Source organism: Streptomyces sp. NRRL S-1022 (genome assembly GCF_000720135.1).
GTDB lineage: Bacteria > Actinomycetota > Actinomycetes > Streptomycetales > Streptomycetaceae > Streptomyces.
The window spans coordinates 1-57,671 of sequence record NZ_JOIU01000043.1 but is presented as its reverse complement, the minus strand read 5'-3'; the positions used below and the strand labels follow the sequence as shown (position 1 = coordinate 57,671).

Genomic DNA, 57,671 nt, shown 5'->3' with positions numbered 1-57,671 from the left:
GCGTGGGGCGAGGGTGCTCATGCCGCCGCCTCCTCTTCCCGGGCGATCCCGAGGAAGGCTTCCTCCAGCGAGGCCGAGCGCACGTCCAGCGCGCGCAGTTCGACGCCGGCCCGCTCGGCCCAGGCGAGCACCGCGGTGGCGGTCCGCTGGAGTTCGCGGGTGTGCAGCCGCACCACCCGGCCGTCGCTCTCGTGCCCGCAGACGCCGAGTCCGGCCAGGGGCGGCAGATCGCCGGGGAAGTAGCCGTCGGGCAGTTCGAAGGACATCCGGGCGGGGCGGCCGGCGGTGACCTCGGCCGGCGTTCCGGAGGCGGCGATCCGGCCCCGGTGCAGGATGGCGAGACGGTCGGCGAGGTCCTCGGCCTCCTCCAGGTAGTGCGTGGTGAGCAGCACGGTGGTGCCCCCGTCACGCAGGGCGCGGACCAGTTCCCAGGTGTCCCGGCGGCCCTCCGCGTCGAGCCCGGTCGTCGGTTCGTCGAGGAACAGCACCTCGGGGTCGCCGAGCAGCGCGAGCGCCAGGTCCAGCCGTCTGCGCTCCCCGCCGGACAGCTGCTTGACCCGCACCCCGGTGCTGCCCGCCAGTCCCACCCGTGCCAGCACCTCGGCCTCCGGCCGGGCGCGGCTGGTGCAGCCGGCCCACAGCCGGGCGGTCTCCGCGACGGTCAGCTCGGCGGGGAAGCCGCCCTCCTGGAGCATCACGCCGGTGCGCGGCCGTACGGCGGCCCGTTCGCGGTGGGGGTCGTGGCCGAGCACCCGCACCCGGCCGCCGGCCGGTGCCGCGAGCCCTTCCAGCAGCTCGACCGTCGAGGTCTTCCCGGCGCCGTTGGTGCCGAGCACGGCGAAGATCTCTCCACGTGCCACGGAGAAGGTGATTCCGCGTACGGCCTCGAACCCGCCCCCGTAGACCCGTCTGAGGTCGGTGACCTCCAGTGGACCGGGGTCTCATCCCGAGCGGACGACGAGGCTCGAACTCGCGACCTCAACCTTGGCAAGGTTGCGCTCTACCAACTGAGCTACGTCCGCACTGCTCCCGATCGGCTCCCACCGATCGGTGCGAACACCAGCCTACCTGATCCACAACAGTGGTCGTGTCGGCGGTGCAGAGCGGGTGACAGGAATTGCACACTGCGCCTTCCCCCTGGAAGGGGGATGTTCTGCTACTGAACTACACCCGCACGGTCCTCGGGATCCGGCCTTCCGGCCTCGCCCCTCGGCGTGTCCCAGACATTAGCTGATCAGCAGGGGGGTAGCGCAAGTCGGCTCCCCATAAGACCCGGTATGCCCCAAGTGCACGGTCCTCAGGGCCCCCTGACGGGCCCTGAGGACTCGCCCCTTCGCGGGCTCACTGCGCGGCGGTGAACGCCTCGTAGACCTTCTTCGGGATGCGTCCACGGGCCGGGACGTCCATCTTGTTGGCCTGGGCCCAGGCGCGGACGGCCGCCGGGTCGGGGGCGACCTCCGTCTGCTTGTACGCCTTGCCGGAACGCGACCGCTTGCGGCCGGCCTCGACGTAGGGCGCGAGCGCCTTGCGCAGTTTCCCGGCGTTGGTTTCGTTCAGGTCGATCTCGTACGACTTGCCGTCGAGTCCGAAGGCGATCGTCTCCGCCGCTTCCGAGCCGTCGATGTCGTCAAAGAGAGTGACCACGACCTTTTGCGCCACGAATATCGGTCCCTTCGTGCGGAACGTCGTTACAGCTCAAGGCCGCCGACGTGCCGAGTATCGGCTATTGCCAATTCATTTGTACAGTGCCCGGCAATGCAAAGTGAAGTCCGACTAAATCCGTCCGCGTGTCCGGGCGGCAATAGGTGCGTCGGACGGACTGTGGAACTTTCCCAGAAGTTTTCACGGGCAGGCGGCTTCGACACCCGATCGTGATGCGCCTCACGTACTTTCCTCCAACTCTACCCGCGTAGAAATTTTGTGCGGGTAGTCTGAAGGAACCTGCTCAGCACCACACACCGGGAGTGCCAGTGGCACGCGTCGTAGTCGACGTCATGCTCAAGCCGGAGATTCTCGACCCCCAGGGCCAGGCGGTCCAGCGTGCGCTGCCGCGCCTGGGATTCGAAGGGATCTCGGACGTACGTCAGGGAAAGCGTTTCGAACTGGAAGTTGACGGGCCGGTCGACGAGGCCGCGCTCGCCCGGATCCGCGATCTTGCGGAATCCTTCCTCGCCAACACCGTGATCGAGGACTTCACCGTCCGGGTCGATGAAGTCGCGGAGGCGGCGAAGTGACCGCTCGTATTGGCGTCGTCACTTTCCCGGGCAGCCTCGACGACCGGGACACCCAGCGCGCGATCCGTCTCGCGGGCGCCGAGCCGGTCGCCCTGTGGCACAAGGACAAGGACCTCAAGCAGGTCGACGCCGTGGTGCTGCCCGGCGGTTTCTCCTACGGCGACTATCTGCGGGCGGGCGCCATCTCCCGCTTCTCGCCGGTGATGGAGACGGTCATCGAGCAGGCGAAGGCCGGCCTGCCGGTCCTCGGTATCTGCAACGGCTTCCAGGTCCTCACCGAGGCCCACCTCCTCCCGGGCGGGATGCTCGGCAACGACCACCTCCACTTCATCTGCCGCGACCAGAAGCTGCGGGTGGAGAACGCGGGCACGTCCTGGACCGGCGACTACCGCCAGGGCCAGGAGATCCACATCCCGCTGAAGAACATGGACGGCCGGTACGTCGCCGACGCGTACACGCTGGACAAGCTGGAGGCGGAGGGCCGCGTCGTCTTCCGCTACCTGGACTACAACCCGAACGGCTCGCTCAACGACATCGCCGGCATCACCAACGAGGCGGGCAACGTCGTCGGCCTCATGCCGCACCCCGAGCACGCCGTCGAGCCGCTGGTCGGTACGGGCCGTACCGACGGGCTCCCGTTCTTCACCTCGATCCTCAAGAAGCTGGTGGGCGCATGAGCCGGACGCCTCTGGACACGGTCGAGCACGCGGCCGCGACCCCCGACGTCGAGCTGCCCTGGGCCGAACTGGGCCTGAAGAAGGACGAGTACGAGCGGGTGGTGGAGATCCTCGGCCGCCGCCCCACCGGCGCCGAACTCGCCATGTACTCGGTCATGTGGTCCGAGCACTGCTCGTACAAGTCCTCCAAGGTGCACCTGCGCCAGTTCGGCGAGAAGGCGCCCGAGAGCGACGCCCTGCTCGTCGGCATCGGCGAGAACGCCGGTGTGGTCGACGTCGGCCAGGGCTACGCGGTCACCTTCAAGGTCGAGTCGCACAACCACCCGTCGTACGTCGAGCCCTACCAGGGCGCGGCCACGGGTGTCGGCGGCATCGTCCGCGACATCATCGCGATGGGCGCCCGCCCGGTCGCCGTGGTCGACCCGCTGCGCTTCGGCGCCGCCGACCACCCCGACACCAAGCGCGTCCTGCCGGGCGTGGTCGCCGGCATCGGCGGCTACGGCAACTGCCTGGGCCTGCCCAACATCGGCGGCGAGGTCGTCTTCGACTCCTGCTACCAGGGCAATCCGCTGGTCAACGCCGGTGCCATCGGTGTGATGCGGCACGAGGACATCCACCTCGCCAAGGCCTCCGGCGCGGGCAACAAGGTCATCCTGTACGGCGCCCGGACCGGCGGCGACGGCATCGGCGGCGCGTCGATCCTCGCCTCCGAGACCTTCGACGACGCCAAGCCGTCGAAGCGCCCGGCCGTCCAGGTCGGCGACCCCTTCCAGGAGAAGCTGCTCATCGAGTGCACCCTGGAGGCGTTCAAGGAGAAGCTCGTCGTCGGCATCCAGGACCTCGGCGCGGCCGGTCTGTCCTGCGCCACGTCCGAGCTGGCCTCCAACGGCTCCGGCGGCATGCGCGTCACCCTGGACGACGTCCCGCTGCGCGACTCCACGCTCTCGCCCGAGGAGATCCTCATGAGCGAGTCGCAGGAGCGCATGTGCGCGGTCGTGGAGCCGGAGAAGGTCGGCCGCTTCCTGGAGATCTGCGAGAAGTGGGACGTCATCGCCACCGTCATCGGTGAGGTGACCGACGGCGACCGTCTGGAGATCTACTGGCACGGCGAGAAGATCGTCGACGTCAACCCGCGCACGGTCGCGCACGAGGGCCCGGTCTACGAGCGCCCGTACGCCCGCCCCGAGTGGCAGGACGCCCTCCAGGCCGACGACGCCGGCAAGCTGCCCCGCCCCGAGAGCGCCGAGGAGCTGAAGGCCCAGGTCCTGAAGCTGGTCGGGTCCCCGAACCAGGCGTCGAAGAAGTGGATCACGTCCCAGTACGACCACTTCGTGCAGGGCAACACCGTCCTCGCCCAGCCGGAGGACTCCGGCATGATCCGCGTGGACGAGGAGACCGGTCTCGGCGTCGCCATCGCCACCGACGGCAACGGCCGCTACGCCAAGCTGGACCCGTACACGGGCGCCCAGCTGGCCCTGGCCGAGGCCTACCGGAACGTGGCGACCACCGGTGCCAAGCCGCTCGCCGTCTCCGACTGCCTGAACTTCGGCTCGCCCGAGGACCCGGCGGTGATGTGGCAGTTCGCCGAGGCCGTGCGCGGTCTGGCGGACGGCTGCCGGCAGCTGGGCACCCCGGTGACCGGCGGCAACGTCTCGCTCTACAACCAGACCGGCGAGGTGGCGATCCACCCGACCCCGGTCGTCGCGGTCCTCGGCGTGATCGACGACGTCGCCCGCCGCACCCCGGTCGCCTTCCAGGAGGAGGGCCAGCTGATCTACCTCCTCGGCGACACCCGCGAGGAGTTCGGCGGCTCGGCCTGGTCCCAGGTGGTCCACGACCACCTCGGCGGTCTGCCCCCGGCGGTGGACCTGGAGCGGGAGCGGCTGCTGGCCGAGATCCTGATCTCCGCCTCCCGCGACGGCATGATCGACTCCGCGCACGACCTGTCCGACGGCGGTCTCGTGCAGGCGGTCGTGGAGTCGGCGCTGCTCGGCGGCAAGGGCGCCCGTCTGGTCGTACCCGACGGCCTGGACGCCTTCACCTTCCTGTTCTCCGAGTCGGCCGGCCGCGCCATCGTCGCCGTGCCGCGCTCGGAGGAGGTCCGCTTCAACGACATGTGCGGTGCGCGGGGCCTGCCGGTCACCCGCATCGGTGTCGTCGACGGCGACGCGGTCGAGGTCCAGGGCGAGTTCACCCTCTCCCTCGCCGAGCTGCGCACGGCCCACGAGGAGACGATCCCGGCGCTGCTGGCGTAAGCGGCGCACCGGCACCCGGCCCCGCCCGCTCCGGCAGGCGGGGCCGGGTCGTGCGCACCGGGCCCGGCACCTCAAGTGGGGGACAGCGGCGTACTGTTGGCGGCCATGGAGGTGATCCGACTCTCATGCCACCGGCCAAGAAACGTGCCCGCAGCTACGACCCGGCCAAGACCCGGACCGCGGTCCTGACCCAGCTCGCGAACGTCCGGGAGGCCGTCCGCGGCCTCGGCCCCGAGCAGCTCGACCTGCCCACACGGCTGGGCGAGTGGACCGTGCGGGACCTGATCACGCACATCGGTATGGCGGTCACCGCCGTCCACCGGGCCGTGGAGAAGCCACTTCCGCCGAAGCAGACCGTGACGGTGGCCGAGTGGCCGTTCTCCACCGCGTCGAACGCCGCCGCCATCGACGACTTCACGCGGGGCCTGACCGCCCGCCACCCGGACCCCGGCGCCTACCTCGACGACGTCGACCGCAGCCTGCGCGCCCTGCTGGACGAGCACCCCGGCAGCCGGCTGCTTCAGACCAGCGCCGGCGCGCTGCCGCTGGCCGACTACCTGGTGACCCGCACCGTCGAACTGGTGGTCCACACCGACGACCTGAACGCCGCCGTCCCGGGCCTGGACGTGCCGTACGACCGGCAGACGCTGGCCGCCGCCACCCGGGTGCTCGCCGACGCCCTCGCGCTGAAGGCGCCCGGCGGCTCCACCGAGGTGCGCGTGCCGCCGTACGCCGTCGTGCAGTGCGTCGAGGGGCCCCGGCACACCCGCGGCACCCCGCCCAACGTCGTGGAGACCGACCCGCTGACCTGGATCCGGCTCGCCACCGGCCGCGTGAGCTGGCAGGACGCGCTGGCCGGGGCGAAGGTCAGCGCGAGCGGGGAACGGGCCGACCTCGGGGGGCTGCTGCCCGTCATGGCCTAGCCCCCGCGACACCGGCGGGAACCGGTCGTACCGGGCGCCCGTCGAATCCGTATGAACCGGTACAAGCAGCGCGTGACCCTGGTGGTGGCCGCCGTGCTTCTCCCGTGCGCGGTGGCCTGCGGCGGCGGGAAGGGGGACAGTGGGGCGGTGAGCGTCCAGCAGCCGGTGACCGGGATCGACTGGCGGGTCGACAGCATCACCGTCGGCGGCACGAACCGGGCCGCGCCCGCCCCCGCCCGCCTGCGCATCGACGAGAACGGCAAGGCGGCCGGCAACCTGGGCTGCAACCACTTCAGCGCCCGGGCCACCGTGCACGGCGACCGGATCACCATCGGCGACCTGCGCACGACCCGGATGGCCTGCGGCGAGGAGCGGATGGCGTTCGAGCGGGCCCTCGCCCGCACCCTCACCACCGGCACGCTCACCGCCGAGCGCCACGCGGCGAAACTGACGCTCACCGACGGCGACGGCGACCGCGTCCACCTCAGCAGCAGCGCCTCCGAATGATGTGCGACACCTCACTCAGGCATATGGCGAAGAGGTCCGCGGCCGGTCCGAACGACGCGCAGGCACACCTCGCCGACCGGTGACGAATCGCTGTGACCAGCAAAAACGTAGAAACCGCCAAGGTGATCGAGACCGGCCGTGCCGTTACGGCGCGTATCCCCAATTCGGACCAGTGGTCGATCTCGCCTACACTCGGTGGCGTGCCACGTGGTGACGGTCGACTCAATCACGATCTGCTTCCCGGCGAGAAGGGCCCCCAGGACGCTTGCGGCGTCTTCGGCGTCTGGGCTCCGGGTGAAGAGGTCGCAAAGCTCACGTACTTCGGGCTCTACGCCCTCCAGCACCGGGGTCAGGAATCCGCGGGAATCGCGGTCAGCAACGGCTCCCAGATTCTCGTCTTCAAGGACATGGGCCTGGTCTCCCAGGTCTTCGACGAAACCTCGCTCGGTTCGCTCCAGGGTCACATCGCGGTCGGACACGCCCGCTACTCGACCACCGGTGCCTCCGTGTGGGAGAACGCCCAGCCGACGTTCCGCGCCACCGCGCACGGTTCGATCGCGCTCGGCCACAACGGCAACCTGGTCAACACGGCGCAGCTCGCCGAGATGGTCGCCGAACTGCCGAACGACAAGAACAGCCGCTCCGCCCGGGTCGCGGCCACCAACGACACCGACCTGCTGACGGCCCTGCTGGCCGCCCAGGTCGACGAGGACGGCAAGCCGCTCACCATCGAGGAGGCGGCCCACCAGGTCCTCCCGAAGGTGCGGGGCGCCTTCTCGCTCGTCTTCATGGACGAGCACACCCTCTACACCGCCCGCGACCCGCAGGGCATCCGCCCGCTGGTCCTCGGCCGCCTGGAGCGCGGCTGGGTGGTCGCCTCCGAGTCCGCCGCCCTCGACATCGTGGGCGCCAGCTACGTCCGCGAGATAGAGCCGGGCGAGTTCGTCGCCATCGACGAGAACGGCCTGCGCAGCTCCCGATTCGCGGATGCGAAGCCCAAGGGCTGTGTCTTCGAGTACGTGTACCTGGCCCGCCCGGACACCGACATCGCCGGCCGGAACGTCTACCTCTCCCGCGTGGAGATGGGCCGCCGGCTGGCCAAGGAGGCCCCGGCGGAGGCCGACCTGGTCATAGCGACCCCGGAGTCCGGCACCCCGGCCGCCATCGGCTACGCGGAGGCCTCCGGCATCCCCTTCGGTGCCGGCCTGGTCAAGAACGCCTACGTGGGCCGTACGTTCATCCAGCCCTCGCAGACCATCCGCCAGCTGGGCATCCGCCTGAAGCTGAACCCGCTGAAGGAAGTCATCAAGGGCAAGCGTCTGGTCGTCGTCGACGACTCGATCGTGCGCGGCAACACCCAGCGGGCCCTGGTCCGCATGCTGCGCGAGGCCGGCGCCGCCGAGGTCCACATCCGGATCTCCTCCCCGCCCGTGAAGTGGCCCTGCTTCTTCGGCATCGACTTCGCCACCCGCGCGGAGCTGATCGCCAACGGCATGACCATCGAGGAGATCGGCACCAGCCTCGGCGCCGACTCGCTCGCCTACATCTCCATCGACGGCATGATCGAGGCGACCACGATCGCCAAGCCGAACCTGTGCCGCGCCTGCTTCGACGGCGAGTACCCGATGGAGCTGCCGGACCCCGAGCTGCTCGGCAAGCAGCTCCTGGAGACCGAGCTGGCGGCCGGTCCCGCGGCCACGGCCGCCTCCGACGCGATCCGTCGCCCGTAACACCCTGCAGTACGACACGAAAGCTCTCACAGTCATGTCTGAGAACACTGGTGCCAGCTACGCAGCGGCGGGCGTCGACATCGAGGCGGGCGACCGCGCCGTCGAGCTCATGAAGGAGTGGGTGAAGAAGACCCGGCGTCCCGAGGTCCTCGGCGGCCTCGGCGGCTTCGCCGGACTCTTCGACGCCTCCGCCCTCAAGCGCTACGAGCGCCCGCTGCTCGCCTCCGCCACGGACGGCGTCGGCACGAAGGTCGACGTCGCGCGCCGCATGGGCGTCTACGACACCATCGGCCACGACCTGGTCGCCATGGTCATGGACGACATCGTGGTGTGCGGCGCCGAGCCGCTGTTCATGACCGACTACATCTGCGTCGGCAAGGTGCACCCCGAGCGGGTCGCGGCCATCGTCAAGGGCATCGCGGAAGGCTGTGTGCTGGCCGGCTGCGCCCTGGTGGGCGGTGAGACGGCCGAGCACCCGGGCCTGCTGGGCGAGGACGACTTCGACGTCGCCGGCGCCGGTACGGGCGTCGTGGAGGCCGACCGGCTGCTGGGCGCGGATCGCATCCGTACGGGTGACGCCGTGATCGCCATGGCGTCCTCCGGGCTTCACTCGAACGGGTACTCCCTGGTCCGTCACGTCCTCCTGGACCGTGCCGGGCTGGCCCTGGAGACCGAGGTCGCGGAGCTGGGCCGGACCCTCGGCGAGGAGCTGCTGGAGCCCACCAGGATCTACTCGCTGGACTGCCTCGCGCTGACCCGCACCGCCGAGGTGCACGCCTTCAGCCACGTCACCGGCGGCGGCCTGGCCGCCAACCTGGCCCGGGTGATCCCGGACGGTCTGCACGCCGTGGTGGACCGCTCCACCTGGACCCCGGGCGCGATCTTCGACCTGGTCGGGAAGACCGGGAACGTCGAGCGCCTGGAGCTGGAGAAGACCCTCAACATGGGCGTCGGCATGATCGCCATCGTCCCGGAGGAGTCGGCCGAGGTGGCCCTCGCGACCCTGGCCGACCGGGGCGTCGACGCCTGGGTCGCCGGTGAGATCACCGAGCGGGGCGAGAAGACGACCGGCGCGGAGCTGGTGGGAGACTACGCGGCCTGACCGTGCGGACAGCACAGAATCCGGTCGGTGGCTGTGCCACCGACCGGATTCGTGCTCAGTGCAAGGTCAAGCGCCTCGACGGTGCTGTGCGGGACCCTCGTCCTCGTCGTCGTCCTCATAGAGGTCGGCGTAACGGGAGTACAGGTCGTCGTCGTCATGCTCATCGTCCTCGAAGCGGTCGCCGTTCGGCGACTGGTTCGATGTCGATGCGCCCAGCTCCTCGGCCAGGCGTGAGAGGTCAGTCCCGCCGCTGTTGTACTTCAGCTGGCGGGCGACCTTCGTCTGCTTGGCCTTGGCCCGGCCGCGCCCCATGGCTCGACCCCCTCAACGACGGGGCTCGACGGCCCCAGAGTCTGACACGCGTTCATGATCTGGAACGGACTCTCCATGGAGAGGCCGGTCCGTAGGGCTTCCACGGTACCTGAGCCCGCGCCCATACGGTACGTCGCCCGCAGCACGCGCGTCTGCCCAGGACCTTCGAGGCGCCCCGTCCTTGCTGGTCAGTGGCGATTTTAACCACTTATCGGGGAACGACCCGCCGGGGGAAGTGAGAGTTCTCTCTAAGTTCCCGCCGACGGGTACCGCTCGTGTGTGCGAACGGGCTAGCGCGCGACGCGGTCCGCCCGGGCGTCGGCCATCCGCTGCTCGGCGATCCGGTCCGCCGCCGCGGCCGGCGGGATCCCGTCTTCCTTCGCACGTGCGAATATGGCCAGCGTGGTGTCGAAGATCTTCGCCGCCTTCGCCTTGCACCGGTCGAAGTCGAACCCGTGCAACTCGTCGGCCACCTGGATGACCCCGCCGGCGTTCACCACGTAGTCCGGCGCGTAGAGGATCCCGCGGTCGGCCAGGTCCTTCTCCACACCGGGGTGGGCCAGCTGGTTGTTGGCCGCACCGCAGACCACCCGGGCGGTGAGCACCGGGACGGAGTCGTCGTTCAGGGCGCCGCCGAGCGCGCACGGGGCGTAGATGTCCAGCCCCTCGACCCGGATCAGCTCCTCGGTGTCGGCGACGGCCGTCACGCCCGCGGGGTACTGGTCGAGGATCCGCTGGACGGCGTCCGCGCGCACGTCCGTGATCACGACCTCGGCGCCCTCGTCGCGCAGGTGCCTCACCAGGTGGTGGCCGACCTTGCCGACGCCGGCGATGCCGACCTTCCGGCCGCGCAGCGAGGGGTCGCCCCACAGGTGCTGGGCGGAGGCGCGCATGCCCTGGTAGACGCCGAAGGCGGTGAGCACCGAGGAGTCGCCGGCGCCGCCGTTCTCGGGGGAGCGGCCGGTGGTCCAGCGGCACTCGCGGGCCACGACGTCCATGTCGGCGACGTAGGTGCCGACGTCGCACGCGGTCACGTAGCGACCGCCGAGCGAGGCGACCATGCGGCCGTAGGCGAGGAGCAGCTCCTCGGTCTTGGTGCGCTCCGGGTCGCCGATGATCACGGCCTTACCGCCGCCGTGGCCGAGGCCGGCCATGGCGTTCTTGTACGACATTCCGCGCGCGAGGTTGAGGGCGTCGGCGACGGCCTCGGCCTCGGTGGCGTACGGGTAGAAGCGCGTGCCGCCGAGCGCGGGGCCCAGGGCGGTGGAGTGGATGGCGATCACGGCCTTGAGGCCGCTGGCCTGGTCCTGGCAGAGCACGACCTGCTCATGGCCGCCCTGGTCCGAGTGGAACAGGGTGTGCAGGACATCAGCAGGCGCGCCGGTTACGTCGGTCACTGTGGTGACTCCTGTGTACATATCGGCGAGTGGGGTCGGTCCCCGTACGGGTGGCGGGGAGCCGTGGCATGAGCGTAGAGCCTCGGCTCCTTCACCATCCGCGCAGTGTTCAGGATCACCCTCGCGGGCCCTCCGTGCACGTATGACCGTGGCACGATTTGCAGTGGTTTCGAGCCGGGCCCGTTGGGGAGGGAGCAGGCGTGCCGAAGGTGTCCTCCGTGGTCGTCCCCTATGCCGCGTACCTGCGCGTGTACGAGCCGCTGGGCGCCTTCCCGGAGCCGGAGCGCAGCCACTGGGCGCGCTACGCCCGCCGCTCCGACCGCCCCTCCTACCAGGACGAACTGCGCCGGTCCCTGGCGGACCTGCTGCCCGTCCCGCCGATCGCGGTGCCGGTGCACGAGAGCGGGGACGCCTTCGTGCTGGAGGTCGACGGGGCGGTCTGCGTGTGCCCCTGGCGGACCCGGCTGCGCGGCTGGCAGGCCCTGGGCGGGCTGGCCGAGGAGCTGCCGCCGCCGGTGCTGGACGCGGTGCTGCCGCCGGTGGTGCGCCACCAGGCCGCGCAGGACTACGAGCGCTGGCTCGCCCGGAACCCCGACGCCCGCCCGTGGATCCGGACGGCGACCTGGCAGGTGCCGCTGAACTGGTTCGTGCTGGTCTCGGACGAGGAGCGGCGGTACGACAAGGGCACCGCGGAGGTGCCGCCGGTGCTGCGCTACCGCACGCCGATGGTGCAGGCCCGGCGCCGGGTGGCACGGGGGCTGCGCACACTGCGGGACACCGTCGAGGAGGGCCCGCTGGTCGACGGTCTGCTGGACGTCGGGCGCTGGCTTGAGGAGTTCCACCCCCGCTCGCTGGTGGAGCTGGACTACGGCGGCCTGGTGCACGTGCTGCCGGCGGGCGAGCTGGAGGACGACCACTCGGCGGCGGACGTGGCGGCCGGCATCGAGGCGCTGCGCCGGGGGGACGGGACGGCCGCCGGGGAGGCGTACGGGCGGCTGGTCGAGCGGTGGCGGGCGGTCCGGGATCGGCGCTCGGCGAACTGAGTGACGTACGTCACGGTCAAATCGGCGCCGGACGACGTACGTTCTACTCGCTTAGACCACCTGACGGGATGTTGGTCCCGATCTGGACTTTTGTCCCAAGGGTGATGGATGGCACTTACCCGGCCCTTGCGCCTCTTGCCATCCCTCGTGCCAAAATAGGACAAGGAGTCCGGGGAGGGCTCCGTCCGTCCAACTGTGCTCCAACATGGGCGGATTCTCAGCATTGCACGCTTTGGGGGGTCTGGTGACTCCTGATCGCCCTGTGACTGATCGTCACAGTGGCGTGACTGTCCGCTATGGCATGGTCCATCGGCTTCCGTCGCTGATGAACACCTGGGAGGGCAATTCCATCGGTTTGGCCGACGCGGCTGGACAGATGGTGTAGTTGTAGTGCCGAGGACAAGCCGTTCGTCCTATAACCGACTCGACTCGCGTCCGCCATTTCGGGCAACGCGGGTCAAGGTGCAGAATTTAGAGGAAAGAACCGAGAAGGTTCGGTTCTCCCGAGGAGGCCGCTCATGACCGCTCGCACCCCTGATGCCGAGCCGCTGCTGACCCCGGCTGAGGTCGCCACCATGTTCCGTGTCGACCCCAAGACGGTCACGCGGTGGGCGAAGGCCGGCAAGCTCACGTCCATCCGCACGCTCGGCGGGCACCGCCGCTACCGCGAGGCCGAGGTCCGCGCTCTGCTCGCGGGCATCCCGCAGCAGCGCAGCGAGGCCTGAACAACTCCATAACCGGGCAAGACGGTCGGTCCCCCAACCGGCCGAGGCGCCCGAACCCCTAGCTCCAAGCGACGCGGGACCTGCCCCAACAGGGCCCTCGCCCAAGCCGAAGAGAACGTCGTAGGCAGCGACACAGGGTGCGTCGTCGATCGCGCTGGACTCCGCCGGGTCCAGCGCGATCTTTTTTGTGCGCCTCCCTGTAGGAGTCTGGGGAGGCCTGTCGGAACGTCTGGGGACCGGCTCGGGGGCCGGTGCAATTGCACATATTAAATTGACCCTTTGTAGGACGAGGGTAAGTGCCGCACTTTCAAAAACTCATGCGGTGACTCCCGTCACACGCCTGGGCGCTTGTTGCCCGTGGCCCGCGTGGGTTAGAGGAGCGGCGGGCGAGGGCGCGGGGCCCAGACTCCCATGCCCGTACGGCGGTTGACCCCGCGGAGGGTCACGCGTCCCGGGAGGCCGCCTCCTCGACGGCCTCCTGCTCGTCCTCCTGGCCGCGCGGACCGGCGTCCATCGCCAGCCGCAGCAGGCGGTGGCAGATGGGGCAGTGGCGCATCAGGTGCCGGTAGGACGAGGCGGCCGACAGATGGGCCCTCAGGAGCGCCCGCGTCTCGTGCCTGACCGACGCCGCCATACGCCACCTCCAGGGGCCGCACAGGAGGAACGGGCCCTGCTCCCTGGGTACCGAGGGAATGTGACGCCGTCAAGGCCGCGCGCCGCACGGAGAGGCGGCCTGGGACCCCGCCGGCCCGGAACGGCGGATGGGGCCGTTGTGGACCGGAACGACAAGAAGGACCCCTTCCGGGGGCGTGCGTAAGGCCCGCCATCCGGGGGTGACCGGGGGTGGCGGGCCTCTCTCGATGCGGTCCTGACGGGGTTTGCGGTGTTGCTTGCGGCTCCGCCGCGGGCGCGGCCTCCGGTCGGCGGGCGGGGGGGCATGCGAAAGGCCCGCCATCCGGGGATGACGGGCCTCTCTCGACGCGGTCCTGACGGGATTTGAACCCGCGGCCTCCACCTTGACAGGGTGGCGAGCACTCCAAACTGCTCCACAGGACCTGGTGTCGCGGCGCTTGCTGCTGCGTTGCGCTGCGAGAAGGACTGTACAGGAGGGCGAGGGTCCTGGTCGAACTCACCCCCCGTGCTCGGGCGGTTACGGAACGGCCGCGTCGATCGCCTTCACGATCCGCTTGTCCGAGACCGGGTACGCCGTGCCCAGCGCGTGGGCGAAGTAGCTCACCCGCAGCTCCTCGATCATCCAGCGGATCTCCAGCACCGAGGCGGGGACCGGCCGCCCCTTCGGCAGCTGTTCCAGGAGCCAGGCGTACTCGTCCTGCATCTCGTGGACCTTCTCCATGCGGGTGGTGTCCCGCTGGACGTTCGTCGGCATCTGCTGCAGGCGCCGGTCCGCGGCCACCAGGTAGCGCATCAGGTCCGGCAGCCGCCGTATGCCCGCCCACGTCACGAAACCGGGCTTCACGAGGGCGTCCAGCTGCTTGCGGACGTCCGTGAGGTTCGCCAGCAGCACCGGGCTGCGCACGGCCTTCAGCCGGCGCTCACAGGCCTGCCAGGCGGCCAGCACCTGCTGCACCTGGGCGACCGTACGCACCGTGGTGTCCACGATCTCCGCGCGCACCTTGTCGTACAGCTTCCGGTACGACTCCTCGTCCCACACCGGCCCCCCGAAGTCCCCGATCAGCTTGTCCGCCGCGGCCATCGCGCAGTCGTCGAACAGGGCCTGGACCGAGCCGTGCGGATTGGCGGAGAGCGCCAGTTTCTGGGCGTTCGTCAGCTTGTCGGACGCGAACTTCGCCGGGTTCACCGGGATGTTGCGCAGGATCAGCCGGCGGGTGCCCTTCCACATGGCCTCGGCCTGTTCCGCCTCGGTGTCGAAGAGGCGGACCGAGACCGTGTCGCCGTCGTCCACGAGGGCCGGGTACGCCTTCACCGGCTGTCCGGCCCGGCGGGTCTCGAACACCCGGGTGAGGGTGCCGATCGTCCAGTCCGTCAGGCCCTTGCGCTCCAGGGACTGCCCGCCCTCGCGGGACGCGGTCGCCGCCGCGGCCTGGGACAGGGCCTGGCGTGCCTTGGGCTTCAGGCGCAGCTTCAGCGCCTCCAGGTCCTTGTCCTCGGCCAGCTGGCGGCGCCGCTCGTCGACGATCCGGAAGGTGATCTTCAGGTGGTCGGGGAGCTTCGTCCAGTCGAAGTCCTCCGCCTCGAACGGGACACCGACCATCCGCTTCAGCTCGCGCGCCATCGTGACCGTCAGCGGCTCCTGGAGGGGCACCGCCTTCTCCAGGAACGCCTTCGCGTAGTTCGGCGCCGGTACGTAGTGGCGGCGGATCGGTTTGGGCAGCGAGCGGATCAGCTCCGTCACCACCTCCTCGCGCAGGCCCGGGATCTGCCAGTCGAAGCCCTCGTCCGTGACCTGGTTGAGGACCTGGAGCGGGATGTGGACCGTCACGCCGTCGGCGTCCGCGCCGGGCTCGAACTGGTAGGTCACCCGGAACTTGAGCTGCCCCTGCCGCCAGGTGTCTGGGTAGTCGGCCTTGGTGACCGTCTCCGCGGACTCCCGGATGAGCATCTCCCGCTCGAAGTCCAGGAAGTCCGGCTGCTCGTGGCGCTTGTGCTTCCACCAGGAGTCGAAGTGGGCGCCGGAGACGACGTGCTCGGGCACCCGCTGGTCGTAGAAGTCGAAGAGCGTGTCGTCGTCGACCACGATGTCCCGGCGCCGGGCGCGGTGCTCCAGCTCCTCGACCTCGCTCAGCAGTCTGCGGTTGTCGGCGAAGAACTTGTGGTGCGTGCGCCAGTCGCCCTCCACCAGCGCGTTGCGGATGAACAGTTCGCGGGAGACCTCGGGGTCGATCCGGCCGTAGTTCACCTTGCGCTGGGCGACGATCGGGACGCCGTACAGCGTGACCTTCTCGTACGCCATCACGGCCGCCTGGTCCTTCTCCCAGTGCGGTTCGCTGTACGTCCGCTTGAGCAGGTGCCCGGCGAGCGGCTCGACCCACTCCGGCTCGATCCTGGCGTTGACCCGGGCCCAGAGCCGGCTGGTCTCCACCAGCTCGGCCGACATCACGAACTTCGGCTGCTTCCGGAACAGCGCCGAGCCCGGGAAGATCGCGAACTTGGCGTTCCGGGCGCCCAGGTACTCGTTCTTGTTGCCGTCCTTCACGTCCTTCATCCCGATGTGGGAGAGGAGGCCGGCGAGGAGTGAGACGTGGATGCGGTCGGCCGGGGCATCCTCCTCGGCGAGGTGGATGCCCATCTGCTTGGCGACCGTGCGCAGCTGGGTGTAGATGTCCTGCCATTCGCGAATGCGCAGGAAGTTCAGGTACTCCTGCTTGCACATCCGGCGGAAGGACGACGAGCCCCGCTCCTTCTGCTGCTCGCGGACGTACCGCCACAGGTTCAGGTAGGCGAGGAAGTCGCTGGTCTCGTCCTTGAAGCGGGCGTGCTGCTGGTCGGCCTGGGCCTGCTTGTCGGCGGGGCGCTCGCGCGGGTCCTGGATGGACAGCGCGGCGGCGATGACCATCACCTCGCGGACGCAGCCGTTGCCGTCGGCCTCCAGGACCATCCGGGCCAGGCGCGGGTCGACCGGCAGCTGGGCCAGCTTCCGGCCGGTGTCCGTCAGCCGCTTGCGCGGGTCCTTCTGCGCCGGGTCCAGCGCGCCCAGCTCCTGGAGCAGCTGCACGCCGTCGCGGATGTTGCGGTGGTCCGGCGGGTCGATGAAGGGGAACTTCTCGATGTCGCCGAGGCCGGCCGCGGTCATCTGCAGGATGACGGAGGCCAGGTTCGTCCGCAGGATCTCCGCGTCCGTGAACTCCGGGCGGGCGAGGAAGTCCTCCTCGGAGTACAGGCGGATGCAGATGCCGTCGGACGTACGGCCGCAGCGGCCCTTGCGCTGGTTGGCGCTGGCCTGCGAGACCGGCTCGATGGGCAGCCGCTGGACCTTGGTGCGGTGGCTGTAGCGGCTGATCCGGGCGAAGCCGGGGTCGATGACGTACTTGATGCCCGGGACGGTGAGCGAGGTCTCGGCGACGTTGGTCGCCAGAACGATCCTGCGTCCGGTGTGCTGCTGGAACACCCGGTGCTGCTCGGCGTGGGAGAGCCGGGCGTACAGCGGCAGCACCTCGGTGGACCTGTACCTCTTCTTCTCCAGCGCGTCCGCGGTGTCCCGGATCTCCCGCTCCCCGGAGAGGAAGACCAGGATGTCGCCCGGGCCCTCGGCCATCAGCTCCTCGACGGCCTCGGTGATGGCGGTGATCTGGTCGCGGTCGGCGTCGTCCGACTCCTCCTCCAGCAGGGGGCGGTAGCGGACCTCCACCGGGTAGGTCCGACCGCTCACCTCGATGATCGGGGCGTCGCCGAAGTGCCGGGAGAAGCGCTCGGGGTCGATGGTCGCCGAGGTGATGACGACCTTCAGGTCCGGGCGCTTGGGCAGCAGCCGGGCGAGGTAGCCCAGCAGGAAGTCGATGTTCAGGGACCGCTCGTGGGCCTCGTCGATGATGATCGTGTCGTAGGCGCGCAGTTCGCGGTCGGTCTGGATCTCGGCGAGCAGGATGCCGTCCGTCATCAGCTTGATGAAGGTGGCGTCCGGGTTCACCTGGTCGGTGAAGCGGACCTTCCAGCCGACGGACTCGCCGAGGGGCGTGCGCAGCTCCTCCGCGACCCGCTCGGCGACGGTCCGGGCGGCGATCCGGCGGGGCTGGGTGTGCCCGATCATGCCGCGCACGCCCCGGCCCAGCTCCAGGCAGATCTTGGGGATCTGCGTGGTCTTTCCGGAACCGGTCTCACCGGCCACGATGACGACCTGGTGATCGCGGATGGCCTCCGCGATCACGTCCTTCTTCTGGCTGACCGGCAGCTGCTCGGGGTAGGTGACGGCCGGCACGCGGGAGCGGCGCTCGGCCATCCGGGCCGCGGCCTTGTCGATCTCGCCGTCGATCTCGGCGAGGACGGCGGCACGGGCCTCCGGCTTACGGATCTTGCGCGCGCCCTCCAGCCGCCGCCCGAGCCGGTGCGCGTCGCGCAGCGACAGCTCGGTCAGACGGGGGGCGAGGGTGCCGAGGACGGGGGCGGGATGCGTAGACATACGGGATCCAGGATCTCACCTCGGCGGAAAATCACGCGAACGATTTCAACCGGGGCGGGATGTCACGGCATGACCTAGCGTGGGCCGCATGCCCGATTCGCCTCGCGGAGAGCACGGCCGTCCCCGGTCCCACGCGGACCGCTGGAGGGCGTTCCGGGAGTCCCCCTTCCTGCCCGCCACCGTCCTCGTCCTCATCCTCGCCGCCGCGGCGGGTCTCTTCGCCGGGTCGTACACGTACGCCATGGCCAACCCGACCCCGCACAGCATCCCCACGGCGGTGACCGGCGACCACGACCGGCCCGCCGCCCGGCGCTTCCTCGACGGCATGGAAGAGGCGCTGCACGCCTCCCTGAAGCTGCGCCCGTACGACAGCCGCCGGGACGCGGTGCGGGCGGTGGACGAGCAGAGGGTGTTCGCGGTGGTCGACGCGCCCGCAGGCGGCCGGACGATCACCCTGGACGTGTCCGGGGCGTCCGGCGCGGCGGTCGCCCAGGTGCTCGCCGAGACGGCGGTGAAGGTCGGCAGGGCCACCGGCACCCCCGTGACGGTCCGCGACCTCAAGCCGCTCCAGCGGGGCGATCCGAGGGGCCTGGCGATCTTCTACATCTCGCTCGCCGCGGTGATCGTCGGTTTCGTCGGCGCCATCCAGCTGAGCGTGCACGCGAGGGACCTGAACCCGCTGGAGCGGATCGCGTTCACCGTCGCCTACGCGCTGCTCGGCGGCTTCGTGATCGCAGCGGTGGTGGACTGGCTGCTGGGCGCGCTGAAGCTGCCGTTCGCGGAGTCCTGGCTGATCCTGGCCCTGACGATGTTCACCTCGGGCATGGTGTTCACGATGTTCAACACCCTGCTCGGGCGCTGGGCCATGCTGCCGACCTGGGGTCTGATGGTGCTGCTGGGCAATCCGTCGTCCGGCGGGGCCGTCTCCTGGCCCCTGCTGCCGTCGCCACTCGGCACGATCGGGCGCTGGCTGCCGCCCGGCGGCTCGGTGAACGCCCAGCACACCGCGGTGTACTTCCGCGGCCACCAGCACGCCTTCCCGTTCCTGGTGCTGGCGGGCTGGACGGTCGTCTCCTGCGCGGTGTTCCTGATCTGGCGGCACCGCCACCCCGGCGGCCGGCCGACCGGGGAGGCGCCCGCGTCCTAGGGGGTGCGCTGCGCGGGCGGGGCGGGCGGGGTCTGGGGGACGGGCTCGGGGTGTCTGCGGGCCGGGCCGTCGCCCAGGGCGATCGACCTCGCGGTGTTGGAGACGGCCTTGATGCCCAGGTAGGCGGTGGTCGTGCTGCTGACGGCGGTGAACGCGGCGGTGAGGACGCCGACGACGACCGCCTTGTCCCCGTCGAGCCGCCACACGCCGACGACCGCGACCGCGGCGACCGCCAGATTGCTGACGACGACCGCGAGCAGCCCGTACCGGGCCCGGTCCTTCTCCAATTCGGTGTCCCGGATGGCTCCGGCCTCGTCCCGGCTCATGTCTCCCCCCGCCCCCGCGCACCACGCGCGGCCCGCCTGAACGTAGCGCCGGCCGGGCGTGGTGCCAAGGCGTCACCGCACGTCGACGTAGTCCTCCGCGCCGTCGCCCACGAAGTGCCTGCTGTCGGGGTACAGGAAGACGGGCACCCAGGTGCCGTCCTGCCGGGCCGTGAAGCCCTTGCTGAAGGATCCGGTGCTCTTCGTGGTGACCGTGGCCATCAGGTACCAGCTCTTCGCACCCTTGGGCCGGAAGAGGATCTGCACCTTCCTGGCGCCGTACGCCTTCCACGTGCCGGAGCCGACCGCGCGCTCCTGGAGCACGCCCTTGACGGTGATGGTCCTGCCCTTGGTCACCGGCTCCGGGGACGCGCCCGCGTCCTTGATCCGCGTGAGCGCGCGGTTGCGGCGCAGGCTGCTGCTGGTGGCGCCCTTGATGTCCTTGGTGCCGGAACCGGCGTAGCGCAGGCGCCAGTAGCCGTCCGTGTAGCCGGGGATCCTGTCGGCGGTGAACTGGGAGCCGAAGCCGGCCTTCACGGTCTTCTTCGTGCTCCAGCCGGTCTTGCCGTCCGGCGAGTACTGGATGTCCACGGCGGCCTGGTCGTTCACGTCACGGCCGGTCAGTTCGAGCGTGCCGGTGACCTTCAGCTGCGCGTACTTGTCCAGCGACGCGGTGAAGCCGGTGAACTTCGTCGTCGCGGTGACCGCCACGGTGACGTCCGCCGTGCTGTGCTGCGCGAACGGCGTGTACGACGTGAAGGCGATCTCGTAGACGCTCTTGGATCCGTAGGGCGTCCGGACGAAGGAGAAGCGGCCGTTCGCGTCGGTCGTCGCGCCGACCGGGCTGCAGGTGCTGCACTCCTTGTAGTCCATCTCCAGCGGGATGCCGGACAGCGGCTTCCAGTCGGCACCGCTCTGGTACTGGAGCGTGCCGGTGACAGCGACCTTCTGGCCGGTGGTGACGTGGAAGCCGCTCTGGTCCAGGACCATCCGGGTGGGCGCGGCCTTCGGCCAGACCTGGACCGGAGCGGCGGCGGCGAAGCCCAGGCCGCCGTCGTAGTCGGCGGAGATCCAGCCGGCCTGCTCCAGCCGGTGCGGGACGGCGAAGTGCCCGGCCTCGTCCGTGACGGTGGTCGTCCGCGCGCCGCCCCCGTCGAACGAGAGGTTCACGGTGGCCCCGGACAGCGGCGTGGTCTCCCGGGTGCCGGGGTCGCGGACGACCATGTCGCCGGCGGCCGTGACCGTCTGGTGCTCGATGTCCGGCTCGCCGGGCGTGACGGCGAAACCGCTGAACACGGGCTGCTTCGCGTAGTGCAGCGTGCCCGCGTTCTGCTCGACGGTGGTCTCGCCGGAGCCGTCGGTGGCCTCCACGTCGACCGTGTAGTCGCCGAGGGCGTCCAGGTGGATCGGCTGGGACGCCCAGACGGCGTCCCACGAGCTGGACTCGTACCGCTTGGTGAAGTCGGTGATCGTGGCCACCGGCGCGTCGGCCGCGCTGCTGCCGGCCGGACGGAGCCTCGCGACGAGCCTGCTGACCTCGCCGCTGAAGTTGAGGCGTACGTCGAGGACCGACCAGTCGGCCTGGTCGCTGTAGGCGTCCCGGACGGTCGGGCCCGCGGCGTGGGCGGTGCCGGGGAGGGCGAGCGTGGCGATCAGGACGGCCCCGGCCGTCACCAGCCCTCTGGAGATCTGTCTCAAGTACCCCCCTCAGGGTCCCTGTAGGGCGAGCCGCGCTCCCCGAGGGAGCGGGTTCTCGCCAAATGTGGCCTGATCGTACTGGCCACCTTCGCGGGCTAGCCGAGGAGGGCGGCGATGTCCTGCGGTGACCAGTGGTCCGTGGCGCCGGGGCAGGCGGCGACATAGGAGGCGACCGCGTCCAGGTCCCACGCGCCGGCGGAGAGCAGGCCAGCGGCCAGGAAGCGGACGTAGGCGGCGGAAGGCGGGATCCACGGCACGTCGTGCATCCCCCACGGCGCCGTGAAGGTCAGGACCGGCATGCCGTCCACCTGGCCGGCGCAGACGAGCGTCTCGTAGCGGCCCTCGCCCAGCACCGCGCGCCCCCGGCTGAGGACGTCCGCCAGGTCGAGGTCCGCACCCGGCGTCCGGTACATCTCCTGCGCGGCGATGTCGGCGAACTGGCCGGCGGTCACCAGGTGCGCCCTGGCCAGCACCCGTCCGTTCCCGGCCGGGTCGTAGAAGGCGCGCCCGCCTCCCCACACCGGTGACCTGGTGGCGAAGTACATCGCACCGGTCAGCTCCACGGGGATCGACCGGGCCGGCATGGCGGGGTCGCGGCACCCCGGGTACGCCACGGCCCCGCCGGGCGGGCACCCGCCCCGGAGGTAGGCGGCCAGCCGGTCCAGGTGCGTGTTGGAGCCGTAGGACGTGTACCAGACACGCTCGGGATACCAGTCGAGCGGCAGAGTCGGATCGATGCTGGGTAGGGCCTTCACCTGGCGGTACTCCGTCGGTGTCCCGGGGGCATGGCTCGTGCGGCGGGTATGAAAGAGGCCCTCTCCACGATCGTGGAGAGGGCCTCTGCCCTGGTGAGGGCGGCTGTGGCTGGGGCCGGGGTCGAACCGGCGACCTTCCGCTTTTCAGGCGGACGCTCGTACCAACTGAGCTACCCAGCCACGGTGTTTCACGTGAAACACCAGCGGTCCTGACGGGATTTGAACCCGCGGCCTCCACCTTGACAGGGTGGCGAGCACTCCAAACTGCTCCACAGGACCAAGCGTGTGTGCAACAGTGTCGCACACGGTATTGCGTGCCCCCAACGGGATTCGAACCCGTGCTACCGCCTTGAAAGGGCGGCGTCCTAGGCCGCTAGACGATGAGGGCTATCGGCCCGCCTGGGCGCTTTTCAGCGCGTCGGGGACGTGAGAAGCATATGGGATGGCGGCGGGTATCGCCAAAACGGTTTACGGCGAGGTGGCGGAGGCGGCCGGCGAGGGGGCGTGCGAGGCGCTCGTGGCCCCCGGCGAGGGGGAGCGTGAGGCGCCCGGGCCGCCCGGCTGGTTCTCGTCCGCCAGATGGCGGCTGACCTCGGCCGTGGTCAGCCCCAGACCCCCCAGCCTGATCGCGTCCCAAGCCTGCAGCCGGTGGCTGTCCCGGTCGAAGTAGAGGATCGAGGCCTCGATCGGGGCGGGGTACGTGCGCTCCACGGCACGCAGCCCGCTGCCGCCGGTCGACCCCTCCATGCGCAGCCGGGTGCCGTAGGGCAGCAGCTCCGTCCCTTCGTGGTGCAGGTGCCCGCACAGCACCAGCGGCACCTCGCCGTCGGTCTCCCGCGCGGCGGTCGGCTCGTGCGCGACCGCCACGTCCACCGGGGAGCCGGCCGTCCGCTGGTCGTGCAGGGAACTGGCCAGCCGGGCGCCCGCCAGCTGCTCGGACGCCTCGCCGCCGGGCACCGCCGAGCGGTCGGGGGTGAACTGCGGATCGCCGATGCCCGCGAACCGCAGGCCCGCCACCGTCCGGGCCCGGCCGTCGTCCAGGACGTGCACGTTCTTCATGCGCTCCAGGTAGCGCTGGGTGGTCCGCGAGTCATGGTTGCCGCGCACCCAGACGTACGGCAGGCCCAGGTCCCGGACCGGGTCCAGGAAGCCGTTCTCCGCCGCCGTGCCGTGGTCCATCGTGTCGCCGGAGTCGACGATCACGTTCACCTGGTACTGCTTCACCAGTGAGCCGATGATCTTCCAGGCGGCCGGGTTGAGGTGGATGTCCGACACGTGCAGGACCCGGATGGTGGAGGGGTCCGGCCGGTACGCCGGGAGCGTGGACGTGACGTCGTAGAGCTTCGTCACGTTCGTCACCAGGCGCGCCAACTCCTTCTGGTACACGTCGAATTCCGTGACGATGCTGCGGGCGTTGCCCACCACGGACGGCGCCGAGCTGAGCAGCCCGGAGAACCTCGGCTCCAGGACCGACTTCGGGTTCCAGGTGGCGTACGCCGACGCGCCCGAGGCGGCCAGCAGGGCCAGGGCCAGCCCGCCGGCGGCCAGCGCCCGGCGCGGGCGGCGGTAGACGGCGAGGCCCAGGGCGGTGGCCCCGGAGACCACGGCGACGCACGAGCGCACGGCCAGGTCCAGCGTGCCGTGCTCCACGTCCCGGACGACCTCGTCCTGCAGACCGGAGATCCGCTCCGGGTGGTCCACCAGCGCCTGCGAGCGCAGCGGGTCGAGCTGGTCGACGTTCACGTCCAGCCGGACGGGGGCCGCGTGGCTGTCCAGGGTGAGCGCGCCCAGCGGCGACACGTTGATCTTCGTTCCGCCGCTCAGGGAGGGGCGCAGTGCCATCGTCGTGTCCATCGGGCCGACCGGGGCCCGGACGTTGCCGACGATCAGCAGCCCCAGCCAGGCGCCGGCCAGGACGACCGCGGTGAGGCCGAGGGCGCGCAGCCAGGGCCGGGGGCGGGCGGCGAGTTCGAGGGTGGGCAGCGGGCGGGTGCGGTGCGAGATCCGGTCGGGCATGGTGCTCAGGGCTGCGAGGGGGGCGCGGGCCATTGGTGCCGTATGCCCGGACGCCACGGTGGATATGCGGCACCGTTACCGGACAATGGCCCTGTGCTGGAGATGACGCGCGAGGAGTTCGAGGAACTGGTCGCCGAGGCGCTCGACCGGATCCCGCCGGAGCTGACACGGCTGATGGACAACGTCGCGGTGTTCGTCGAGGACGAACCGCCCGCCGACGATCCCGAGCTGCTCGGGCTCTACGAGGGCACCCCGCTGACCGACCGGGGCGAGTGGTACGCGGGTGTGCTGCCGGACCGGATCACCGTCTACCGGGGGCCGACGCTGCGGATGTGCGAGAGCCGCGAGGACGTGGTCGCCGAGACCGAGGTGACCGTCGTGCACGAGATCGCCCACCACTTCGGTATCGACGACGCCCGGCTGCACGCTCTCGGATACGGGTGACCCGGGGCGGGGGCGATGCGGGCGGCTCGCGTGTCCTCTTGTGGGCGGCGGGAGTTGGGGAGGTTGACTTCTTTCCTTGTCCCCGGAGGTGGCCGCCGTGCGCCCCTTGTACGTACCCGTCCGTCTCGCCGCCGCGGTCCTGGCCGTCACCGCCGCCGCCGGCTGCGTGAACGTGGGCGACGACGCGGGCCGGGCCCGGCCCTCCCACCCGGCGGGCCGGCGCGGCGGCGAGGCCCCCGACGGCGTCCCGGTGGCCGGTGTGGGCGGCCTCGCCCGTGAGGGGGGCGGCGCGGGGGACGGCAAGCACGGGCACGGCGGGAAGGCGAAGAAGGGCAAGCCGGCCTCGGCGTCGGCCACCCCGTCGGCCGCGGGCAGCGTCTCGCACGCGCCGGCCGAGCCGGGCCGGACCGTCCAGCCCGGGGACCCGGAGCCGACCGGGGACCAGCCGACGCCTCCCGTGACCTCCGCCCCGCCCGAGCCGCCGGCCACCACTCCGCCGCCGCCCGTCACGGAGCCGCCGTCGGCCGAGCCGTCCTCGTCGGCGCACGAGGAGACCGGGCCGCAGCTGGTGCAGCGGGAGCCGGCGCCCCGGGCGGGGGTGCCGGCGTAGGGCGTGACCAGCGTCTCCATGGACCGGTTTGCCTTCAGGGGTGGGAGGTGCGTATGGTGGTAGATCGTTTGATCCCATTTGCCCGGCGCCATCGCAGAGAGCGCCGTGTGGCGCGTACTCTCCTTTGCCGTGGCGGACCGCATTGAGGCGGTCGTGAGCGAAACACGGAGTTGACGGGCGCGTGCCGAAGAGACTCCGGAAGGTTTCCCATTCGCATGTCCGTGTCCAGTACTGACCAGATCGTCGTGTCCGAGAACGACAACGAGTTCGAGAACGAATTCGTCGACGTGACGACCGAGGTCACCGAGGCCCCCGAGGCCACTGACACCACCCCCCAGTCCCCCCAGATCACCTTCGCCGACCTCGGCCTCCCCGAGGGCATCGTGCGCAAGCTCGCGCAGAACGGCGTGACGACCCCCTTCCCGATCCAGGCCGCGACCATCCCGGACGCCCTGGCCGGCAAGGACATCCTCGGCCGTGGCCGCACCGGCTCCGGCAAGACCCTCTCCTTCGGCCTGCCGACCCTGGCCCAGCTGGCCGGCGGCCGGACGCAGAAGCACAAGCCCCGCGCGGTCATCCTCACCCCGACCCGCGAGCTGGCCATGCAGGTCGCCGACGCCCTCCAGCCGTACGGCGACGTCCTCGGCCTGAAGATGAAGGTCGTCTGCGGCGGCACCTCCATGGGCAACCAGATCTACGCCCTGGAGCGCGGCGTCGACATCCTCGTCGCCACCCCCGGCCGGCTGCGCGACATCATCAACCGCGGCGCCTGCTCCCTTGAGGACGTGCAGATCACCGTCCTGGACGAGGCCGACCAGATGTCCGACCTGGGCTTCCTGCCCGAGGTCACCGAGCTGCTCGACCAGGTGCCGGCCGGCGGCCAGCGCATGCTCTTCTCCGCCACGATGGAGAACGAGATCAAGACCCTGGTCGACCGCTACCTGAACGCGCCCGTCCTGCACGAGGTGGACGCGGCCCAGGGCGCGGTGACGACCATGTCGCACCACATCCTCATCGTGAAGCCCAAGGACAAGGCGCCGGTCACCGCCGCGATCGCCTCCCGCAAGGGCCGCACGATCATCTTCGTCCGCACCCAGCTGGGCGCCGACCGCGTCGCCGAGCAGCTGCGCGAGGCCGGCGTGAAGTCCGACGCGCTGCACGGCGGCATGACCCAGGGCGCGCGCACCCGCACCCTGGCCGACTTCAAGGACGGTTACGTCAACGTCCTGGTCGCCACCGACGTCGCCGCGCGCGGCATCCACGTCGACGGCATCGACCTGGTCCTGAACGTGGACCCGGCCGGCGACCACAAGGACTACCTGCACCGCGCCGGCCGTACCGCCCGTGCGGGCCGGACCGGCACGGTCGTCTCGCTGTCCCTGCCGCACCAGCGGCGCCAGATCTTCCGCCTGATGGAGGACGCCGGCGTCGACGCGGCCCGCCACATCATCCAGGGCGGTGCCGCCTTCGACCCGGAGGTCGCCGAGATCACCGGCGCCCGCTCGATGACCGAGGTCCAGGCCGAGTCCGCCGGCAATGCCGCCCAGCAGGCCGAGCGCGAGGTCGCCCAGCTCACCAAGCAGCTGGAGCGCGCGCAGCGCCGCGCGACCGAGCTGCGCGAGGAGGCCGACCGGCTGGTCGCCCGGGTCGCCCGCGAGCGCGGCGACGACCCGGAGGCCGCGGTGGCCGAGGCTCAGGCGACGGCGGCGGAGCAGCTCGCCGTGGCCGAGGAGCCCGTGGAGCGCGAGACCGAGCGCGAGGAGCGTCCGGCGGCTTCGGCGCCGTACGAGCGCCGGGAGCGTCGTGGTTTCGAGCGCCGTGACGACCGCCGTGACGACCGGGGCGGCCGTGGCTTCGAGCGCCGTGACGACCGCGGCGAGCGGGGCGAGCGCCGTCCGTTCGACCGTGACCGTGGTTTCGAGCGCCGTGACGACCGCCGGGACGACCGGGGCGGCCGTGGTTTCGAGCGTCGTGACGACCGCCGGGACGACCGCGGTGGCCGTGGTTTCGAGCGCCGTGACGACCGCCGGGACGACCGCGGTGGCCGTGGTTTCGAGCGCCGTGACGACCGTCGCGACGACCGGGGCGGCCGTGGTTTCGAGCGCCGTGACGACCGTGGCGAGCGGGGTGACCGGGGCGAGCGCCGTCCGTTCGACCGTGACCGCGCCCCCCGTGGCTTCGAGCGCCGTGACGACCGGGGCGGCTTCCGCCGGGACGAGCGCGGCGGCCACCGGGGCAGCGACCGCCCGTTCAACCGCGACCGCCGCGACGACCGCCCGGGCTTCCGCTCCGGCGGCCACGAGCGCCCCTACGGCCGCCGTGACGACCACCGTGGCAACGGCTCCTTCGGCCGCCGCGAGGACAAGCCGCGCTGGAAGCGCAACGGCTGACGCCTGGTGAGGCAGTGAGCCAGTGAGGCAAGGGCCCGTACGACACCGTTCGTACGGGCCCTTCCGCATGCCCGGGGCCGGTATCCGGTCACACGGGTGGCGCATGTCACGTCCCGGGACAGGGAATTGCTGGGGGCATGACAGATGACCCGAGAGCGGCCGGACCGTCGGACGAGGAACGGCTGGCCCAGCTCGGTTACACCCAGGTCCTCGCCCGCCGAATGTCGGCGTTCTCGAACTACGCCGTCTCCTTCACGATCATCTCGGTGCTGTCCGGCTGTCTGACCCTCTACCTCTTCGGCATGACCACGGGCGGCCCCGCCGTGATCACCTGGGGCTGGGTCGCGGTCGGCCTGATGACCCTGTTCGTGGGCCTGTCGATGGCCGAGATCTGCTCGGCCTACCCGACCTCGGCCGGCCTGTACTTCTGGGCCCACCGCCTGGCGCCCCCGCGTTCTGCGGCGGCCTGGGCGTGGTTCACCGGCTGGTTCAACGTGCTGGGCCAGGTGGCGGTGACCGCGGGCATCGACTTCGGCGCGGCCTCCTTCCTGGGCGCCTGGCTGAACCTCCAGTTCGGCTTCGAGGTGACCCCGGGCCGCACGGTGGCCCTGTTCGCGGCGATCCTCGTCCTGCACGGCCTGCTGAACACCTTCGGCGTGCGGATCGTCGCGTTCCTGAACAGCGTGAGCGTGTGGTGGCACGTCCTCGGGGTCGCGGTGATCGTCGCCGCGCTCGCCCTGGTGCCCGACCACCACCAGTCGACGTCCTTCGTCTTCACGCACTTCGTCGACAGGACCGGCTGGGGCAACGGGCCGTACGTGGTGCTGCTGGGGCTGCTGATGGCCCAGTACACCTTCACGGGTTACGACGCCTCCGCCCACATGACGGAGGAGACCCGCGACGCGGCCACCGCGGGCCCGAAGGGCATCGTCCGCTCCATCTGGACCTCCTGGATCGCCGGCTTCGTCCTGCTCCTCGGCTTCACCTTCGCCATCCAGTCGTACGACAGGGAACTCGCGTCCCCCACCGGCGCCCCGCCCGCCCAGATCCTCATGGACGCCCTCGGCGCCACGGCCGGCAAGCTCCTGCTGCTGGTGGTGATCGGCGCCCAGCTCTTCTGCGGCATGGCCTCCGTGACCGCCAACAGCCGCATGATCTACGCCTTCTCCCGGGACGGCGCGCTGCCCTTCTCCCGCGTCTGGCACACGGTCAGCCCCCGCACCCGCACCCCCGTGGCGGCGGTCTGGCTGGCCGCACTGGGCGCGCTGGCCCTGGGCCTGCCGTACCTGATCAACACGACGGCCTACGCGGCGGTGACGTCGATCGCGGTCATCGGCCTGTACATCGCGTACGTCATCCCGACCTACCTGCGTGTCCGCAAGGGCAGCGCGTTCACCCCCGGCCCCTGGCACCTGGGCCGGTGGTCGGGTGCCGTCGGGATCGTCTCGGTGACCTGGGTCGTGCTGATCACGGTCCTCTTCATGCTGCCCCAGGTCTCCCCGGTCACCTGGAAGACCTTCAACTACGCCCCGGTGGCCGTCCTGGTCGTCCTCGGCTTCGCCGCGACCTGGTGGCTGGCCTCGGCCCGCCACTGGTTCCTCGCCCGGCGCCCCGCCCCGGCCCCCATCCCGGCCGAAAAGTAACCATCCCCCCGATCCCGTCACCCCCGACGCGGCCGTGTCACCGATACCCGATCGGCGACACGGCCCTGTCCGGCTATGCTCGGACAGGCACCATCGCACGGGCCGTTAGCTCAATTGGCAGAGCAGGGGACTTTTAATCCCTTGGTTGTGGGTTCGAGTCCCACACGGCCTACCGCAAGACCCCAGGTCAGCGCTTGTCCGGCCTGGGGTCGTCCGTTGTCACGAGCCGCTCCACCGCCGCCGTCACCAGGGCGTCCCGTTCCGGTCCGGTGAGGACCTCGGGCAGGGTGAGCTGTTCGACGATGAGCCAGTTCAGGGCCAGGTAGAGGAGTTTGACGGCCGTGGCGTCGCCGGGCAGGCCGCTGGACTCGTGGTAGGCGACGTTGGCGGCGAGGTCGGCGCGGACGCGCTCGGTGAGGATCGCGCGCAGTGCCGGCCGGCGGGTGGCCTCCAGGCGGAGTTCCAGCAGGGCGAGGTAGCCGGTGCGGAAGGAGGCGACGCGGCCGACGAGTTCGCGCATCAGCCCGGCGTAGGTGTCCCGGTCCCGGTCGGCGGTCCGGTGCCGTTCGAGGGTCGCCTCGTCGGGCTGGAGCCGCTCGTAGACGCGGGCGCCGGCCTGGGTCAGCAGGTCGTCGCGGCTGCCGAAGTAGTTGGACGCGGTGCCGGTGGGCACGGCGGCCTCGGCGTCCACCGCCCGGAACGTCAGCCCCCGCGCGCCCTCCCGGGCCAGCACCTCGATCGCCGCGTCGACGAGTGCCGCGCGCCGCTGGTCGTTGCGTCTCACCATGGGTCTCGGCTCCGGATGCGCTGGGATCGGGTCGTCACTCCGGGCAGAGTACTACGGGTGCAGTGGTGCGAGGGGTGCCGGTGCGGGCCGGGGGGCCTGGTACGCCCGGGGCGCCCGGTACCTCCGCAGGAAGGCACTCACCCCGCCCCTGAGCAGCCGGCCCACCGCCAGACCTGAGCGGTGCCGGGCCGCCGGGGCCGGGGCTCAACCCGCCGTCAGTTCCGCCAGGGGCAGCGTGTGCTGGGTCTGGAGGACCTTCGCGCGGAGGTAGCGGACGTTGTGGGCCGTGGGGAAGACTCCGGTCGGTACCCGGTCCCGGACGGTGAGGCCCAGCGAGCGCAACTGCCCGGCCTTGTCGGGGTTGTTGGACAGCAGGTCCAGCTCGGTGACGTCGAGGGCGGTGAGCATCTGCGCGGCGGCCGTGTAGTCGCGGGCGTCCTCCGGGAGGCCGAGGGCGGCGTTCGCCTCGTAGGTGTCGAGGCCCTGGTCCTGGAGGGCGTACGCGTCGAGCTTGTTGTAGAGGCCGATGCCCCGGCCCTCCTGGCGGAGGTAGAGCAGCACGCCGCCGCGGGCCGCGATGCGCTCGACGGCCTCCCGCAGCTGCGGGCCGCAGTCGCAGCGGGCCGAGCCGAAGACGTCACCGGTCAGGCACTCGGAGTGCAGCCGCACCAGCGGGACCGGGCCGGGGTCGCCGAGGACGAGGGCGAGGTGCTCCCGGCCGTCGGTGAGGCCGTGGAAGGTGACGAGTTCCGCGTCGGCGCCGTAGCCGTCGGCGAAGCGCAGCGGTACCCGGACGCGGGCGCGCGGGGTGGCGGCGGGGATGTCGGGCATGCGGGTCCCTCCGGGCAGGTGCTTCAGATTTGAAGCAGTGTTTCGCAGGGACCCTACATCTGCTTAAAAGTTAAAGCAATCTGCTACGGCGAGCAGGGCGAGCGGCGCCGCCAGGGGAGGTCCCCCGCACCGGACCCCGCGTCCGCGTCCTGCAGTCCGCGCGCGATGCCCGTACAGATCTCCTCCAGCTGCGCCACCTGCTCCGGCGTGAGCCGGTCGAACAGCGCGGCCCGCACCGTCTCGACGTGCCCGGGCGCCGTACGCTCCAGTACGGCCATCCCCTCGTCCGTCAGCACCGCGAACGAGCCGCGCTTGTCCTGGCTGGAGTTCTCCCGGCGCACCAGGCCGTCCCGTTCCAGCCGGGTCACCGCGTACGTCAGCCGGCTGCGGGTGATCTTCAGTGTCTCGGCCAGGTCGGTCATGCGCAGCCGCCGCCCGGGGGTCTCGGAGAGGTTGGCCAGCACCGTGTAGAACAGGTGCGGCATGCCGCCCTCCTGCTGGAGCTGCCGGTCGATCGCGTCCTCCAGGAGGCGGGAGGCGGCGATGTAGGCGCGCCAGGCGCGCTGTTCCTCCGGGGTGAGCCAGCGGGTCGTCATGCCGCCAGTGTAGGTTTGTTTCAAACTTGAACCAAGTCGAACAGCGCCCTACATGCCCTGCCAGCCCCCCGCCCCCGGAAAAGAGTGCGCGCCGATGCCCCTGCCGTACGTGCTGCTGTCCGCCGCCGTCTCCCTCGACGGCTACCTGGACGACACCGGCCCCGAGCGGCTGCTGCTGTCCAGCCCGGCCGACTTCGACCGGGTCGACGCGGTACGGGCCTCCGTCGACGCCATCCTCGTCGGCGCCGGCACGATCCGCGCCGACAACCCCCGCCTGCTGGTCAACTCGGCCGAGCGGCGCGCGGCCCGCACGGCGGCGGGCGAGCCGGAGTACCCGCTGAAGGTCACCGTCACCGCCACCGGCGACCTCGACCCGGCCGCCCATTTCTGGCACACCGGCGGCGAGAAGCTCGTCTACACCACCGACCGCGGCGCCGAACGGGCCGCCCGCCTCCTCGGGCGCACCGCCGACGTCGTCCCGCTCGGCCCCGCCCTGGACTGGCGCGCCCTGCTGGAGCACCTGCACGACGTGCGCGGGGTCGGCCGGCTGATGGTCGAGGGCGGCGGCACCGTCCACACCCAGCTCCTCCAGCAGGAACTGGCCGACGAGCTCCAGCTGGTCCTCGCCCCGCTCTTCGTCGGCGATCCCGCGGCGCCCCGCCTCTTCGGCCCGGGGGCCTATCAGCCGGGCCGGCTGCGCCTGCTCGACACCGGCCGGATCGAGGACGTCGTGCTCATGCGGTACGTGCCGACGGCCCCCGGCACCGGCCCGCTGCCCACCGCCGCGGACCGCCACTGGCTGCGCACCGCCTGCGAGCTGGCCGCGCAGTGCCCGCCCTCGGAGACGGCGTTCAGCGTCGGGGCGGTGGTGGTGGCCGCCGACGGGACGGAGCTGGCACGCGGGTACTCGCGGGAGGGGGCCGATCCGGTGGTGCACGCGGAGGAGGCGGCGCTCGCGAAGACCGGTCCGGCCGATCCCCGGCTCGCGGGCGCCACGGTGTACAGCAGTCTGGAGCCGTGCGCCCGGCGGGCGTCCCGGCCGGCGCCCTGCGCGGAGCTGATCCTGCGGGCGGGGGTGCGCAGGGTCGTCACCGCATGGCGTGAACCTGACACGTTCGTCCACGCGGCCGACGGGACGGGGGTCCTGGTCGCCGGGGGTGCGCGGGTCGTGGTGCTGCCCGAGCTGGAGGAGCTCGCCAAGGCGCCGAACACTCACTTGTCGTGAGCGCCGGCCCGCCCGTCAGGGGGTCCCTGGCGGGCGGGCGCCGGAAACACTCAGGGCCCGGAATCCACTGGATTCCGGGCCCTGAGTCTTCAGTAGCGGGGACAGGATTTGAACCTGCGACCTCTGGGTTATGAGCCCAGCGAGCTACCGAGCTGCTCCACCCCGCGTCGTTGTGACTCCAGTGTACGCCATGCGCGGGACCACTCGCACACCCCTTTCGGTCCACCGGGCTCGCCCGCTCTCCCGGGGCCCGGAAACCTGGAGGTACGTCGGACATGTGGGAGACACGCGGTGCGCCCAGGGATGGTGGAGGAGAGCCCGTACGCCAGGGCGGGCGGCCGGCCTCCCGGTGATCCCGTGCCCGGCCCGGGACCGGACGCCGGACCCGCGCCGGCGCGGGTCCCCCGCCGCCCGGGGCCGCGCGGCCCGGCCCGTGCGCTGCCCGTGCTGCTCGTCGTCTGCGGGGTGCTGTACGGCCTGCTCACCCCGGAGGACTTCACCCCCGTCCCTTTCTTCACCGCCGCCCCGCTGGCCGCCGCGCCCCTGTCCGCGCTGCGCACCACCGCGCTCACCGGCCTCGCGGCCCTGGCCGCCGCCTACGCCGTGCACACCGACGCCGGTGCCCACCCGACCGTGGGCACCGTCACCGACGTGGCCACCGTGGCCACGGTCGCCCTGCTGGCGGCCGCCATCAACCGGGTGGTCCGGCGCGGCGACCGGCAGCTCGCCTCCGCCCGGGAGATCGCCGAGGCCGCCCAGCGGGCCGTCCTGCCCGAGCCCGCCGCGCGGATCGGCGGCTTCGAGATCGCCGCCTGCTACGAGGCGGCCCAGCGGGACGCGTTCATCGGCGGCGACCTGTACGCGGTGCAGGACAGCCCGCACGGCGTCCGGCTGGTCGTCGGGGACGTGCGCGGCAAGGGCATGGGCGCGGTGGCCGCCGTCGCCGTGGTGATCGGCGCGTTCCGGGAGGCGGCCGAGCAGGAGGCCACGCTGGAACAGGTGGCCGAACGGCTGGAGCGGGCGCTGGCCCGTGAGGGCACCCGGCGCGACGGGATCGACGCGTTCGAGGGGTTCACCACCGCGGTACTCGCCGAACTCCCGCACGGCGCCGGGCCCGTACGGATCGTCAACCGCGGCCATCCGCCGCCGCTGCTGCTGCACGCCGACGGCACCCTGCGCACCCTGGCCCCCGCCGAGCCCGCGCTGCCGCTGGGCATGGGCGACCTGGGCCGGTGGCCGGACCGGGCCACCGAGGTCTGCTTCCCGGGCGGCGCCACCCTGCTCTTCCACACCGACGGCCTCTCGGAGGCCCGGGACGCGCACGGCCGCTTCTACGACCCCGGGCGGCGGCTCGCCGGGCACACCTTCCCCGGCCCGGCCGCGCTGCTCGGCCGGCTCGCCGCGGAGGTCCGCCGGCACTGCGGCGGCGGCATGACCGACGACATGGCGCTGCTCGCCGTACGACGGCCATGACGGCCATGACGGGCAGGACGGTCGTCACCGACGGTGACCGGGTGAGCGCCCTGCGCGTAACATCTGAGTCACCATCAAAACCTGAAGTGGCTGCTGAACTTTTCCAAGGTTCGGTCAACTCGCCCGGTTTGGCGCGGTAGCAGGCGATAAATGCGCCGGTGAGGACGGGAACGATCAAGCCGAACAGCTTGGAAAGTGACTGGCAGGTCTATTAACGTTCGATAACGCAGCGCGGTCGTCCCAGCCGTCACCAGAGGCGGCTCCGTGCGCACGCGCCGAATCCCGCGAGGGAACCGGGGAACCACCACCTTGGGGTGAATCACGCGAATGCCGTCGTGCACTCATGGAGTCCACGACCGGTATACGCGCGTAGGAGACCTTCCTGCTCCGAACCCGTCAGCTAACCCGGTAGGCGGAGGAAGGAAAGGAGTACGCCCGCGTGGCGTCCAACCGGCCTGCCCCAGAAGCCCCGTTCATACCGGCCCAGCGTGAGACCGAGACCTTCGGTTACGGCTCCTACCGCGCCGAGGAGGGCACCTGGGAGGAGTGGAACCCGACCGAGGAGTCCGTCGCCCCGGTCCGTGGCCGGCACCGCGTCGCCAAGCAGCGCGGCGGCTTCGCGCGCAGCTCCACCGTCCTCGGCGTCGGCGTCATGGCCGCGGTCGGCGCGGGCGGCATGGCCAGCGCCAACACCGGCAAGCCGCCGGTCTCCATCTCCCTTCCCGACCTGCCCTCCGTCGGCTCCCTCTTCCACGAGGGCTCCGGGGACACCCCGGCCGCCGAGGCCACCACCACGCTCAGCAGTGTCGGCGTGGCCACCGCCGACGCCGAGGACGGCACCGACGCGGGCGAGGCCCTGCGCAACCGGATCATGGCCCAGGCCGAGCAGCAGCAGGGCCAGGCCGACAGCAAGGCCACCGCCGTCGCGCTCGCCGCCGCCGAGAAGCAGGCCGCCGACGCCGCCGCCCAGGCCGAGAAGGAGGCCGCCGCCAAGGCCGCCGCGGCCAAGGAGAAGGCGAAGGCCGACGCGGAGAAGAAGGCCGAGGAGGCGCGGCTGGCCCGGCTGGCCAAGCAGTACACGCTGCCGACCTCCTCCTACACGATCACCTCGACCTTCGGCCAGGCCGGTTCGATGTGGTCCTCCGGCTACCACACCGGTCTGGACTTCGCCGCCCCCACCGGCACCCTGATCAAGGCCGTCCACAGCGGCACGATCACCGAGGCGGGCTGGGCCGGCTCCTACGGCTACCGGACGATCCTCACCCTGGACGACGGCACCGAGCTGTGGTTCTGCCACCAGTCCTCGATCAACGTCAAGGCCGGCCAGAAGGTCTCCACCGGCGAGGTCATCGGCCGCGTCGGCGCCACCGGCAACGTCACCGGCCCGCACCTGCACCTGGAGGTCCACCCCGGCGGCCAGCCCACCGGGATCGACCCCATGGCGTGGCTGCGCGGCAAGGGCCTCACCCCCTGACGTCCCGTCCCGCACGGGACACTTTGCGGGAAATTGACGCCGGTAGCGGGATGCGATCTTCCGCTTCCGGCGTTGACCTGTCGTATGACGTCACTTCGTAAACTGGGTTCTTCCGATCTTGAGGTCTTCCCGCTCTCCCTGGGCGGCAACGTCTTCGGCTGGACCGCGGACGAACAGACCTCCTTCGCCGTCCTCGACGCCTACACGGCGGCCGGCGGCAACTTCATCGACACCGCCGACGCCTACTCCGCCTGGGTCGAGGGCAACAAGGGCGGCGAGTCCGAGACGATCATCGGCAAGTGGGTCAAGGCCCGCGGCAACCGCTCCGACGTCGTCATCGCCACCAAGGTCAGCCAGCACCCGGAGTACCAGGGGCTGTCCGCCGCCAACATCAAGGCCGCGGCCGACGCCTCCCTGCGCCGCCTGGACACCGACTACATCGACCTCTACTACACCCACTTCGACCAGCCCGAGGTGCCGGTCGAGGAGATCATCGGCGCGCTGGACGAGCTGGTGAAGGCCGGCAAGGTCCGGCAGATCGCCGCCTCCAACATCACCCCCGAGCGCCTGAGCGCCTCCCTGGAGTTCTCCGACCGCGAGGGCCTCGCCCGCTACGTCGCCCTCCAGCCGCACTACAACCTGGTCTCCCGGGACACCTACGAGGGCCCGCTGCAGGACCTCGCCGCCCGTGAGGGCCTGGCCGCCGTCCCGTACTTCTCCCTCGCCTCCGGCTTCCTCACCGGCAAGTACCGGCCCGGCACGACCGTCGACAGCGCCCGCGCCGGCGGCGCCGAGAAGTACGCCGGCACCGAGCGCGGCCGGCGGGTCCTGGCGGCCCTGGACGAGATCGCCGCCGCCCACGAGGCCCCGGTGGCCACCGTCGCCCTGGCCTGGCTCGCCGCCCAGCCGACGATCACCGCGCCCATCGCCTCGGCCCGGACGGTGGAACAGCTGCCGGCGCTGCTGGGCGTGGCCGAGCTGACGCTGACGGACGCCGAGGCGGCCCGGCTGACGGAGGCCTCCGCCTAGGACCGCCCCTGTGGATCACGCGGTGCCGCGGGTCCCGGCACGCCCGTCCGCGGCACCGCGCCCCGCCCGGGCCGGCGCGGTCCAGAAGACACCCGTCAGGTCCGGTACGGGTTGTACGCGGCGTACGGCACCACCGGATACCCGTAGGGCGCCGCCCCCCAGCGCACCGGCACCGGTACGGAGGCCCGGCTCGCGTACTCCAGGGCCGGCCGGGCCACCTGCCTGCGCCGCCACAGCTCGTCCAGCAGCTCCCGCTCCCGTACGACGAAGTCGGGGCCTGCCTTCCCCGCCCGGCCCCGGTGCCGCAGGAGGGCCAGCGAGGTGGCGTACGCCTCGTACCGGGCGACCTCCCGCGCCGCCGGGCGCCCGTGGTGGTGCCGGGCGTAGTCCCGGGCCATCCGCCGCGCCCGCATCGACCCCAGCGCGAACGGCTCGGCCGGCCCCAGCCACCCGGCCAGCACGTACGCCGGCAGCTCCGCCCGCACCGTGCGCAGCTCCCGCTGCCGGGTCCAGACCGCCAGCCAGGTCAGCAGCGCGAACGCGGGCACCATGAAGGCGCCGTAGACGGCGAAGAAGCCGTACTCGCCGAAGGTGGAGGAGCCGTTCCAGAAGGCGTGCATGCCCATGGCGAGCAGCAGGCCGCAGACCGGCAGCAGGACCCGCCGCACATGCTGCCGCTCGGCGGACAGCGCGGCGATGCCGAAGCCGATGCCGGTGAGCACGGTGAACAGGGGGTGCGCGAACGGGGACATCACGATGCGCACGAAGAAGGTGGCGGCGGTGACGGAGGCGATGCCGCGGTCGCCGGTGAGCTGGTCGGTCCCGAAGGCCGTACCGAGGTAGAGGATGTTCTCGGTGAACGCGAAGCCGGTGGCGGTGACCCCCGCGATCACCACTCCGTCCACTATGCCGGTGAAGTCGCGCCGGCGGAACAGGAAGACCAGCAGCACGGCGGCGGCCTTCGCGGACTCCTCGACGACCGGGGCTATCACCGTGGCGCCGAGCGTGTCGGCGCCGGCCGGGTCGGCGGTGGAAGTGGCTATCCACTTCGTCGCGAAGCTGTTGGCCACGATGGCTATCAGTGCCGCGGCGCAGGCTCCCCAGGCGAAGGAGAACACCAGGTTGCGCCAGGGGCCGGGCTGCACCCGGTCCAGCCAGCGGAACGCGGCTATCAGCCAGGGCACGGGCAGCACGGCCAGGCCGAGCCCGACGAGGAAGCCCTCCGTGCCGGTCTGCCGCCGCACCAGGGCGAGGATGACCAGGCCGGACAGGGCCAGCAGGGAACTCAGTGCCCCGTACCGCACCCACCTGCGTTGCCACCAGTGCGGGTGGCGGAGCACACCGTCGCCGGGGCGCGGCGGATACGTCGGAAACGGAGGACTGGTGGCCACGGCATCGACCCTAACGGTGGCGGGGCGAGGGGCTGGAGCGGATCAACGGTCCTGCACGGCGGCGCTGTGCGGGACACGCCGGAACAGCAGGTCTCTCACCACATGTCCCTTGTCCAGTCCCTGTCCCTCGAAACGGGTCAGCGGCCGGAAGCCGGGGCGCGGCGCGAAGCCGCCGTCCGCCTGGGTGTTCTCGAATCCGGGGTGCGCGGTGAGCACCTCCAGCATCTGCTCGGCGTACGGCTCCCAGTCGGTCGCGCAGTGCACGATCGCGCCGGGCCGCAGCCGGGTCGCGGCGAGCGTCAGGAACTCGGGCTGGATGAGCCGCCGCTTGTGGTGCCGCTTCTTGGGCCACGGGTCGGGGAAGTAGACGCGCAGTCCGTCCAGCGCGTCCGGGCGGAGCATCTCCCGCAGCAGGATGATCGCGTCGCCGTTGCCCACCCGGACGTTGGACAGCCCGCCCTGGTCGGCGAGGTTCAGCAGGTTCCCCTGGCCCGGGGTGTGCACGTCGACGGCCAGGATGTTGGTGTCCGGGTCGCCCGCGGCCATCCGCGCGGTGGCCTCGCCCATCCCGAAGCCGATCTCCAGGACCACCGGGTGGTCGTTCCCGAACAGCTCGCCGAGGTCGATCACCCGCTGCCCGTCGATGTCCAGCCCCCACGTGGGCCACAGCCGCTGCAGCGCGTCGGCCTGCCCGGCCGTCACCCGGCTCCGCCGCGGCTGGAAGCTGCGGATCCGCCGCTCGAAGTGCGACCCGGCCGGGTCCGCCTTGGGCCCGTCGGGAAAGCGCGGCTCCCCCTTGGCCCGGGTGTGCCGGACGGGGACACCGGGGGCGTGGGGTGCCGAGGGCGGGGCGTCGGGGGTGTTCAGGGAGTCAGACACAGTACGACCGATTTTACGGCGCCCCGCGCGGGTGCCCGCTCAGCCGGCCGCGGCGAGCATCTCCAGCGCCCGGCGCCCGATCTCCCGCCCGATCGGCAGGGACGCCGTCGCCGCCGGGGACGGGGCGTTGAGCACGTGCACCGCCCGTGCCCCCTCCCGGATCAGGAAGTCGTCCACCAGCGTCCCGTCCCGCAGCACCGCCTGCGCCCGCACCCCGGCGGGGGCCTTCACCAGGTCCCCGGCCTCCGCCGCGGGCAGCAGTCTGCGCACGGCCTCCAGGAACGCGCCCTTGGACACCGACCGGTGCAGCTCGCCCGCGCCGTACCGCCAGTGCCGCCGGGCGATCGCCCACGATCCCGGCCACGCCACCGTCCCGGCCAGCTCCCGGGGGCGGACGACCCCCCAGCCGTACCCCTCCCGGGCCAGCGCCGGCACCGCGTTCGGGCCGATGTGGACGCCTCCGTCGAACCCGCGCGTCAGGTGCACCCCGAGGAACGGGAACGCCGGGTCCGGCACCGGGTACACCAGTCCCCGCACCAGCTCCGGCCGCGCCAGCTCGTAGTACTCCCCGCGGAACGGCACGATCCGCACCCCGGGGTCGTCGCCGGTCAGCCGGGCCACCTCGTCGCAGTACAGCCCGGCGCAGTTGACCAGCACGCGCGCGCGTACGACGTCCCCGCTCGCGGTGAGCACGGCCACGCCCCGCTCCGGGCGCCGGTCCACCCGCACGACCTCGGAGCCGTACCGGATCTCCGCCCCGGAGGCCCGCGCCAGCTGCCGGGCGACGCCCACGAAGTCGCACACCCCGGTCGTACCGACGTGTATGGCGGCGAGGCCCCGCACCTCCGGCTCGTACTCGGTGATCTGGGCCGGCCCCAGCTCCCGCACCGGGATGCCGTTCTCGCGGCCCCGCTGCACGAGCGCGTGCAGCCGGGGCAGCTCCTCGCGCTCGGTGGCGACGATCAGCTTGCCGGTGACGGCGTGCGCGATGCCGTACTCGGCGCAGAACTTCACCATCTCGGCGGCGCCCCGCACCGCGTACCGCGCCTTGAGGGAACCCGGGCGGTAGTAGATCCCGCTGTGGATGACCCCGCTGTTGCGGCCCGTCTGGTGCCGGGCCGGGCCGGGCTCCTTCTCCAGCACGGTCACGCGCGTACCCGGCGCGGTCCGCGTGATCGCGTACGCGGTCGACAGCCCGACGATCCCCCCACCGACCACGAGCACATCACAGTCGTACGCCCCGGCCCGCACCTGCACCACCTCCGCCTCCGATAGTGCACTGCGCCACTGACAGTCCCTTCAAACACCGGGGTGCGGCAGCACCGCCCGGGGGCGCGGGGCCGTGTCTCCGTGCGGCCGCACCGCCTGGGCGCGACAGGCCACGGACCACCCGCGGTCGCCCGGTCACCTCGGATCGGCAGGCGCCGAAGCGGCGCAGCCCTACGCCGGAGCCATCAGCAGCGGCCGTGCCCGCTCCCGCAGCTCCACCACCTGCGGCTCGTCCCCGTAGGGCTCCAGCCGGTGCAGCAGGTCCTTCACGTACTCGGTGGTGCGCGCCGAGGAGATCCGCCCGGCCACCTCCACCGCCCGCACCCCCTGCTCGCACGCCGCGTCGAGATTGCCGGACTCCAGCTCGGCCACCGCGGACACGACCAGCCGCAGCCCGTGCGACCGCACGAACTCCTCCGTCGGCTTCGACAGGGCCTGCTCGGTGAACCGCCGGACCTGCCGGGGCGCCTTCAGGTCCCGGTAGCACTCCGCGGCGTCCGCGGCGAACCGGTCGTACCCGTAGAAACCGAGCCACGACGGATCGTGGTCCCCGGGACGGGACCGCTCCAGCCAGCTCTCGGCCGCCTTCAGCGCCGTGCCCGCCGCCTGCGCGTCGCCCGCACGCGCGTGGGCCCGCGCCTCGACCAGCCGGAAGAAGCTCATGGTGCGGGCGGTCGCCAGCCCCCGGTTGCGCTCCAGCGCGGCCTGGGCGAGGTCCACGCCCTCGTCCCCGAAGCCCCGGTACGTCGCCTGGAGCGACATCGAGGCCAGCACATAGCCCCCCAGCGGGACGTCCGCCGCCGCGCGCGCGAGCCGCAGCGCCTGGATGTAGTACCGCTGCGCGGCCTCCTGCTGCCCGGTGTCGAAGGCCATCCACCCCGCGAGCCGGGTCAATTCCGCGGAGGCGCCGAACAGGGCGCGGCCGACCTCGTCGGAGTAGGAGCCGAGCAGCAGCGGTGCCGCCTCCACCCGCAGGCACTCCGGCACCATCGACGAACGCCAGTCCCCGCCGCCGTACTTGGAGTCCCACCGCCGCGCGTCCTCGGCGGCCTCGCGCAGCTTCTGCACGTCGCTGTGGCCGACTTTGATCGGTGCGCCCGAGCCCTCCCCGGAACCCGCCTCCCGCGCGACCGAGCTGTCGGCGGGGGTTATCAGCCAGCGTGAGGCGGGCGTTGCGTATGCGCTCACTGCGAACGACCCGGCCAGGGACTGCCAGATGCCGCCGGAGCCGGCGCGGCGGCCGGCGAGGTCGAGGCGGTACAGCTCGGTCGCCGACTTGACCGCCTGCCCCACGTCCCGGGGGAAGGCGAGGCCGACTTCGGGCGCGGGATCCGCGTCCGCCAGGCCGATCTCGTGCAGCGGCACCGGCCGGCCCAGCTTCTGGCCGATGGCGGCGGCGATGAGGTGCGGCGCCGCACCCTGCGGCACCATGCCCTTCGACACCCAGCGCGCCACCGACGTCTTGTCGTAGCGAAGCGTCAACCCGCGCTGGGCGCCGAGGTCGTTGACGCGACGCGCGAGACCCGCGTTGCTGATTCCCGCGAGGGCGAGAACGGCGCCGAGTTTCTCGTTCGGCCCGCGTTGCTCCCTGGACATGCGCCACCCCTCGACACAGACGGCTGCCGTACTGGCATAACCACGCGGCATTCGTAAACCCAGCGTAGTTCGCCGCATCCCAAGCGTTAAGGGGCATTGTTCCGGTTGGCGGGATTGTGGTCGGTACGCAGGAGCGGCCCCCTACGCACCGTGCACGGACTGTCGCCGCGTGCCCCCGCGCGTGTGGCCGTGCGCCCGTCCGTGCGCTCTTCTCCGGCCACCGGGGGAGCGGTTCCATGGCTCCTGCGTGGGTCGGCCCGCTGTACTGGATCCAGTGGGCTGGGGGACACCGCCACCTTCATCCCCGCGGGTGGCGGACCGGTCCGGGAGGCGATGCCCGCCTCCCGGACCGTGCGCGCTTTCGCGTGGCCGGGTGCTCCGCGAGCCTGTACGGAGCGTGCTCATCTCAGGTGCCTCTCCAGTTATTTGGCCGAAAATCGACCCCGGCTCGTTGCGGTGAATTGCCGCTCCGACCATGCAACTTGACGGCGCTAAGGGCGGTTTGGGGGAGCGCATTGGGGGCGCATTCGCGCCGTGCCGCTCGGCCCCCGTCCGGACCGATCCCTTCCGCAGGGGTCGTGCGACCCTCAACTTCCCTGGCCCGCGCGGTGAACTTCCCTCGATCGAAGGCGGTGCCGCCGCCCCTCCTCGGCGCGCCCTTCATGGCAGCATGGGGAACCGGTTCGTACGGTGCACTGGTTGTCCACAGCCTGTGGAGGCGTCGATGCGGTGGTTGGTGGGGTGGAGCAGCACCGCCGCGGGCGCCGCCGGTATCGGCACCGCGGGGGCCGTCGGCCACGACGGCGAGACCGTGCATCCGGTCGGCTCCCACCTCCTGTGGGGCGACCCCGATCCGCTGTGGGCCGTGGGCGACTGGCGCCCGGACGAGGTGCGCGTGGTGCACGCCGACGCCCAGCACCGCATCGCCGTCCTCGGCATCTGCGGCGCCACCGACGAGGAGCTGCGGCGCGGCCTGTTCACCGCGCGCGGGGGCGCGCTGCGCCACCTGACCACCTGGCCCGGCAGTTACACCGCCGTCGTCCAGGCCGGCCGCCGCATCACCGTCTGCGGCGATCTCGCGGGCGCCCGGCCGGTGTTCTACACCCCGTGGGCCGGCGGCACGGCCTACGCCACCGCCGCGCTGCCCCTCGCCGACCTCGTCGAGGCCAACCTCGACTTCACCCACCTCGCCGCCCTGCTGGCCGCCCCGGACGTACCGGCCGCACTGCGCGACACCACCCCGTACGACGGCGTACGGCGGATCCCGCCGGGGCATGCGCTGGTGCTGCGCGCCGGGGCACGGGAGATCGCCGGGTACGAGCCGGTCGCCTCCCTCGCCGTCGCCGCACCCCCGGCCGACGCCGACCACGCCGTGGACGCCGTACGCGACGCCCTCGTGGAGGCGGTCCGCACCCGGCTGGCGGCACCCCGGCACGTGCCCGACCTGGACCCCGGACCGGTGCCCGGCATGGGTCCGGCCGAGCGGCGCGCCGCGCGCGGGATGCCGGTCCCCGGCATCGGCGCCGACCTGTCCGGCGGGCCCGCCTCCGGCACCCTCGCGCTGCTGGCCGCGGGGCTGCCCGGCAGACCCGGCACGCTCCTCGGCCACGGCACCACGGGAGCGGGCGAACGCCTCCTCGCCGTCACGTTCAACGATCTGGCCGTGACCGGCCGCGAGGCCGAACTCCAACGCGCCGGGGTGCTGGCCGCCGATCCCCGGCTGCACCACGTGGTGGTCACCGGCGGCGAGGAGACCCTGCCGTACGCCGACCTCGACGGCCCCCTGACCGACGAACCCGGCCCCTCCCTGGTCGTGGCGGCCCGGCACCGCGCGCGGCTCGCCGCCGGCAGCGCCGACCACTTCACCGGCCACGGTGCCCGCCAGGTCCTGGACGCCCACCCCGCCCGCCTCGCCGACCTCCTGGTCGACCGCCGGCGACGCCACCTGGTCCGGCCGGTCGCCGCGCTCGCCCGTGCCGACGGCTCGGTCCTGGTGCCCGCGCGCGTGTACGGCGCGGCCCGGCGGCTGGCCCGCACCCCCTACCGGGCGGGCCTGGAGGTGCTGGCCGAGCGGCTGATGCGGCGCCGCTTCGACGAACCCAAGGGGGCGGTCGACGCGTCCCTCGCCGCGCTGGCCTGGGCCAGACCCGGGCCCGCCGCCCGGTGGCTGACGGGAGAGGCGCTGGCTGAAGTATCGGTTCTGCTCCAGGCGGCGGCCGACCGCTCCGGCACCGGCGCGCTGCGCCCCGGCGACTACCGCGCGCGTGCGGCACTCGCCCGGCATGCCGCCGACCTGCGCGTGCTGGAACAGGCCGCGGAGATCCGCTCCCAGCGCCTGCACGCGCCGTTCCTCGACAACCAGGTGGTCCGCGCCTGCCGCGACCTCCCGGAGGCCCTGCGCGTCCGGCCCGGCGCCCGCGCCGCGATCCTGCGCACGGTCCTGGAGGGCGCCGGCGTCACCGACCTCCCGGCCGGCTGGGGCACGCCCTCCCACGCCTCGACGACGGCCGCCGCGCGCGCGGGGCTGCGAGCCGCGGCCGACCCCCTCATGGACCTCTTCGCCACCCCCCTGCTCGCCGACGCCGGCCTGGTCGAGGCCCGCGTCGTCCGCAAGGCCGTGCGCTCCGCCGCGGCCGGCGAGCCGCTCCCCCTGGACGGCCTGGCCGACCTCATCTCCCTCGAACTCTGGCTCCGCCGCCTCCTCTCCCGGCGGGGCACCTGCTGGACGGGCACGCCCACCCGCTCCCGCGCGGTCCCCTCGGGGATCCAGCCGAGGAGGAGCGCGCTGACACCGGGGGCGTGAACGGTGGCCGGGCCCGTCCGGTGCCCGCCCGTCGTGGGGGGCTGGTGGCGCAGTTCCCCGCGCCCCTGGGGGAGCCGTAGCGCCGCCGGGTCCCCGGGGCCGGTGCGGGCGGGCGGAACGCACCCACCGGCCGGCCACGGCGCCCTGCACACGCCCGGAGCCGAAACCCCCGTGCCCCGGTGCGCACACCCCGCCACAATGGCCGGGTGCGGTACAGAATCCTGGGCGTAACCCAAGCAGCGGACGGCCAGGGCACCCCCCTGCTCATCGGCGGCCCACGGCTGCGCACGCTCCTCACCGCCCTGGCCCTCCGCCCCGGCCGCACCGCCACCCCCGGCACCCTCATCGACGAGATCTGGGCGGACGACCCGCCCCAGGACGCCCCCGCCGCCCTCCAGGCCCTCGTCGGCCGTCTCCGCCGCACCCTCGGCAGACACACCATCGCCTCCACCCCGGGCGGCTACCGCCTCGAAGCGACCGAGGACGACGTCGACCTCCACGTCTTCACCCGCCTCACCCGCACCGGCACCCGGGCCCTCGCCGCCGGCGACCCGGCCGCCGCCCACCGCACCCTCACCGAGGCCCTCGCCCTCTGGTACGGCCCGGCCCTCGCCGACCTCCCCGACCGCACCGCCGCCAACCGCCCCGACGCCCTGCGCCTGGAGGCGGCCCGCGCCCGCGCCGCCGCCGCGCTCGCCCTGGGCCGCGCCCGGGAGGCCGTACCGGAGCTGCGTGAACTGACCGCCGCGCACCCGTACGACGAGCCGCTGCACGTCCTCCTCATCCGCGCCCTGCGCGACACGGGCCGCCCGGCCGACGCCCTCGCCGCCTACGAGTCCGCCCGCCGCACCCTCGCCGACACCCTCGGCACCGACCCCGGCCCGGAACTCCGGGACCTGCACGCGTCGTTGCTGAAGCAGGAGCACCCGGAACCGGCGGTCGGCCCGGCCCGGCCCCGGCCCAGGACCCCGGCCCGGCCCCCCGAGCGCACCGGCAATCTCCGGCCCCGGCTGACGTCCTTCGTCGGGCGGGAACCGGAGCTCGAAGCCATTCGTTCGGATGTGCACAGGGCCCGCCTGGTCACCCTCACCGGGCCGGGCGGCTCCGGGAAGACCCGGCTCGCCGAGGAGGCCGCCGCCACGCTCCCCTCGGCCTGGCTGGTCGAACTGGCCCCGCTCGACCATCCGGAGGCGGTGCCCGGCGCCGTGGTCAGCGCGCTCGGTCTGCGCGAGACCGTGCTGCTGACGGGCGACCTGGCGGCCCCGCAGGCCGACCCCACGGCCCTGCTGATCGAGTACTGCGCCCCGCGCAGCCAACTCCTGATCCTTGACAACTGCGAGCACGTCATCGGCGCGGCGGCCGCCCTCGCCGAGACCCTCCTCACCCGCTGCCCCGGACTCACGATCCTCGCGACCAGCCGTGAACCCCTGGGCGTCCCCGGCGAGTCGGTGCGCCCGGTCGAGCCCCTCACCCCGGAGCAGGCGCACCGCCTCTTCACCGAGCGCGCGAAGGCCGTCCGTCCCGACGCCGACGCGGTGCTCGCCGACACCGGGGCCGTGGCGGAGATCTGCCGCCGCCTGGACGGGCTGCCGCTGGCCATCGAGCTGGCCGCGGCCCGGCTCAGGCTGCTGACCCCGCGGCAGATCGCCGACCGCCTGGACGACCGCTTCCGCCTGCTCACCTCCGGGAGCCGCACGGTCCTGCCCCGCCAGCAGACCCTGCGCGCGGTCGTCGACTGGTCCTGGGAACTGCTGGACGAGCGGGAGCGGACGGTCCTGCGCGAGGTGTCGGTGTTCGCCGGCGGCTGGGACCTCGGGGCGGCCGAGGCCGTGTGCACCGGCCCGGTGGCGGAGCTGATCGGCGCGCTGGTCGACAAGTCCCTCGTGGTCGCCGCCCCGCACGACCCGGACGGCACCGGCTCCGGCACCGGTATGCGCTACCGCATGCTGGAGACCGTCCACGAGTACGCCACCGAGCGGGCGGCCGAGGTCCCCGGCCTGCGCGCGGCGGCCGAGCGGCGCCATCGCGCGTGGGTGCGGGCGCTGGTGGAGGAGGCCGAGCCGCAGCTGCGCTCGGGCGCCCAGCTCCCGTGGTTCTCCCGCCTGGAGACCGAGCTTGACAACGTCCGCGCCGCCCTGGACCGCGCGGTGCACGCGGGCGAGGAGGCCGAGGCGGGCGCCGTCGTCCTGGCCGTCGGCTGGTTCTGGTGGCTGCGCAACCACCGCCAGGAGGCGGTCGCCTGGGTGCGGCTGGTGCTCCGCCTGGGTGTCGCCCTGGACGCCCTGCCCCCGGGCGCGCCGGCCGGCGAGGCGGTGGCACGGGCGGAGACCGCCGACCCGGTCGGCGCCCTCCTCGCCGCCCCGGACGGCGAGGCCCGGCACCCGCTGCACGAGCTGCGGATGGACCTGCGCATGCTCGACCTGTTCCTGACCTCCGAGACGGGCACGGAGAACCTCGCCGCCGACGAGCGCGCCCGGGAGTACCTCGCACGCGTGCGGGCCCACTACGAGCGTGGCGGTCCCCGGGCCGCCCGGCTCCCGGGCATCGTCTGGCCGCTGACCGCCTACTACCTGGGCGGCCCGGCCGACATCCGCCCGCACCTGACGACGTCCGTCGACAACGCCCGCCGCCACGGCGGCGACTGGGAGATCGCGGTCGCCCTGATGTACCGCGCCCACGTGACCGTCGACTCACCGGGCAACCTGCGCGGCGTGGACGAGGACCTGGCCGAGCTGCGGACGCTCGGCCGGCGCGTCGGCGACCGCTGGATGCGGGCCCAGGTGTGCAGCGCGGCCGGCGAGGCGGCCATGGCGCGCGGCAGGTACGACGTGGCGCGCGGCGAGTACGAGGAGGCCCTGCGGCTCGCCTACGAGGCGGGTGCGTACGCCGAGTCGCCGTTCCTGCTCGCCCGGCTCGCCGAGATCTCCTACCGCTCCGGCGACCGGGAGACGGCGCTGGCCGCCCTGACCGAGGCGGGCACGGCCGCCGACCGGTACGCGGTGCCGGAGGCGCGGGCCTTCGTACTGCTGCTGCGCGCCCACATCGCCCTGCACGACGGGGAGCCGGCCCGCGCGCGCGAGCTGTACGAGGCGGTCCGCGTGGTGGTGCGGGACGGCACCCCGCCCCCGCAGTTCACCGCGTCCCAGCGGGTGGTCGAGGCGTTGCTCGCGGCCGACGAGGCGGGCCCGGCGCGCGGGCTGCCGGTCCTGGCGGACGCCCTGCGGCAGGCCGTGGCCGACCGGTGCGCCGAGTCGATCACGGCCGGCCTGGTGGACGTGGCCGCCGGTCTGCGGGCCCGGCTCGGCGATCTGCCGGGCGCCCTGCGGCTGTTCGCCGCCGCCGACCACTGGCGCGACGGGCTCAGCCGGCCCGAGCCGGAGCGCAGCCAGGCCGCCCGGGTGCACGCCGGTGCCCATGCGGCCCTGACGCCCGAGCGCTACGCCGCCGAGCGCGCCCGGGGCGCGTCCCTCGGCGTGGCGGACGTCCTGCGGGAACTGGACACCGCGGCCGTGGCCGTCGGGGAGGACCCGGGTCCGGCTACCGGCAGGTGAACCGGGACTCGGCCCAGTCCGCCAGTGCCGCCTCGTCGACGGCGTTGCCGTACGGCTCCACGACGAGCCGTACGGTGCTGCGCCCGGTGAGGTCCACATGGACCGGGACGGCCCGGTCGCGGCCCTCGACCAGGCCCGACTGCCACAGCCGGACCCCGTCGGCGTAGACGGAGAAGTAGACGGAGAAGGAGACCTTGCCGAGGCCGAGCGTCATGTCGTCGACGCCGACCAGTGCGTCGTAGGCGGTGCACTGCCGGTTGAGGGCGATGGTGACGGAGGACTCGCCGTGCACGGTGACCCCGCGCGCGTACCGCTCGCCGCCGATCGACATGCCGTACCGCGGCCACACCCAGCTGCTTCCGGCCAGGACGATCTCGGGGCGGGTGCCGTCGCCGGTGACGTCGAAGCCCAGCTCGCCCAGCTCGTAGACGGCGGGCGCGGATGACGGGGTCGGCGTGGGCGTCGGGCTGGGCCTCGGCTTCGGCGCGGGTTCCGGGGTGCGGGGCGGTGTGGGCGCCGGGGGCGGGGTGGGTGTGGGTGTCGGGGCCGGCTGCGGGGCGACGACCACCGGCCGGGGCGGGCGCGCGGGCCGGGGTACGGGCAGAGGGGCGGACCGGTGGGCCGGCGAGGCGGGCGCGGGCGTCCGGGGCCGTACGAGCGGCGGCTGCACGGCGGGCGGCCGGACGACCGGCGTGGACGGTGCCGGCTGGGCGGCCTCCTGCGCCGGACGGCTGTCGTTCACCAGGGCCAGCGCGACCGCGGTGGCGGCCACCGCGACCACACCGGCCGCGATGCCGGCCTTCACCGGCGCGCCGAGCCCCTCGGAGGCCGCGGCCCCGCCCGCGCCGGACGCGCCGCCGGACGCGCCGCCGGACGAGCCGGCGGCCGCGGCGGCACCCGCCGCCCCGGCACCGGCGCTGCCGGCCACGATCCCGAGCGCCTTGGCGTACCCGGCGGCGCCGAACCAGCCGAGGACCGCGACCGGTACGACACCGGGGATGCCGCTCGCGACCTCCTCGATCTGGGCCGCCGCCAGCCGGCAGCGCGCGCACTCCGCCAGGTGCTTGCGCAGACCCCGCTCGGCCCGGATGCGCAGCTTGCGGCGGGCATAGGTGCCCAGCTGGTCGGCGTAGCGGGCGCACTCCTCGTCCCGGGCGAGGGCGGCGCTGACATGGGCCTGGAGGTAGGCCTGCCGCAGCCCCTCGCGCGCGCGGCTGGCGAGCACGCGGGTGCCGTTGGCGTCCAGCCCGAACAGGACGGCCACCTCGCTCGGGGACTCGTCCTCCACCTCGGTGTGCCACAGCACGGCCTGCCAGCGTTCGGGCAGCGAACGGAAGGCCCGCATGGCCAGGGACTGCTCGGCCTCGTGCAGGGCGCGGACGTCGGCGCCGAGACCGGCGGTGCCGTCCTCGGCCGCCGGGACCCGGGCGGCCTGCTGGGCGAAGAGGGCGAAGTCGTCGACGAGCTGCTCGCGCCGGGCGGACCTGGTCCAGTGCGCGGCGACGCGCCGCACGGAGGTCAGCAGATAGGCCCGTACGGCGTGTTCGGGACCGGCGCCGCCGCGCACCGCCTGCAGCATCCGGGCGAAGACCTCGGCGGTGAGGTCGTCGGCGGTGTGCCCGTCCCGGCAGCAGGTGCGCGCGTACCGCCGTACCGCGTCGGCGTGCCGCCGGTACAGCTCCTCGTAGGCGGAGTCGTCACCGGCCCGCATCCGCTCGATCAGCTCGCCGTCGGCGGACGGCACCACCCGGGGCGGCGGCAGCACGCTCCCCCCGCGCTGCGCCGGCACGCTCGTCTCACCGGAGCCACCGGAGCCACCGCTGCCGCCGGGCCCGCCGGAGGAAGCCGGACGCCCGCCCTGTTTCGGTACGTGGGCTGAGGCCGGCCCCGAAATCCCCGCGTCCCCGTCGTCCTCGCGTGACCCGCCCCACCCGTCAACGCCCATCGCCGACAGCCCCCGACACCGGCCCAGCCCAACCCGTCACCGGCTCAGAGTGCCACAAGGCCCTCCCCCCGGCCCCCTTCCCGCCCACCCCATCCACTCGTCCGAGCGGACTTCCCCCGCGGCGGGACCGCCCCGCGAAAACACCCGCACCACCCGAGCCGCGACAGCGGCCCGGGTGGTGCGGGTGGGAGAACGAGCCGTGGATCCGACGGCGGAGCCGAGGGACGGCCGGAGCGCCCTATGCCGGCCGGGACCGCAGTCCCTCCAGCAGGATGTCCAGCAGCCTCGCCGACGCCGCGGCCTGCTGTGCCGCGTCCGGGAGCGACGGCGCCGCCGTGGCGATCACGAGCAGCACGTCGGCCACGGACACGTCCGCCCGCAGCTCACCCGCCGTCCGCGCCCGCTCCACCAACTGCCCGACCACGTCGAGCAGCGCCCCGGCCCCCGAGTCGTCGGCCACCACCGCGGCCTCCTCCGCCACGAGCCGCAGCTCGGCACCCCCCGGCTGCACCCGCTGCTGAGGCACCCGGACCTCCTCGGCGACCGCGGCCGACTCGCCCGACCCGACCCTCAGCACGTGCGGCGGCAGCAACCGCCCGGCCCCCGACGCCACAGACGTCCGCAGGAACCGCGACAGCGCCGACCACGGCTCGTCCTCCTGACCGAGCGCCGTCCGCGCCTGCTCGGTCAGCCGCGCCGTCTCCTCCTCGGCGATCCGCCGGACCAGCACGTCCTTGCTGGGGAAGCGCCGGTACACCGTGCCGACCCCTACCCGCGCGCGCCGTGCCACGTCCTCCATCGGCGCGCCGTACCCCAGCTCGCCGAACACCTCACGCGCCGCACGCAGCACGTGCTCCAGATTGCGCTGTGCGTCCACCCGCAACGGGGTCGTCCGCGCCACGTCCGCGCGTCCGTTGCCCCCCGCCGCGGTCATCGCCTTCCCGCCGGGCGCGACGGCGGCTGCGGATGCCCAATGGGTTTCCTGAACATGCATGTGTTTCCCCCGGTAATGACGTCTCCCCCCGGAGACTCTCCCCGCCACTGAACGCGGAGTGCGCGGAACCGGCATCGGTCCCGACCGGACCCGCCCGTCGCGGACCCGTTCGACCACATTCCCTACACTCCGTCGACACACGAACATAGTTGAGAGACAGTCAATTCAGAAGGGGCAGGTTCCGCACAGTGCGCCCCCCGATCGGAGTACGGGGCAGGTACGTCCCCATTCCGGCCCTTCGCCCCCTGTAGCCCGCCCCTGCTGACCTGCCCCCTTTCGTCCCGCACCGCCACCCCGGCCGGCCCCGCGCGGACCCGGCCGCCGGTCACACAATTTGCCGGGGCTGTGGACAAACTCCAGCGCCGGGTGCGTCATGGGATGGTGAAGGAACGTGCGCGCATTCTGGTTGTCGGCGGCGGCTACGTCGGGATGTACACGGCCCTGCGCCTCCAGCGGAAGCTGAAGGCCGAACTCAGACGGGGCGAGGCCGAGATCACGGTCGTCACCCCGGACCCCTACATGACGTACCAGCCGTTCCTCCCCGAGGCCGCCGCCGGCTCGATCTCCCCGCGCCACGTCGTCGTACCGCTGCGCCGCGTCCTGGACCACTGCCACGTCGTCATCGGCGAGGTGACCTCCATCGACCACGGCGTACGCACCGCCGCCGTCACCACGCTCGCCACCGCCGAGGAGGGCACCGCCGAACTGCTCGACTACGACGAACTCGTGCTCGCCCCCGGCTCGGTCGCCCGCACCCTGCCCATCCCCGGCCTCGCCGAGTACGGCATCGGCTTCAAGACCGTCGAGGAGGCCATCGGCCTGCGCAACCACGTCATCGAACAGATGGACATCGCCTCCTCCACCCGCGACCCCGCGATCCGCGACGCCGCCCTCACCTTCGTCTTCGTCGGCGGCGGCTACGCGGGCGTCGAGGCCCTCGGCGAACTGGAGGACATGGCCCGCTACACCGCGCGGTACTACCACAACCTCCGCCCCGAGGACATGAAGTGGATCCTCGTGGAGGCCACCGGCCGCATCCTCCCCGAGGTCGGCCCCGAGATGGGCCGCTACACCGTCACCCAGCTGCGCCGCCGCAACATCCAGGTGCTGCTGGACACCCGTCTGGAGTCCTGCGCCGACCGCGTCGCCGTACTGAGCGACGGCCAGCGCTTCCCGACCCGTACGGTCGTGTGGACGGCCGGCGTCAAACCGCACCCGCTGATCGCCGCCACCGGCCTGCCGCGCACCGACCGCGGCCGGCTCCGCTGCACCGCCCAGCTCACCGTCGAGGGCACCGAACACGCCTGGGCCGCGGGCGACGCCGCCGCCGTACCCGACGTCACGGCCGCCGAACCCGGCACCGAGACCGCCCCCAACGCCCAGCACGCGGTCCGCCAGGCCAGGGTCCTCGGCGACAACATCGTCCACTCCCTGCGCGGCGAACCCCTGGAGACGTACGCGCACAAGTACGTCGGCTCGGTCGCCTCCCTGGGCCTGCACAAGGGCGTCGCCCAGGTCTACGGGCGCCGGCTGAAGGGCTACCCTGCCTGGTTCATGCACCGCGTGTACCACCTCAGCCGGGTGCCCACCTTCAACCGCAAGGCCCGGGTGCTCGCCGAATGGACCCTCGCCGGGCTCTTCAAACGCGAGATCGTCTCGCTCGGTTCACTCGAACACCCACGGGCGGAGTTCGAACTCGCGGCCGGGGGAAAGCCTCCTCACAGCCCCACCGACGACCCGAAGGGGTCGTCCTGACCCGACTCAGGAACTCCACGGCTCGCGCCGGCGTCTGACGGTTGTCGCCCGCCGCGGCCCACACCCTGCCAGACTGCCCTACGACGTCGGACGGGCCACCCGCCCTAGCACCCACGAGGCTTTCCCCAAGTGAACTTCACGCGCTGGAGCGCCCGGCTCCCCGGAACGCAGCGCCGCGCCGCCGCGCGGACCGAGTCGGCGGCCACCCCGGACCGGCGGGGGGAAGGCTCCGTGCCCGCGGCCCGCGCCGAACTGCCCGCCGACGGCACACCCCCGGTGCCCGCCGTCGACGAACTGCCCGCGCGGGACGTCCTGGACCGCGTCCCGGCCCTCGTCGCCCTCGTCCACGGCCCCCACCACCGCCTCTCCTACGTCAACGACGCCTACACGGCGGCCTTCGGCGCCCGCCGCACCTGCGCCCCCGCCCGCGAGGCCCTGCCCGAACTCGCCGAGCTCGGCCTGCTCCCGCTGCTCGACCAGGTGCTGCGCAGCGGCAAGCCCCGCACCCTGAAGTCCCGCAAGGCCGTCGACGGCCGCTCGTACACCTTCACCTGCACCCCCGTCGCCGAGGACGGCGACCGCGACGCCGGCGTCCTCGTCTTCGCCACGGACGTCACCGACCACGCCGAGGCCGCCGAACGCCTGCGCGCCAGCGAGCGCCGCCAGCGGGAGACCGCCGTCACCCTCCAGCGCTCCCTGCTCCCGCAGGAACTCGAACAGCCCGACGACCTGCGCATCGCCGCCACCTACCAGCCCGGCGGCACCGAGGCCGCGGTCGGCGGCGACTGGTACGACGTGATCACCCTCGGCGGCGGCCGCACCGCCCTCGTCATCGGCGACGTCATGGGCCGCGGGGTGCGCGCCGCCGCCGTCATGGGCCAGCTGCGCACCGCCGTCCGCGCCTACGCCCGCCTCGACCTGCCCCCGCACGAGGTGCTCCAGCTCCTCGACGGCCTCGCCGCCGAGATCGACGCCAACCAGATCGCCACCTGCGTCTACGCCGTCCACGACCCCAACGAGGGCCGCCTGGTCTACGCGTCCGCCGGCCACCTGCCGATCCTGGTCCGGGACGAGAACGGCACGGTCTCCCGCGCCGACGAACCCACCGGCCCGCCGCTCGGCACCGGCGGCTGGATCCACGCCTCCGGCTCGATCGCCCTCGGCCCCGGCTCCACCGCCGTCCTCTACACCGACGGCCTGGTCGAACGCCGCGACGAGGACCTGGACGAGGGCATCGCCGCGCTCGAGGGCGCCCTCGCCGGCGCCACCGGCACCCCACAGGTCGTCTGCGACCGCCTGGTCCGCTCGGCCGGCGTCACCGCGGACCACGACGACGACGTGGCCGTCCTCGTCCTCCAGCACCCGGCGCGTACGGGCCCCGACGGCGACCTCTTCCGCAACGCCGCCCTCGAACTCCTCGGCGGCGTCGAAGCGGCCCCCCGCGCGCGGGCCTTCGCCTCCGGCGTCCTCACCAGCTGGCGCTTCCCCGCCGAACTGCACGACCTCGGCGTCCTCGCCGCCAGCGAACTCGTCGCCAACAGCCTCCAGCACGGCACCCCGCCGATGCGGCTCCGGCTCCGCCGTACCGACCGCCGCCTCATCGTCGAGGTCACCGACGGCGACGACCACCTGCCCAGACGGCGCCGCGCCGAACCCGGCGACGAGTCGGGCCGGGGCATCGCGATCGTGGCGACGATCGCCTCCCACTGGGGCTGCCGCCGCACCCCCGGCGGCGGCAAGGCGGTCTGGTGCGAGTTCGTCCTGCCGAAGGCAAAACACTGACCCGCAGCCGTCCCGGGCAGCGCGGCACGTAGGCGACACGCGCGCCCGGTGTTAGAAGCTGACCATGACAGACGGATCCGGCGCCCGGAACGGCGCGATCGAGGGGCCCGAGGGCTACGACACCTGCTCCGCCCCGATCATGGCGCCGTTCGTCGGCGAGCTGCTGGACGCCGTGGACCTGCGCCCCGGGGCCACCGTCCTGGACCTCGCCTGCGGCACGGGCTTCGCCGCCCGCGCGGCGGCCGCCCTGGTCGGACCCACCGGCCGGGTCCACGGCGCCGACAGCGACGCCGGGATGATCCGGGTGGCCCGGGACCTGCACCCCCGGCTCTACCCCGACATCGAGTTCACGGTGGCCTCAGCGGACCACCTGCCGTACGACACCGCCACCTTCGACGCCGTCGTCTGCCAGCAGGGCGCCCAGTTCTTCCCCCGCCTCGACGCGGGCCTCGCCGAGGCCGCCCGCGTCACCCGCCCGGAGGGCCGCTTCGCGGCGACCGTCTGGGCCCCGGTCGACCGCCAGCCCTACTTCCTCGCCGAGCAGCGAGCCCTCCACGAGTACGGCGGTCCCGACGCGCTCCGTCACTTCGTGCGGGCCTTCGTCGTCACCGCCGAGCAGCTCACCACCGGCCTGCGCGCGGCCGGCTTCACCGGCACCGCCCACCGGGAGATCACCTTCGGCATCACCCTGCCCCCGCTGGACGGCTACGCCCGCACCCACCTGACCGCCCTGTGGGGCGGCCTGATCAGACAGGCCGGCGGCGAGGACGCCCTGAACCGGGCCGCCGCCCTGGTCCGCGAGCAACTGGCCGGGCACCTCGCGGACGACGGCACGGCAACGCTGCCGTTCACGGCGCTCCTGGTCACGGCGACCCGCCCGGGCACCCCGCGGGTGCGCGGGGACCTCTAGCGCGGCTCCACCAGCGGAGCGCCATGCTCCGCGGACGCGCCGCCCCGCCGGACCACCCGGGTCCCGCGCGCCAGCCACGGCCGGTCCTGCACGGCGGTGAGCTGCCGGCCCAGCCGCAGCGCCAGAACGGTGATCCCCAGCGAGAACAGCAGGAAGGTCACGATGTACGGCCCGTGCAGCGCGGCCCCGAGCGGTCCGCCCACCGCCGGCCCCACGGCCAGCGCCAGCTGCTTGACCAGTGCGAACGCCGAGTTGTACTGCCCGGCCATGCCCTCCGGCGCCAGATCGGCGACCAGCGGGGCGACCGTCGGCGACAGCATCGCCTCACCGAGCCCGAACAGCGCGTACGTCGACACGAACGCGGCCGTCGCCATCTCCCGGCTGCCGTGGCCCAGCCCCGCGTACCCCGCGGCCAGCCAGGCCACCGACCAGATCAGCCCGACCACGGCGATGACCCGGGACCGGCGCCGCCGCTCCACGAGCTTCAGCACGGCGAACTGGGCGACCACGATCACCAGCGTGTTCGCGGCCAGCGCCGTCCCCAGCGCGGACGTGGAGATGCCGGCCGCCTCGACGCCGTAGGCGCTCAGCCCCGACTCGAACTGCCCGTAGCAGGCGAAGAAGAGCACGAAGCCCAGCACGCACAGCTGCACCATCGCCCGGTTTCCGAGCAGCTGCTTCCAGCTGCCCTTCGCCGACCCCTCGGGAGCATCCTCCATGCGCGGCGAGTGCGGCATCCGCACGGTCGCCAGCACGCCGACGAGCAGCAGGAACATCGCCGCCTCGATCGCGAACAGCAGCGTGAAGGAGGACACGCGCGTGGTGTCGACGAGGTGACCGCCTATGAGCCCGCCGACGCCCAGACCCAGGTTCTGCAGGAAGAACTGCATCGCGAACGCACGCGAGCGCGTGTCCGCCGAGGAGCAGTCCACGATCATCGTCGCCAGCGCCGGCTGCATCACGGCCTGACCGGCGCCGAGCGCCGCCGCGGACAGCAGCACGGACGCGGCACCACCCGCCAGGCCGAGGCTGAGCGCACCGAGGGCGGCGGTCACCAGGGCGGCGAGCAGGACCGGCAGCGGGCCGCGCCGCACGATCGCCCGGCCGGCGAACGGCAGCACGATCAGCGCGGCCACGGCGAAGACGGCGAGCACGAGTCCCGCCGTCATGGCTCCCAGACCCCTGACCTGCGCCACATAGACGTACAGGTAGGGGACGGTGAAGCCGAGCCCGAACGCGCTGAGTGCGTTGCCCACGTGGATCCGGCGCATCGCTGCGCCCATCGCCCTGGTCACGTTCACCTCTCTCACTAGTTAGACCTGAAGACTTCGAAGCTAAAGAGTACACAGTGAAGGACTTCAAGGCAAAGGCGTATCGTGCGATACTGCGGCCATGGCCGACACTCCCGGCGTCCCCGAGCCGACGCTCGAAGAACAGATCGCCGCCTACCAGCGCGAGTTCCAGGACCTCGACCCCCAGGTCGAGAAGATCGTGTCGGCCCTGTCCCGGCTCAACCGCCGCATGAACGTCGCCTACGGCCGCCAGACCGCCGCCCTCGGCATCAGCAACGCCGAGTGGGAGGTCCTCAAGGCGCTGGTCCTCTCCGGCGCCCCGTACCGGCTGGGCCCCAGCGACCTGGCCAAGCGGCTCGGCCTCACGCCGGCCGCGATGACCCACCGGATCGACCGCATGGTCGCCGAGGGACTGGTCACCCGTGAGCGCGACGAGTCCAACCGCGTCCGGGTGATCGTGGAGCTGACCCCCGAGGGCCGCGAGAAGTGGCTGGAGGCCATGCGCCTGGCCACGGTCTTCGAGGAGGACCTGCTCCAGGACCTCACCTCCGTCGAGCGCACGGTGCTCGGCGAGGTCCTGACCCGGCTACTGCGCCGGGTCGAGCACGCCCAGCCGGACGCCGGCGGCCGGCTCAGCGACCTCGATTAAAGATCTTGACAGCGCGGTTGACACCGCCTTGCCCGATCCGTAGAGTTCTTCGGGTTGCCACGGAGCCGTAACGGTTCTTCGGCAGCACCTCAGCCGCTGCGAGCGGCAACCCTCACACCTTCAGCACGATCCTCCCTCCGGGTTGATTTCGGCGTGCCCGAATTCAATTCGAATAGGGACTCGGCGGCCCGATTGGGAATCGCCGGGCGGATCCGCTAAGGTTTGAGACGTCGGAACGGCCCAACAGCCGGGAAGACAAACCCCGCTGACCGGGGATCAGACGCCGAAAGGATCTGATAGAGTCGGAACCGCCGGAAAGGGAAACGCGAGAGCGAGAACCTGGAAAGCACCGAGGAAATCGGATCGAGAAAAGATCTGATAGAGTCGGAAACGCAAGACCGAAGGGAAGCGCCC

Annotated in this window: 45 protein-coding genes, 8 tRNA genes and 1 riboswitch (1 of these 54 running past the window's edge); of the genes, 25 read left to right on the top strand and 28 right to left on the bottom strand. The window is 72.6% G+C overall.

Going from position 1 to position 57,671, the window contains the following annotated elements; translation table 11 throughout:
* From IG05_RS0138980 to IG05_RS0138960, 5 genes are all read right to left on the bottom strand, one after another.
* A protein-coding gene (locus IG05_RS0138980; protein WP_030348854.1) for an ABC transporter permease crosses the window boundary here: on the bottom strand, positions 1 to 21 show its start. 768 nt of this gene lie to the left of the window's left edge; 21 of the gene's 789 nt are visible here — the first part of the coding sequence; the start codon lies at positions 19 to 21; its stop codon lies beyond the left edge, outside the window.
* Positions 18 to 929 carry an ABC transporter ATP-binding protein gene (locus IG05_RS0138975; RefSeq protein WP_030348853.1) on the bottom strand — a complete coding sequence of 304 codons (912 nt, stop codon included), beginning with the start codon at positions 927 to 929 and terminating at the stop codon, positions 18 to 20. The genes IG05_RS0138980 and IG05_RS0138975 overlap by 4 nt, the downstream gene beginning before the upstream one ends.
* 20 nt (positions 930 to 949) lie before the next feature.
* A tRNA-Gly gene (locus IG05_RS0138970) sits at positions 950 to 1,022 on the bottom strand.
* Positions 1,023 to 1,102: 80 nt separating this feature from the next.
* Positions 1,103 to 1,174, bottom strand: a tRNA-Gly gene (locus tag IG05_RS0138965).
* 167 nt (positions 1,175 to 1,341) lie between these two features.
* Entirely contained in the window at positions 1,342 to 1,659 is a 318-nt protein-coding gene (locus IG05_RS0138960) for a histone-like nucleoid-structuring protein Lsr2 (protein WP_030348852.1), read from the bottom strand.
* A 311-nt stretch (positions 1,660 to 1,970) separates the two neighbouring features.
* Between IG05_RS0138960 and purS the strand changes: the two genes are divergently transcribed.
* The 7 genes from purS to purM all read left to right on the top strand — a co-directional run bounded on the left by purS (position 1,971) and on the right by purM (position 9,428).
* Complete coding sequence (gene purS, locus IG05_RS0138955) at positions 1,971 to 2,234, top strand: phosphoribosylformylglycinamidine synthase subunit PurS (protein WP_014673609.1); 264 nt, start codon at positions 1,971 to 1,973, stop codon at positions 2,232 to 2,234.
* Entirely contained in the window at positions 2,231 to 2,911 is a 681-nt protein-coding gene (gene purQ / locus IG05_RS0138950; RefSeq protein WP_030348851.1) for a phosphoribosylformylglycinamidine synthase subunit PurQ, read from the top strand. The genes purS and purQ overlap by 4 nt, the downstream gene beginning before the upstream one ends.
* Positions 2,908 to 5,166, top strand: coding sequence for a phosphoribosylformylglycinamidine synthase subunit PurL (gene purL / locus IG05_RS42885; protein ID WP_037815621.1), 2,259 nt, complete (start codon positions 2,908 to 2,910; stop codon positions 5,164 to 5,166). Before purQ ends, purL begins: the two co-directional genes overlap by 4 nt.
* Positions 5,167 to 5,291: 125 nt before the next feature.
* Positions 5,292 to 6,089, top strand: coding sequence for a maleylpyruvate isomerase family mycothiol-dependent enzyme (locus tag IG05_RS0138940; protein WP_030348850.1), 798 nt, complete (start codon positions 5,292 to 5,294; stop codon positions 6,087 to 6,089).
* A 147-nt stretch (positions 6,090 to 6,236) separates the two neighbouring features.
* Entirely contained in the window at positions 6,237 to 6,596 is a 360-nt protein-coding gene (locus IG05_RS0138935; protein WP_234336229.1) for an META domain-containing protein, read from the top strand.
* A 200-nt stretch (positions 6,597 to 6,796) separates the two neighbouring features.
* The gene (gene purF / locus IG05_RS0138930; protein WP_030348848.1) at positions 6,797 to 8,326 is read left to right on the top strand and encodes an amidophosphoribosyltransferase; all 1,530 of its coding nucleotides are present in this window, start codon (positions 6,797 to 6,799) and stop codon (positions 8,324 to 8,326) included.
* 34 nt (positions 8,327 to 8,360) lie between these two features.
* On the top strand, positions 8,361 to 9,428 hold the full coding sequence (gene purM, locus IG05_RS0138925; protein WP_030348847.1) for a phosphoribosylformylglycinamidine cyclo-ligase: 1,068 nt from the start codon (positions 8,361 to 8,363) through the stop codon (positions 9,426 to 9,428).
* Positions 9,429 to 9,494: 66 nt separating this feature from the next.
* Here purM and IG05_RS0138920 read toward each other — a convergent pair whose 3' ends face one another.
* Both IG05_RS0138920 and IG05_RS0138915 read right to left on the bottom strand, forming a co-directional pair.
* The gene (locus tag IG05_RS0138920) at positions 9,495 to 9,740 is read right to left on the bottom strand and encodes a DUF3073 domain-containing protein (RefSeq protein ID WP_030348846.1); all 246 of its coding nucleotides are present in this window, start codon (positions 9,738 to 9,740) and stop codon (positions 9,495 to 9,497) included.
* A gap of 290 nt (positions 9,741 to 10,030) precedes the next feature.
* On the bottom strand, positions 10,031 to 11,137 hold the full coding sequence (locus IG05_RS0138915; protein WP_030348845.1) for a Leu/Phe/Val dehydrogenase: 1,107 nt from the start codon (positions 11,135 to 11,137) through the stop codon (positions 10,031 to 10,033).
* Between the two features lie 200 nt (positions 11,138 to 11,337).
* Here IG05_RS0138915 and IG05_RS0138910 point away from each other — a divergent pair, with 200 nt between their 5' ends.
* Both IG05_RS0138910 and bldC read left to right on the top strand, forming a co-directional pair.
* Positions 11,338 to 12,180: a hypothetical protein gene (locus tag IG05_RS0138910; protein WP_030348844.1), complete on the top strand. Its 843-nt coding sequence runs from the start codon at positions 11,338 to 11,340 to the stop codon at positions 12,178 to 12,180.
* Between the two features lie 518 nt (positions 12,181 to 12,698).
* Positions 12,699 to 12,905: a developmental transcriptional regulator BldC gene (bldC, locus tag IG05_RS0138905; RefSeq protein ID WP_003949541.1), complete on the top strand. Its 207-nt coding sequence runs from the start codon at positions 12,699 to 12,701 to the stop codon at positions 12,903 to 12,905.
* Between the two features lie 442 nt (positions 12,906 to 13,347).
* On the opposite strand, the gene IG05_RS0138900 is transcribed toward bldC, so the two are convergent.
* The 3 genes from IG05_RS0138900 to hrpA all read right to left on the bottom strand — a co-directional run bounded on the left by IG05_RS0138900 (position 13,348) and on the right by hrpA (position 18,000).
* Entirely contained in the window at positions 13,348 to 13,539 is a 192-nt protein-coding gene (locus IG05_RS0138900) for a DUF6274 family protein (RefSeq protein WP_030348843.1), read from the bottom strand.
* Positions 13,540 to 13,886: 347 nt separating this feature from the next.
* Positions 13,887 to 13,961: transfer RNA gene (locus tag IG05_RS0138895), tRNA-Asp, on the bottom strand.
* Between the two features lie 94 nt (positions 13,962 to 14,055).
* On the bottom strand, positions 14,056 to 18,000 hold the full coding sequence (gene hrpA / locus IG05_RS0138890; RefSeq protein ID WP_030348842.1) for an ATP-dependent RNA helicase HrpA: 3,945 nt from the start codon (positions 17,998 to 18,000) through the stop codon (positions 14,056 to 14,058).
* Between the two features lie 88 nt (positions 18,001 to 18,088).
* Between hrpA and IG05_RS0138885 the strand changes: the two genes are divergently transcribed.
* Positions 18,089 to 19,147, top strand: coding sequence for a membrane protein (locus IG05_RS0138885; protein WP_030348841.1), 1,059 nt, complete (start codon positions 18,089 to 18,091; stop codon positions 19,145 to 19,147).
* Here IG05_RS0138885 and IG05_RS0138880 read toward each other — a convergent pair.
* The 7 genes from IG05_RS0138880 to IG05_RS0138850 all read right to left on the bottom strand — a co-directional run bounded on the left by IG05_RS0138880 (position 19,144) and on the right by IG05_RS0138850 (position 23,972).
* Positions 19,144 to 19,473 (bottom strand): hypothetical protein, encoded by a 330-nt coding sequence (locus IG05_RS0138880; RefSeq protein WP_030348840.1) that lies wholly within the window; start codon positions 19,471 to 19,473, stop codon positions 19,144 to 19,146. The genes IG05_RS0138885 and IG05_RS0138880 overlap by 4 nt on opposite strands.
* Positions 19,474 to 19,545: 72 nt before the next feature.
* Complete coding sequence (locus tag IG05_RS0138875) at positions 19,546 to 21,168, bottom strand: hypothetical protein (RefSeq protein ID WP_234336228.1); 1,623 nt, start codon at positions 21,166 to 21,168, stop codon at positions 19,546 to 19,548.
* A gap of 95 nt (positions 21,169 to 21,263) precedes the next feature.
* Positions 21,264 to 21,923: a hypothetical protein gene (locus tag IG05_RS0138870; protein ID WP_030348838.1), complete on the bottom strand. Its 660-nt coding sequence runs from the start codon at positions 21,921 to 21,923 to the stop codon at positions 21,264 to 21,266.
* Between the two features lie 106 nt (positions 21,924 to 22,029).
* Positions 22,030 to 22,103 (bottom strand) — tRNA-Phe (locus IG05_RS0138865).
* A gap of 24 nt (positions 22,104 to 22,127) precedes the next feature.
* A tRNA-Asp gene (locus IG05_RS0138860) sits at positions 22,128 to 22,202 on the bottom strand.
* A gap of 36 nt (positions 22,203 to 22,238) precedes the next feature.
* A tRNA-Glu gene (locus tag IG05_RS0138855) sits at positions 22,239 to 22,311 on the bottom strand.
* 80 nt (positions 22,312 to 22,391) lie between these two features.
* Positions 22,392 to 23,972 carry a metallophosphoesterase family protein gene (locus IG05_RS0138850; RefSeq protein ID WP_030348837.1) on the bottom strand — a complete coding sequence of 527 codons (1,581 nt, stop codon included), beginning with the start codon at positions 23,970 to 23,972 and terminating at the stop codon, positions 22,392 to 22,394.
* A gap of 60 nt (positions 23,973 to 24,032) precedes the next feature.
* On the opposite strand from IG05_RS0138850, the gene IG05_RS0138845 reads away from it, so the two are divergent.
* The 5 genes from IG05_RS0138845 (at position 24,033) to IG05_RS0138825 (ending at position 29,198) form a co-directional block, all read left to right on the top strand.
* Entirely contained in the window at positions 24,033 to 24,383 is a 351-nt protein-coding gene (locus tag IG05_RS0138845) for a metallopeptidase family protein (RefSeq protein ID WP_030348836.1), read from the top strand.
* A gap of 97 nt (positions 24,384 to 24,480) precedes the next feature.
* The gene (locus tag IG05_RS0138840; protein ID WP_030348835.1) at positions 24,481 to 24,993 is read left to right on the top strand and encodes a hypothetical protein; all 513 of its coding nucleotides are present in this window, start codon (positions 24,481 to 24,483) and stop codon (positions 24,991 to 24,993) included.
* A gap of 215 nt (positions 24,994 to 25,208) precedes the next feature.
* Entirely contained in the window at positions 25,209 to 27,383 is a 2,175-nt protein-coding gene (locus tag IG05_RS0138835; protein WP_030348834.1) for a DEAD/DEAH box helicase, read from the top strand.
* Between the two features lie 137 nt (positions 27,384 to 27,520).
* Positions 27,521 to 29,026, top strand: coding sequence for an amino acid permease (locus IG05_RS0138830; RefSeq protein ID WP_030348833.1), 1,506 nt, complete (start codon positions 27,521 to 27,523; stop codon positions 29,024 to 29,026).
* A 99-nt stretch (positions 29,027 to 29,125) separates the two neighbouring features.
* A tRNA-Lys gene (locus IG05_RS0138825) sits at positions 29,126 to 29,198 on the top strand.
* A 15-nt stretch (positions 29,199 to 29,213) separates the two neighbouring features.
* Here the strand turns inward: IG05_RS0138825 and IG05_RS0138820 are convergent.
* From IG05_RS0138820 to IG05_RS0138810, 3 genes are all read right to left on the bottom strand, one after another.
* A complete protein-coding gene (locus IG05_RS0138820) occupies positions 29,214 to 29,813 on the bottom strand; it encodes a TetR/AcrR family transcriptional regulator (protein ID WP_030348832.1) in 600 nt (199 codons plus the stop codon).
* A gap of 204 nt (positions 29,814 to 30,017) precedes the next feature.
* Complete coding sequence (locus IG05_RS0138815) at positions 30,018 to 30,644, bottom strand: GTP cyclohydrolase II (protein WP_030348831.1); 627 nt, start codon at positions 30,642 to 30,644, stop codon at positions 30,018 to 30,020.
* An 83-nt stretch (positions 30,645 to 30,727) separates the two neighbouring features.
* Positions 30,728 to 31,240, bottom strand: coding sequence for a MarR family winged helix-turn-helix transcriptional regulator (locus IG05_RS0138810; protein WP_030348830.1), 513 nt, complete (start codon positions 31,238 to 31,240; stop codon positions 30,728 to 30,730).
* Positions 31,241 to 31,334: 94 nt separating this feature from the next.
* Between IG05_RS0138810 and IG05_RS0138805 the strand changes: the two genes are divergently transcribed.
* On the top strand, positions 31,335 to 32,465 hold the full coding sequence (locus IG05_RS0138805; protein WP_030348829.1) for a dihydrofolate reductase family protein: 1,131 nt from the start codon (positions 31,335 to 31,337) through the stop codon (positions 32,463 to 32,465).
* A 93-nt stretch (positions 32,466 to 32,558) separates the two neighbouring features.
* Here IG05_RS0138805 and IG05_RS0138800 read toward each other — a convergent pair.
* Positions 32,559 to 32,632: transfer RNA gene (locus IG05_RS0138800), tRNA-Met, on the bottom strand.
* 136 nt (positions 32,633 to 32,768) lie between these two features.
* On the opposite strand from IG05_RS0138800, the gene IG05_RS0138795 reads away from it, so the two are divergent.
* From IG05_RS0138795 to IG05_RS0138785, 3 genes are all read left to right on the top strand, one after another.
* Positions 32,769 to 33,938 (top strand): PP2C family protein-serine/threonine phosphatase, encoded by a 1,170-nt coding sequence (locus tag IG05_RS0138795; protein WP_030348828.1) that lies wholly within the window; start codon positions 32,769 to 32,771, stop codon positions 33,936 to 33,938.
* Positions 33,939 to 34,201: 263 nt separating this feature from the next.
* A riboswitch (cyclic di-AMP (ydaO/yuaA leader) is annotated at positions 34,202 to 34,370 on the top strand.
* A 7-nt stretch (positions 34,371 to 34,377) separates the two neighbouring features.
* Positions 34,378 to 35,412: a M23 family metallopeptidase gene (locus tag IG05_RS0138790; RefSeq protein WP_030348827.1), complete on the top strand. Its 1,035-nt coding sequence runs from the start codon at positions 34,378 to 34,380 to the stop codon at positions 35,410 to 35,412.
* Positions 35,413 to 35,496: 84 nt separating this feature from the next.
* Positions 35,497 to 36,441, top strand: coding sequence for an aldo/keto reductase (locus tag IG05_RS0138785; RefSeq protein WP_030348826.1), 945 nt, complete (start codon positions 35,497 to 35,499; stop codon positions 36,439 to 36,441).
* A 95-nt stretch (positions 36,442 to 36,536) separates the two neighbouring features.
* Here IG05_RS0138785 and IG05_RS0138780 read toward each other — a convergent pair whose 3' ends face one another.
* From IG05_RS0138780 to IG05_RS0138765, 4 genes are all read right to left on the bottom strand, one after another.
* On the bottom strand, positions 36,537 to 37,832 hold the full coding sequence (locus tag IG05_RS0138780; protein WP_030348825.1) for a PrsW family intramembrane metalloprotease: 1,296 nt from the start codon (positions 37,830 to 37,832) through the stop codon (positions 36,537 to 36,539).
* 42 nt (positions 37,833 to 37,874) lie between these two features.
* The gene (trmB, locus tag IG05_RS0138775) at positions 37,875 to 38,711 is read right to left on the bottom strand and encodes a tRNA (guanosine(46)-N7)-methyltransferase TrmB (RefSeq protein ID WP_030348824.1); all 837 of its coding nucleotides are present in this window, start codon (positions 38,709 to 38,711) and stop codon (positions 37,875 to 37,877) included.
* Between the two features lie 39 nt (positions 38,712 to 38,750).
* The gene (lhgO, locus tag IG05_RS0138770) at positions 38,751 to 39,971 is read right to left on the bottom strand and encodes an L-2-hydroxyglutarate oxidase (RefSeq protein ID WP_030348823.1); all 1,221 of its coding nucleotides are present in this window, start codon (positions 39,969 to 39,971) and stop codon (positions 38,751 to 38,753) included.
* Positions 39,972 to 40,151: 180 nt separating this feature from the next.
* Positions 40,152 to 41,576, bottom strand: coding sequence for a hypothetical protein (locus IG05_RS0138765; protein WP_030348822.1), 1,425 nt, complete (start codon positions 41,574 to 41,576; stop codon positions 40,152 to 40,154).
* A gap of 724 nt (positions 41,577 to 42,300) precedes the next feature.
* On the opposite strand from IG05_RS0138765, the gene IG05_RS0138760 reads away from it, so the two are divergent.
* Entirely contained in the window at positions 42,301 to 44,379 is a 2,079-nt protein-coding gene (locus tag IG05_RS0138760) for an asparagine synthase-related protein (protein WP_030348821.1), read from the top strand.
* A 206-nt stretch (positions 44,380 to 44,585) separates the two neighbouring features.
* Complete coding sequence (locus IG05_RS0138755) at positions 44,586 to 47,930, top strand: AfsR/SARP family transcriptional regulator (protein WP_037815612.1); 3,345 nt, start codon at positions 44,586 to 44,588, stop codon at positions 47,928 to 47,930.
* On the opposite strand, the gene IG05_RS0138750 is transcribed toward IG05_RS0138755, so the two are convergent.
* Both IG05_RS0138750 and IG05_RS0138745 read right to left on the bottom strand, forming a co-directional pair.
* Positions 47,917 to 49,875: a sigma-70 family RNA polymerase sigma factor gene (locus tag IG05_RS0138750; RefSeq protein ID WP_030348819.1), complete on the bottom strand. Its 1,959-nt coding sequence runs from the start codon at positions 49,873 to 49,875 to the stop codon at positions 47,917 to 47,919. The two genes, IG05_RS0138755 and IG05_RS0138750, sit on opposite strands and share 14 nt — an antisense overlap.
* 238 nt (positions 49,876 to 50,113) lie before the next feature.
* Positions 50,114 to 50,869 carry a TetR/AcrR family transcriptional regulator gene (locus IG05_RS0138745; protein WP_030348818.1) on the bottom strand — a complete coding sequence of 252 codons (756 nt, stop codon included), beginning with the start codon at positions 50,867 to 50,869 and terminating at the stop codon, positions 50,114 to 50,116.
* Positions 50,870 to 51,247: 378 nt separating this feature from the next.
* Here IG05_RS0138745 and IG05_RS0138740 point away from each other — a divergent pair, with 378 nt between their 5' ends.
* The 3 genes from IG05_RS0138740 to IG05_RS0138730 all read left to right on the top strand — a co-directional run bounded on the left by IG05_RS0138740 (position 51,248) and on the right by IG05_RS0138730 (position 55,316).
* Entirely contained in the window at positions 51,248 to 52,624 is a 1,377-nt protein-coding gene (locus IG05_RS0138740; protein WP_030348817.1) for an NAD(P)/FAD-dependent oxidoreductase, read from the top strand.
* 129 nt (positions 52,625 to 52,753) lie between these two features.
* A complete protein-coding gene (locus tag IG05_RS0138735) occupies positions 52,754 to 54,406 on the top strand; it encodes an ATP-binding SpoIIE family protein phosphatase (RefSeq protein WP_030348816.1) in 1,653 nt (550 codons plus the stop codon).
* Between the two features lie 64 nt (positions 54,407 to 54,470).
* Complete coding sequence (locus tag IG05_RS0138730) at positions 54,471 to 55,316, top strand: class I SAM-dependent methyltransferase (protein WP_030348815.1); 846 nt, start codon at positions 54,471 to 54,473, stop codon at positions 55,314 to 55,316.
* On the opposite strand, the gene IG05_RS0138725 is transcribed toward IG05_RS0138730, so the two are convergent.
* The gene (locus IG05_RS0138725) at positions 55,313 to 56,611 is read right to left on the bottom strand and encodes an MFS transporter (RefSeq protein WP_234336227.1); all 1,299 of its coding nucleotides are present in this window, start codon (positions 56,609 to 56,611) and stop codon (positions 55,313 to 55,315) included. The two genes, IG05_RS0138730 and IG05_RS0138725, sit on opposite strands and share 4 nt — an antisense overlap.
* A 97-nt stretch (positions 56,612 to 56,708) precedes the next feature.
* On the opposite strand from IG05_RS0138725, the gene IG05_RS0138720 reads away from it, so the two are divergent.
* Positions 56,709 to 57,257, top strand: a complete 549-nt coding sequence (locus IG05_RS0138720; RefSeq protein ID WP_030348813.1) for a MarR family winged helix-turn-helix transcriptional regulator — start codon at positions 56,709 to 56,711, stop codon at positions 57,255 to 57,257.
* Positions 57,258 to 57,671 lie beyond the last annotated feature (414 nt).

Coding starts and splice junctions, on each gene's coding strand:
- IG05_RS0138810 (WP_030348830.1), bottom strand. CDS start 31,240: ATGACGACCCGCTGGCTCACCCCGGAGGAACAGCGCGCCTGGCGCGCC.
- bldC (WP_003949541.1), top strand. CDS start 12,699: ATGACCGCTCGCACCCCTGATGCCGAGCCGCTGCTGACCCCGGCTGAG.
- IG05_RS0138940 (WP_030348850.1), top strand. CDS start 5,292: ATGCCACCGGCCAAGAAACGTGCCCGCAGCTACGACCCGGCCAAGACC.
- IG05_RS0138900 (WP_030348843.1), bottom strand. CDS start 13,539: ATGGCGGCGTCGGTCAGGCACGAGACGCGGGCGCTCCTGAGGGCCCAT.
- IG05_RS0138880 (WP_030348840.1), bottom strand. CDS start 19,473: ATGAGCCGGGACGAGGCCGGAGCCATCCGGGACACCGAATTGGAGAAG.
- IG05_RS0138820 (WP_030348832.1), bottom strand. CDS start 29,813: ATGGTGAGACGCAACGACCAGCGGCGCGCGGCACTCGTCGACGCGGCG.
- IG05_RS0138745 (WP_030348818.1), bottom strand. CDS start 50,869: ATGCATGTTCAGGAAACCCATTGGGCATCCGCAGCCGCCGTCGCGCCC.
- IG05_RS0138805 (WP_030348829.1), top strand. CDS start 31,335: ATGCCCCTGCCGTACGTGCTGCTGTCCGCCGCCGTCTCCCTCGACGGC.
- IG05_RS0138785 (WP_030348826.1), top strand. CDS start 35,497: ATGACGTCACTTCGTAAACTGGGTTCTTCCGATCTTGAGGTCTTCCCG.
- IG05_RS0138720 (WP_030348813.1), top strand. CDS start 56,709: ATGGCCGACACTCCCGGCGTCCCCGAGCCGACGCTCGAAGAACAGATC.
- IG05_RS0138830 (WP_030348833.1), top strand. CDS start 27,521: ATGACAGATGACCCGAGAGCGGCCGGACCGTCGGACGAGGAACGGCTG.
- IG05_RS0138740 (WP_030348817.1), top strand. CDS start 51,248: ATGGTGAAGGAACGTGCGCGCATTCTGGTTGTCGGCGGCGGCTACGTC.
- IG05_RS0138760 (WP_030348821.1), top strand. CDS start 42,301: ATGCGGTGGTTGGTGGGGTGGAGCAGCACCGCCGCGGGCGCCGCCGGT.
- IG05_RS0138750 (WP_030348819.1), bottom strand. CDS start 49,875: ATGGGCGTTGACGGGTGGGGCGGGTCACGCGAGGACGACGGGGACGCG.
- IG05_RS0138815 (WP_030348831.1), bottom strand. CDS start 30,644: ATGCCCGACATCCCCGCCGCCACCCCGCGCGCCCGCGTCCGGGTACCG.
- IG05_RS0138850 (WP_030348837.1), bottom strand. CDS start 23,972: ATGGCCCGCGCCCCCCTCGCAGCCCTGAGCACCATGCCCGACCGGATC.
- IG05_RS0138885 (WP_030348841.1), top strand. CDS start 18,089: ATGCCCGATTCGCCTCGCGGAGAGCACGGCCGTCCCCGGTCCCACGCG.
- IG05_RS0138920 (WP_030348846.1), bottom strand. CDS start 9,740: ATGGGGCGCGGCCGGGCCAAGGCCAAGCAGACGAAGGTCGCCCGCCAG.
- IG05_RS0138730 (WP_030348815.1), top strand. CDS start 54,471: ATGACAGACGGATCCGGCGCCCGGAACGGCGCGATCGAGGGGCCCGAG.
- purM (WP_030348847.1), top strand. CDS start 8,361: ATGTCTGAGAACACTGGTGCCAGCTACGCAGCGGCGGGCGTCGACATC.
- IG05_RS0138765 (WP_030348822.1), bottom strand. CDS start 41,576: ATGTCCAGGGAGCAACGCGGGCCGAACGAGAAACTCGGCGCCGTTCTC.
- hrpA (WP_030348842.1), bottom strand. CDS start 18,000: ATGTCTACGCATCCCGCCCCCGTCCTCGGCACCCTCGCCCCCCGTCTG.
- IG05_RS0138795 (WP_030348828.1), top strand. CDS start 32,769: ATGGTGGAGGAGAGCCCGTACGCCAGGGCGGGCGGCCGGCCTCCCGGT.
- purL (WP_037815621.1), top strand. CDS start 2,908: ATGAGCCGGACGCCTCTGGACACGGTCGAGCACGCGGCCGCGACCCCC.
- IG05_RS0138835 (WP_030348834.1), top strand. CDS start 25,209: ATGTCCGTGTCCAGTACTGACCAGATCGTCGTGTCCGAGAACGACAAC.